Source organism: Nonomuraea mangrovi, assembly GCF_042681425.1.
Lineage (GTDB): Bacteria > Actinomycetota > Actinomycetes > Streptosporangiales > Streptosporangiaceae > Nonomuraea > Nonomuraea mangrovi.
The window spans coordinates 1-55,239 of sequence record NZ_JBHUFV010000056.1; the positions used below are offsets into that span (position 1 = coordinate 1).

Sequence of the window (55,239 nt, forward strand, 5' to 3'; positions counted from 1 at the left end):
AACAGATCGTCGACACCCTTCGCTGTTCCCGCAGCCCAAACGACTTAGGACTTACTCGTCTAGCGCGGACGTGGCCCTAGCGCGGAGTGATCCTGGCGCGGACAGAACGCTGGGGAAGTAGCCCCTGCGGTGGAAGTGGTTGAGGCGGAAGAGGTCCTGGCGCTGACCTGGCGCTTGGGCGGAAGAGGTCCTGGCGCGGACGTGGCCTTGGGACGGCGTGGCCCTGGGACTGCTCGGCCCTGCGACGGCTTGGCCCTGGCGCGGACGTGGCCCTGGGACGGCTCGGCTTTTGCGCTGAAGTGGACCAGGTCAGGACCTGGCACTTGGGCGGAAGTGATGGGACGGCTTGGCCCTGGCGTTGAAGCGGCCCTGGCGTTGAAGTGACCCTGGCGCGGAAGCGCGAGCGTGCGGCCGCGGCGGGGCATGCTGAGACTCAGGTGCTAGCGGTCGCATGGAGTGCCCGCTGGTGGGCGGAGTCCGTCCCCACGGTTGGCCGGATTGTCCCCCTCGGTTGGGTGGAGTGGGTTCCCGCGGGCAAGTGGTTCCTACAGGGCGGAGTGGTTTCGCGGGCCAAGTGGTTCTCGCGGGCCAAGTGGTTCTCGCGTGCGGAGTGGCTCCCCTCGGTTCTCGCGTGCGGAGTGGCTCCCCTCGGTTCTCGCGTGCGGAGTGGCTCCCCTCGGTTCCCGCGTGCGGAGTGGCTCCCCTCGGTTGGGCGGATCGGTCACTGGTGTCGGGCGGGTGCTTGTTTGCGGGGTGGCGGTGGGTTGTGTTGGGGGTCACCTTGAGGTTGTGACGCGGCTCACCAGGCACGTGAATGCGTGAAACTGTATGCTGTAGGCAGTCGACAACAAACCGTAGAGGTGCCGATATGTTGCAGTCTGAAACGGGGGCGGCGGCGAAGATCCCGCGGCCCGTGCCGCTCAGGGAGAGCGTGTTCGAGGCGCTGCTTGAGCTGATCGTCTCAGGGCAGCTGCGTCCTGGGCAGCATCTCGTGGAAAACGAGCTCGCCGAGTTGCTGGGGGTGTCGCGGCAGCCGGTTCGTGAGGCGCTCCAGTTGCTCAGCGGCGAGGGCTGGGTGGACCTTCATCCTGGGCAGGGCGCGTTCGTGCACTCGCCGAGCGTGGAGGAGGCCGACCAGTTGCTCGCCGTACGTGCGCTGCTGGAGACGGAGTCCGCGCGGCTGGCGGCGCGTCATGCGGACGAGGACGGCGTGGCGGCTCTGCGGAGGTTGTGCGCGCGGGGAGCGTCGGCCGCGCATGCGGAGGACACGGATACGGCGGTCGCGGCCAACTCGGAGCTGCACGCGCTGATCACGGCCCTGTCGGGAAACAAGGTCCTGGCGGAGCTGGCGGCGCAGGTGGCTCGCAGGGTGCGGTGGTATCACACGCCGGTGGCCCGGCAGCGGGGGCTCACGTCGTGGCGGGAGCATGAGGACCTGATCGACGCCATCGCCGACGGTAACGAGGAGATGGCCGCGCAGATCATGCGGGAGCACACCGAGCACACCAGGGTGTCGTACCTGGAGCAGCGGAAGAACCAGCCGGAGGAGCCCGCCCCGCAGCCGGTACGGCGCCGCCGCATGAGGACCGCACCTGGGAGCTGACCTTGAGCCTCACACGAGCTTGAGTGGCCGCGGCCCGGACGTCACCTGATGATTCGCGTTCTCCAAGAGCCCGGCTGTTCGGAGAGGCCGGGGCCGACGAATCGGGGGGCCTGGAGGGTCGGCGAGTCAGCGGGCCAGAAGGGTCGCCGAGAGAGCCGGCGAGGCGCACGGCCCGGAGGGTCGGCGAGTCGGGGAGCCGAGAAGGTCGGCGAATCGGCAGGCCAGAAGGGTCGCCGAGAGAGCCGGCGAGGCGCACGGCCCGGAGGGTCGGCGAGTCAGCCGAGAAGGTCGGCGAATCGGCAGGCCAGAAGGGTCGCCGAGAGAGCCGGCGAGGCGCACGGCCTGGAGGGTCGGCGAGTCGGGGAGCCGAGGAAGTCGGCGGGGCGTGAGCATGAGGTGTCGGTGCGGGCTGGTGTCCTGTGCCTTCGCGCGGCGTGCGGCCTCTCCACAGGGCGCGGAACCCTCCCAGCAGTACCGGGGACCGGCGCATAGTGGGGGGCGGCAGGTTCGTGAGGAGACGCCGGTGCGGGTGGGCGACCCACGATCGGCCGTCCGCGCGAACCCACGACCCGCCGCCCCGCGCGAACCCACGACCGACCGCCCCGGGCGAACACGCGACGCGGACGCCGGTCGAAGTGTTGACGCGGAGTTCACCTGCGGCCGTTTCACCGAAACACCTCGGGTAGACGATGGAAGGGAGGTGATGATCAATGAAGGCGATCGCCCGCTTTCTCCTCAGCGAGCCCCTGGGCCACTCGGCCGACGGGCGCATGCTGGGGCTTGCCGTCGGGCTGGCCGTGAAGCGGCACTATTCGGCGGAGGAAGCCGACCGCTACCTGCGCGCATGGGCCGCCGAGGCGGAGAGCGACAGGACGGCGCGCGGCTAGGCACGCACCCCGGGGGCATGCCTGGCCGCGGGCGGGACATCACGCCCCGCCCGCGGGAATCGGTCGACACCCACGAGAACCGAGCCCTCGGGCGCCGTCCGGCCGTAGGGGTCAGGTCCGATCGGAGTCGGCCGAGGAGGCGGCGGTGGACGGCACCGCGGCCGCACCCCTGTCTCGGGCCGACTTGACCAGGCTCGCCACCGTGGTCACCGCCAGGGTCCCGACGATCACTCCGAGCGACACCAGGATCGGGATCTCCGGCGCCCACGACACCCCGTCGTGGTGCAGGGCCTCCAGGACGAGCTTCACCCCGATGAAGGCCAGCACCACCGACAGTCCCTTGCTGAGGTAGACGAGCCGGTCCAGCAGCCCTCCGATGAGGAAGAACAGCTGTCTGAGTCCCATCAGCGCGAAGGCGTTGGCGGTGAAGACCAGGTAGGGCTCCCTCGTCAGCCCGAAGATCGCCGGGATGGAGTCGAGCGCGAACAGCAGGTCCGTGGTGCCGATCGCGGTCATCACGATCAGCATCGGGGTGACCATCCGCCTGCCGTCCTGCCGTACCGTGAGCGAGGCGCCGTGGTAGGCGGACGTCGTCGGCAGGACCCGCCGCACCGCCCTGAGCACCGCGTTCTCGGAGAACTCGGCCGACTCCTCCGAGGAGGAGATCAGCTTCCACGCGGTGTACACGAGGAAGGCCCCGAAGACGTAGAACAGCCAGTCGAAGCGGGTCACGGCCTCCGCGCCCAGCGCGATGAACACGCCGCGCATGATCAGCGCCAGCACGATGCCGACGAGCAGGACCTTCTGCCGGTACCGCATCGGCACCTGGAACCTGCTCATGATCAGCAGGAAGACGAAGAGGTTGTCGACGCTGAGCGAGTACTCCGTGATCCAGCCGGCGAAGAACTCGCCGCCGTGCGCGGGCCCGGACAGCAGGAGCAGCCCCGCGCCGAACACCCCCGCGAGGGCCACGTAGAAGGTCACCCAGCCGACGCACTCCTTGAAGGACGGCTCGCGCGGGTTGCGCGCCACCAGATAGAAGTCGACGGCCAGCACGAGCACGAACCCCGCGATCGTGGCCAGCCAGATCCAGGGAGGCAGGTTCATGCGGGGGCCCTCCTCACGTAGTGGGTGAGCAGCCGCGCGGCGCGCGGGTTGCGGTCGCTCACCCGCAGCAGCCAGTACGGCATGAGCCGCTCGTGCAGCCACAGGAACCCGATGGCGAATCCGAGGCTCACCATCGCCTGGTAGGCCAGGAACGGCCAGACGCCGTCGGCCATGCCGCCCGTGGCCACGATGGACTCCTGGAGCAGCCGCGAGAGCGGGAAGGCCAGGAGCCACAGCAGTCCTGCGGGGGCGAAGGTGCCGGGGCGGAACGGGCCGTGGCCGAGCAGCATGCCGTACAGCCCGCCGAAGAGCGCCAGCGGCAGGGCGAGCACGGCCGCGCCCGCGGGCTGACCCGCGATGAGGGTCAGCCCGCCGGCCATGGTGCCGGCGAGTGCGCCGACGGCCAGCCCTGGAACGGCGAGTTCGAGGGTGTGAAGGAACTCCATCAGCCCACGACCACGCCGAAGGCGAACAGGCTGTAGAACAGCATGCCGAGGTAGAACACGGCGCCGAAGCCGATGATGACGTTCGACCACCATCGCGGCCTGATCGGCTTGGGCAGCATGCGGTTGTTGACCAGCAGCAGCGTCACGCAGTACGCGCCCATCGCGAACGTCGACAGGAACGCCAGCGTGTCCAGGATGCCGCTCGGCCCGTCGGCGGGTCCGAACAGCAGGATCAGGATGCCGAAGATGATCACGCCCCACAGGAAGCCCGCGTACAGGTGGGACATGCGCAGCTTCTTGGCTCCTGGCACGAAGTTGTAGGTCATGTCGGCCTGGCCCCGCGAGAAGGAGTCGAAGAGGCCGAGTGTCGCGTTCAGGCCGATCAGCGCGATGAAGCCGAGGAACACCACGCCGAGCACCGAGCTGCCGGCCGAGGAGACGGCGTCGGCCATGGCGCTGAGCGCGACCTCTCTGTCGTCGCCCTGGATGACCGTGCGCACGCCGGGGTTCTGCCTGACGGCCGCCTGCGCGATCACCGTGAACGAGATCGTCACCAGCATGGTGACGCCCCAGAACAGCAGGAGCGCGTCGAAGGTGACCCAGCGCCGCCAGCCCCGCCACTTCGCCATCTCGGCGGGGTCCTCGGTGTCGAACATGAAGCCACGCGAGGGCATGGCCTCCTCTTCACCCGCGTGCCGCAGGCCGCGGATGCGTGGGATGTGCACGCCCATGCCCGCGCCCGAGTCGCGCAGATGCAGCGTGTACCACATCTGTTGCATGCCGGACGGGCCCGCGAAGGCGCACGCGCCGACGATCACCGGGAACCACGCCGCCGACAGCGCCTCGGACGGCAGGTAGCCGAACGAGAACATGCCGGTGATGGTGTTGACCACGTCGCCCCACGAGCCGACCATCGCCGCGACCACGGCCGTGCCGACGACCAGCGCGCCGATCAGCAGCGACAGCAGGTTCTCCAGGACGTTGTAGATCACCTTGGCCAGGCTGAAGACGACCCCGACCAGGATGAGTCCGGTGATGGCGGTCACCGTCCACGGGATTCCGGTGATCTCCTCGAACGCCGCCGCGCCCGCCGACAGGTGGCCGGGCCAGATGTAGACGAGGATCGCGACGGCGAAGAAGAACCACATGAGCGGTTTGAAGACGCGGGCGGCGCCGGAGAAGATGCTCTCTCCCGTCGCCATCGCGTAGCGCGCCATCTCCAGCATGACCACGGCCTGCAGGGTGACGCCGATCAGGAACAACCAGCGGATCTCCGGCCCGAACAGCAGCACCAGGCGCGGCCACATGTAGGACTCGCCCATGCCCACTCCGAGGGCGACGAGGAACACGGTGGGGCCGAGGATGTGCACCGAGGGTGGGGCGTCGGGCAGCTTGCGGATGGGCATCGGCTCGAGCCGGCCCGCTTTCCATACTCGCTTGTCTTCTACCGGCGGGGTGGTCACCGGCGTCTCGGACGTGTCCAACTGACGGACCTCCTGGGGGGTGGTTGTGCCGTGTCGCGATGGGCCCCCTTCAGCGGCTCGGCTCGTCGCCGCTGCTGACGAGAAACGTGCGTTCGGACCGCTACGGGCCGCTCTGGCCCGCGCGCGTCCCTCATTCGTGGAGCAGTCCCGCGGCCCTCGCCCAGCGGTACTTCGCGCCGAGGACCGCCACCGGCTTCTCCGTCGTGTACGGGTAGGCGATCACGCCGTGGTCGAACAGGTAGTCGCAGGCCTCCTCCACCTCGGTGTCCCCCGCGAGCGAGGCGACGACCGGCTTGACGTTGCCGTTGGCGCGCTCCTCCTCGACCACTCTGGCGATCAGCTCGGCGAAGACCATCGGCGGTGTGACGATCGTGTGCCAGTAGCCGAGGACCAGCGCGTGGATGCGGGGGTCGGTGAGGCCGAGACGAACGGTGTTCTCGTAGGTCGAAGGGGGTTCGCCCCCGGTGATGTCGATCGGGTTGCCGGCGGCGCCGAAGGGCGGGATGTAGGCGCGGAAGGCCTGGTCGAGGTCGTCGGGGATCTCCATGAGCGTGAGCCCGGCGTCGACGCACGCGTCGGACAGGAGGACGCCGGAGCCGCCCGCGCCCGTGATGATCACGACATTCTCGCCCTGGGGTGTGGGCAGGAGCGGTAGCGACCTGGCGTACTCCAGCATGTCGTTCAGGCCTGGCGCCCTGACGACGCCGGCCTGGCGCAGGATGTCGTCATAGACCTTGTCGTCGCCCGCCAGCGCGCCGGTGTGCGAGCCGGCGGCCTTGGCGCCCATGGCGGTACGGCCCGCCTTGAGCACGATGACCGGCTTGTGCTTGACGACCCTGCGGGCCGCCTCGACGAACCCGCGCCCGTCCTTGAGGTCCTCCAGGTGCATCGCCACCGCGCGGGTGTTGTCGTCCTGCTCGAAGAAGGTGAGCAGGTCGTCCTCGTCGACGTCGGCCTTGTTGCCGACGCCGACGATCGCCGACACCCCCATCCTGGTGGTACGGCTGAAGCCCAGGATGGCCATCCCGATGCCGCCGCTCTGGGAGGTCAGCGCCACGCTGCCCTTCACGTCGTACGGCGTGCAGAACGTCGCGCAGAGGTTCTCGGGCGTGTAGTAGTAGCCGTAGATGTTGGGGCCGAGCATGCGCACGCCGTATCGTCTGGCGATGTCGACGATCTCCTGCTGGCCCTCGACGTTGCCGGTCTCGGCGAAGCCGGACGGGATCATGATGGCGCCGGCGACCCCCTTCTCGCCGGCCTGCTCCAGCGCGGCAGGGACGAAGGCGGCGGGGATGGCGAAGACGGCGACGTCCACGTCGAACGGCACGTCGGCCACGCTCTTGTAGGCGGGCAGCCCCATGATGTCGTCGGCCTTGGGGTTGATCGGGAAGATCTGGCCCTGGTAGCCGCCGTTGATGAGGTTGCGCATGACCGAGTTGCCGATCTTGCCCTGTTCGGCGGAGGCGCCGATCACCGCGACGGAGCGCGGCTTGAAGATGCGCGACATCTGCTCAAGGATCAGCTCGCGCGGCAGGCGTTCCCTCTCGGGCTGGGGTTCGCCGATGAGGACGCGCACGTCGGCGGCCACGGCGCCGTCCGGTCCCGCGAAGACCGGGTTGAGGTCCACCTCGACGATCTCGGGGTGGTCGCCGACCAGGGCGCCGACGCGTTCGATCATGTGCGCGAGCGCCTGTCTGTCGGCGGGCTCCGCACCCCGAGCACCTCGCAGCACTTCGGCCGCTCTGATGTCGTCCAGCATCCCGAGTGCATCATCACCCGAAAGTGGGGCAAGTCGGAAGGTCACATCCTTCAGCACCTCGACCAGGACACCGCCGAGGCCGAACGCGACCACCTTCCCGAAGGTGGGGTCGGTGACGGCGCCGATGATGACCTCGTGGCCGCCGCCGACGAGCTGCTGCACCTGGACGCCGTCGATGACCGCGTCGGGGTCGTACGCGCGGGCGTTGGCCAGGATCGTGTCGTAGCCGGCCAGAACCTCCTCACCGGTTCTCAGGCCGACGAGCACACCGCCCGCGTCCGTCTTGTGCAGGATGTCCGGCGAGACGATCTTCAGGACGACGGGCAGGCCGATGCTCTCCGCGATCTCGACGGCCTCCTGGGGTGAGGTGGCCAGCCCCTCGCCGGGGGTCGCTATGCCGTACTCCTGGCAGATCCTCCTCCCCTCGGGGGCGGTCAGCGCTGTGCGGCCCTCGGCCAGCGCCTTCTCCAGAATCTCCCTCGTCGTCACTAGATGACTCCGTTCGTCTTCAGCTCCGCCAGCTCGTCGGCGCCCACGCCGAAGGCCGCGTAGATCTCCTGGTTGTGCTCGCCGAGCAGCGGCGGCGTCCTGACGTCGACGGGCGAGTCCGACAGCTGCAGGGGACTGCCGACGGTCACGAACTCGCCGCGCTCCGGATGGTCGACGGTGACGACGATGCCCTCCTCGCGCAGGCTGCCGTCCTCGACCAGCTCCTTCGTGGACAGGATGGGACCGCAGGGGATGTTCTCCGCGTTCAGCGTGTCCAGGACCGTCCACTTGTCGTGGCGGATGCTCCACTCCTCGATGAGCTGGAACATCTTGTCCAGCTTCGGCAGCCGCGCCTCAGGAGTGGCCCACTCGGGGTCGTCGGCCAGCTCGGGCCTGCCGATGATCGCCGACAGCGGCTTCCACCCGACGGGCTGCACGATCACGTAGATGTAGTCGTTCGGCCCTCCCGGCGCGCAGCGCACCGCCCAGCCCGGCTGGCCGCCGCCGCTGGCGTTGCCGGAGCGCGGCACCTCCTCGCCGAACGTCCTGTTCGGGTACTCCTTCAGCGCACCGTGCGCCAGCCGCTGCTGGTCGCGCAGCTTCACCCTGCACAGGTTCAGTACGGCATGCTGCATCGCCACCTGGACGCGCTGGCCCCTGCCGGTCTGCTCGCGCTGGTAGAGGGCGGCGAGAATGCCCGCGACCGCGTGGATGCCGGTGCCCGAGTCGCCGATCTGCGCGCCCGTCGCCAGCGGCGGACCCTCCTCGAAGCCCGTCGTGGACATCGAGCCGCCCATCGCCTGGGCGATCACCTCGTACGCCTTGAACTTCGCGTAGCGGCCCGCGCCGAACCCCTTGATGGAGGCGTAGATGAGGCGGGGGTTGAGCGACTGGAGGCGGTCCCAGGTGAACCCCATGCGGTCGACCGCGCCGGGGCCGAAGTTCTCCACCAGGATGTCGGAGCTCCTCACCAGCTCGGCGAACAGCTCCTTGCCCCGCTCGCTCTTCATGTTGAGCGTGATGCTGCGCTTGTTGCAGTTGAGCATCGTGAAGTAGAGGCTGTCGACTCCTGGCACGTCGCGCAGCTGCTGGCGGGTGATGTCGCCGGTGGGGGCCTCCAGCTTGACCACGTCCGCGCCGAGCCAGGCGAGGAGCTGGGTGGCCGAGGGGCCCGACTGGACGTGGGTCATGTCGAGGACGCGGACGCCTTCCAGTGCCTTCATCTGTCGGCTCCTACTTGTACATCGTCTGGTTCATGGTTCCTGGGGCGTAGACCTCCGGATCGACCCACACGTTGATGAGCGAGGGCTTGCCGGACTCGCGGGCGCGCTGGAGCGCGGGAGCGATCTGGCCCGGGTCGCGGACCTCCTCGCCGTGACCACCGAGGAGCTTGGCGAACTCGTCGTAGCGCACGTCGCCGAGGGTGTTGCCGATACGGCCGCGGTCCTGGCCGTACTTGGCGGCCTGGCCGTACCTGATCTGGTTCATCGAGGAGTTGTTGCCGATGACGCCGATGAACGGCAGGTCGAAGCGGACCATTGTCTCGAAGTCCCAGCCGGTGAGGCTGAAGGCGCCGTCGCCGAACAGCGCGACGACCTCCTTGTCGGGACGGGCCTGCTTGGCCGCCATCGCGAAGGCGACACCGACGCCGAGGGTGCCGAGCGGGCCAGGGTCCATCCAGTGGCCCGGTGACTTCGGCTGCACGACCTGCCCGGAGAAGGTGACGATGTCGCCGCCGTCGCCGATGTAGATGGAGTCCTCGGTGAGGAACTCGTTGATCTCGTGGACGAGGCGGTAGGGGTCGATCGGCTGGGCGTCGGAGTGCTGTCTCGGCAGGCGCTTGGTGTAGGCCTGCGTCTCCACCGTGCGCAGCTCCTCGATCCACTCCTTCCGCTTGGCGGCGGCGTTCTGTATGCGGCCGCTCGCGGCCTGGGTGGCGGCGGTGAGGATGGCTCCGGCGTCGCCGACGATGCCGAGGTCGACGTCCCTGTTCTTGCCGACGGTGCGGTAGTCGAGGTCGATCTGGACGACGGTGGCGGCGGGCGACAACCGCTTGCCGTACCCCATCCTGAAGTCGAACGGCGTGCCGACGATGATGATCAGGTCGGCCTCGGTGAAGGCGTACCTGCGGCTGAGCTGGAAGTGGTGCGGGTCGCCCGGCGGGAGGGTGCCGCGGCCCGAGCCGTTCATGTAGGCGGGCACGTTGAGCGCGCGGACGAAGTCGATGGCGGCGTCGGTGGCCCGGCAGGTCCACACCTGGCTGCCGAGCAGGATGCACGGCTTCTCGCTGTGGGCCAGCAGGTCGGCCAGCCGCTCGATGGCCTCGGGGTCCCCCGCCTGCTTGGTCGAGGCACGGTAGTTCGCCGGGATGCGCGCCTTGTCGAGCGGCACCTTGGCGTCGAGCACGTCGCGCGGGATCTCCAGGAACGACGGGCCGGGCGCGCCGTGATAGCACTCGCGGAAGGCCATCGACACCAGGTCGGCCACCCTCTCGGTGCTCGGCACGGTGGCGGCGAACTTGGTGATCGGGGTCATCATGTCGACGTGCGGGAGGTCCTGCAGCGAGCCCATCTTGTGCTGGCTCAGGGCTCCCTGGCCGCCGATGAGCAGCATCGGGCTCTCGGCGCGGAAGGCGTTGGCCACCCCTGTCACCGCGTCCGTGGTGCCGGGGCCCGCGGTGACGACCGCGCAACCCGGCTTGCCCGTGATCCGGGAGTAGCCGTCGGCCGCGTGGGCCGCCACCTGTTCGTGGCGTACGTCGATCACCTCGATGCCCTCGTCCACGCAACCGTCGTAGATGTCGATGATGTGGCCACCGCAGAGCGTGTAGATGACGTCCACGCCCTCCGCCTTGAGCGCCTTGGCCACCAGGTGACCACCCGAGATCATTTCGGTCATCGCTCGCCTTTCCAGGATGCTGTCTTCTCCATACTGCATACCGTATGTGCCACATGCTTACCCGGGCACCCGCGGCCTGTCTAGACCTTTCTCAGTCCGGCAGGTCGAGCAACTCCACCGGCTCGCCGTCCCACCCGGGCGGGATCACGGCCAGCGCGTCGGCGAGCGCCGCCCCCCAGAGCGAGCCGGGACGGTCGTGCCCCACGGGCACGGCCCCCTTCCCCGACCTGCGCACGGGCACCAGCCGTGTGTCCCGGGGATGCGCCAGCCCGTGGCCCTTGCGGGCCTCCGGGCCCCGCTGAGGCGCCGTGCCGTGACAGCCCTCGGCGGGCGGTCGTGCCTTCGCCGCGCCGGCCAGCGTGGCGCGCTCGCCCGGCTCGTACCGCTCGCCCCTGAGCAGCGGGACCAGCAACGTCAACGCCGCCGCCAGTGCCGCGAACGGGTTGCCCGGCAGCCCGACGACGAGCCGGCCGTCGGGCAGGCGCGCCAGGAGCTGCGGATGGCCCGGCCGCACGGCGACGCCGTCGACCAGCACGTCGGCGCCCAACTCGTCCAGCACGGCACGCAGGTGGTCGGCAGGCCCCTTGGACGAGGCCCCGCACGCCACGATCAGGTCCGCGCCCTGAAGGCCGCCCAGGTCCGCGCCCTGAAGACCGCCCTCCGACCCCGGGCACGCTCGCCGGCCGGCCTCGGCATGTCTGCGGAGGGCGGTGTGAAGGGGCGCCGCGCCGTCCGGCAGCCTGAGCCGCGCGCCCATCCTGCCTCCCGCCCACTCGACCAGCCCAGGCAGGAACGGCCCGATGGCGTCCCGAACCCGACCTGGCTCGGGCAGCCCCTCGTCGACCACCTCGTCCCCCGTCACCAGCACCGCCACCTCTGGCCGCCGGTGGACGGCGAGCACGTCGTGTCCGAGCGCGGCCGCCAGCCCGAGCACCGCGGGGGTCACCGTGGTGCCCGCGGCGAGGACGACCTCGTCCAGCCCGACGTCCTCCCCGCGCCGGCGGATGTGCCGCCCCTCGTCGACCACCCCGCTGACCGTCACCCCCGCCCAGCGGGAAGCCCCCGGGCCTGCCATCTGTTCACCCACTCCGGCCACCCCGCCGGGCGACTGTTCACCCACCCCGGCCACCCCACCGGGCAGCTGCTCACCCGGCCCAGTCGAGCCGCCGGGCGGCTGTTCGCCCACACCGGTCGAGCCGCCGGGCGGCCCACCCGGCGGCTCGACCGCGGCGGAGCTCCTGCCAGGTGCGGGGGTGACGGTCGCCGCCTCGTACGGCAGGACCGCGGTCGCGCCTTCGGGCACCTGCGCGCCCGTGGCGATCTCCACCGCCTCTCCCGGCTTCAGCACCTCGTCGTGCGCATGTCCTCCCGCCAGCACCCGGCCGACGACCTGCCAGGGGCCCTTCTCCCCCGCGACCGCGTAACCGTCCATGGCCGACACGTCCACACCGGGCACCGCGACGAGCGCCCGCAGCGGCCGGGCCAGGCGGCAGCCGTACGCCATGGGCAAGGACACCTCCGCCACCGGCCACGGGGGCGCGGCGCGCAGCGCGATGGCGCGGGCTTCGGGCCAGGTCACGCTTCCGCTGTGCCCGTGGCGGCCGGTCGTGTGGCCTCCTGCGTTCGTGCTCACGAGACGAACCTTCCCACGGACACCGGCATAAAGGCTCCCTTGACCGTAGTTTTCCCATACTGTATACCGAATGCACTGTCGACGCGAGGACGGAGCTTTGTATGAAGGTCGCTGTTCTCGGCGCCGGCGCCATCGGCGCGTACGTGGGCGCGGCCCTGCACAGGGGCGGCGCGGAGGTGCATCTCATCGCCAGAGGCGAGCACCTGAAAGCGATACGCGAGGCCGGTGTGCGGGTGCTGAGCCCGAGGGGTGACTTCACCGCCCACCCCCACGCCACGGACGACCCTGCCGAGGTCGGCACCGTGGACCACATCTTCCTCGGACTGAAAGCCAACTCCTACGCGGCGGCGGGCCACCTGGTCAGCCCGCTGCTGCACGAGTCCACGACGATCATCGCGGCGCAGAACGGCATCCCGTGGTGGTACTTCCATGGCCTCAAGGGCCCCTACCAGGGGCATCGCATTCAGAGCGTCGATCCTGACGGTACGGTCACCGCCGTCCTCCCACTGGAACGGGCCATCGGCTGCGTCGTCTACGCGGCCACCGAGATCGAACGGCCGGGCGTGATCCGCCACCTCGAAGGCACCCGCTTCTCCATCGGCGAACCGAGCGGAGAGCTGACCGGCCGCTGCGGGGAGTTCAGCGCGGCGATGACCGACGGCGGGCTGAAGTGCCCCGTCGAGCAGGACCTGCGCAAGGACATCTGGATCAAGTTGATGGGCAACATCGCCTTCAACCCGATCAGCGCGCTGGCCAGGGCCACCATGGCGGGGATCTGCCGCCACGACGGGGCCCGCGAGCTGGTGGTCGCGATGATGCGGGAGACGGTCGACGTCGCCAGGAGGGTGGGATGCGATCCGGGCATCTCGATCGAACGGCGATTGAGGGGGGCCGAGAAGGCGGGCGAGCACAAGACGTCCACCCTCCAGGACCTGGAGAAGGGCAAGCCGCTGGAGCTGGACGTGCTCCTGGCGGCGGTGGTGGAACTGGCCGATCTGACGGGGGCGGAGGTGCCGACGCTGCGGGCGATCCACGCGGTGAGCGACCTCCTGAGCGAAAGCCTTGATCCCGTGGGCGCGAGGAGCACACCGGACTGAGCGCGGGGCCCCGGGAAGCCCGACCTCTGACCCTCCGGAACGCCGGGGCCCGGCGCCCCGGGACCCGGGGGCGGGTGCGCGAGTGTGATACATACCGTAGGCTGTATACAGAATGGAGGGATCATGAGCTATGACCGCCTGACCCATCCACTGGTTCGTGAAGACGGCGTGCTGCGCAGAGCGAGCTGGACCGAGGCCCTCGACCTGGCCGCGGACGGTTTCCGCCGCAACATCGCCCGCCACGGCCCCGACAGCTTCGCCATGCTGTCGTGCGCCCGCTCCACCAACGAGATGAACTACGTGGGCCAGAAGTTCACCCGCGTCGTCGTCGGCACGAACAATGTGGACTCCTGTAACCGCACCTGCCACGCCCCCAGCGTCGCGGGACTGTCAGCCGTGTTCGGCAGTGGCGGCGGCACCTCCTCCTACCAGGAGGTCGAGGACACCGATGTGATCGTCATGTGGGGCTCAGCGGCCCGCAACGCCCATCCGATCTTCTTCCAGCACGTGCTGAAGGCGATCAACAAGGGTGCGCGGATGTTCGCGGTGGACCCCAGGCGTACGGGGACGGCCCAGTGGGCCGACAGCTGGCTGGGGCTGAACGTCGGCACCGACATCCCGCTCGCCCACGCGATCGCCCGCGAGATCATCGACGCCGGCCTGCACAACGAGTCGTTCATCCGGAGGGCGACCACCGGGTTCGAGGAGTTCGTCAGGAAGGTCGATCCGTGGACGCTGTCGACGGCCGAGAAGGTGACCGGCGTCCCGAAGGCGGCGATCCGGGAACTGGCCCACGCCTACGCCAGGGCCGACCGCGCGCAACTGTGCTGGACGCTGGGGATCACCGAGCATCACAACGCCACCGACAACGTCCGCGCGCTGATCAACCTGGCGCTGCTGACCGGCCACGTCGGCAGGTACGGCTCCGGCCTGTCGCCGCTGCGCGGGCAGAACAACGTGCAGGGGGGCGGCGACATGGGCGCCATCCCCAACCGCCTGCCGGGCTTCCAGGACATCCTCGACCCCGACATCAGGGAGCGGTTCGAGCGCTCGTGGGGCATCCCGATCCAGCCCCGCTACGGGCTGAACCTCACCCAGATGCTCGAGGCGATGGCCGAGGGCGAGGTGACCACCTGCTACCTGATCGGCGAGAACCCGGTGCAGTCGGAGGCCGACTCGCTGGCCTGCATCAAGCGGTTGAGCATGCTGGACCACCTCGTCGTGCAGGACATCTTCCTCACCAAGACCGCGCAGATGGCCGATGTCGTGCTCCCCGCCGGCGCCGCGTGGTGCGAGAGCGAGGGCACGTTCACCAACAGCGAGCGCAGGGTCCAGCGGGTCCGCAAGGCGCTCGACCCGCCCGGTGAGGCCCGCGACGACATCTGGATCATGTGCGAGATCGCGCGCAGGCTCGGCCACGACTGGCACTACGACGGCGCGGAGGAGGTCTGGGACGAGCTCAGGCGGCTCTCCCCCGTCCACGCGGGCATGACCTACCGGCGGCTGGAGGAGCACCAGGGCATCCAGTGGCCGTGCCCGTCCGAGGACTCCATCGAGCCGCCCTACCTGCACGCCCGTCTCTGGGAGACCGACCCGGTCAAACGCGGCACGCCCGCGCCGTTCGCGCTGCTGGAGCACTCGCCGCCGGTCGACCTGCTCGACGACGAGTACCCGTTCAGGCTCACCACGGGCCGCCGCCTCGACTCCTACAACACCGGCGTCCAGTCGTCGGGGTTCGCCTCGCCGCTCAGGCGGGGCGAGACGATCGAACTGTGTCCCGAGGACGCCTCGCGGCTCGGCCTGGTGCGGGGCGAGGAGGTCAGGATCAGCTCCAGGCGCGGCACGGTGGTCGCGCCGGTCTACATCGATCCGGCTCTCAGACCTGGCCTGGTGTTCATGACCATGCACTTCCCCGACGAGGTCGACACCAACGCCCTGACGATCGAGGCCACCTGCCCGATCGCGGGCACGGCGGAGTTCAAGGCGGCCGCCGTACGGATCGAAAAGGTGGCCTGATGGACCTGCACTTCGGCGACGCCGAGCTGACGGCGGAGGAGCGGGCCGCGGTGGACGGGCTGCTCGGCCCGCCCGCGACGGCGTGGGAGGGCGGCGACCGCACCGAGGCCGACCTGCGCTTCGCCGCGCGCGCGGAGCAGGCGCGCGACCGGCTGCTGCCCGCGCTGCACGCGGTCAACGACAGGGTGGGCTGGATCAGCGAGGGCGCGCTGGCCTACATCTGCCGGCGCCTGACGATCCCGCCCGCGGAGGCGTACGGGGTGGCGAGCTTCTACTCCCTCTTCTCCCTCGAGCCTCGGCCGCCGAGGGTGCTGCACGTGTGCACCGACCTGGCGTGCCTGGCGAAGGGCGTGCGGGAGGCGCGGGAGGGCGTGCCCAGCCCGTGCCTCGGCCTGTGCGAGCGCGCCCCTGCCGCGTTGGCGCTGGAGGCGGGCGAGGTCCCCAGCGCCACGGTGTACGGCGGAGGCATGGAGGAGCGCCCCGAGCCGCCGGTCGCCGACGCGGTTCCGCAGGCGGGCGAGCCTGGCCTCGTCCTGCTGAGAAGGGTCGGCGTGGTGGACCCTTCGAGCCTGGACGACTACCGGGCCAACGGCGGCTACCAGGCTCTGCGCCGGGCGTTCGAGCTGGGTCCCGCGGGTGTGATCCGCGAGGTGAGCGACGCGGGCCTGGTCGGCAGGGGCGGCGCGGCCTTCCCGACGGGCCGCAAGTGGGACGCGACGGCCCGCCAGCCCGACCAGCCGCACTACCTGGTCTGCAACGCCGACGAGAGCGAGCCTGGCACGTTCAAGGACCGCGTGATCATGGAGGGCGACCCGTACGCGCTGCTCGAGGCCATGACGATCGCGGCGTACGCCACGGGCTGCCGCAAGGGCTACCTCTACATCAGGGGCGAGTACCCGAGGGCGACCGCGGCACTGGAGACCGCGATCAGGACCGCCAGGGCGAGGGGCCTGCTCGGCGGCGACATCCTCGGCCATGGCTTCGAGTTCGACATCGAGCTGAGGAAGGGCGCGGGCGCCTACATCTGCGGCGAGGAGACCGCGATCTTCAACTCGATCGAGGGCTACAGGGGCGAGCCGCGCACCAAGCCGCCGTTCCCCGTGGAGAAGGGGCTGTTCGGCAAGCCGACCGTCGTCAACAACGTCGAGACCTTGGTCAACGTCCTGCCGATCCTGCTGACCGGCGGCTCGGACACCAAGCTGTTCTGCGTCTCGGGCAGTGTCGGCAGGCCCGGCGTCTACGAGCTGCCGCTCGGCACGTCGCTGCGCGAGCTGCTCGACCTCGCGCTGCCGACGGGCAGGCTGAAGGCGGTACTGCTGGGCGGAGCGGCCGGTTCCTTCGTCACCGACCTGGACGTCCCGCTCAGCTTCGAGGGCACCAGGGCCGCGGGTGCGACGCTCGGCTCCGGCGTGGTCATGGTGCTGGACGAGGAGGTGGACCTGCCGGCGTTCCTGGTCAGGATCGCGGAGTTCTTCCGTGACGAGTCCTGCGGCCAGTGCGTGCCGTGCAGGGTGGGCACCGTCCGTCAGGAGGAGGCGCTGCACCGGCTGAGTTCGCGGCGCAGCGAGTCCGACCTGGTGTTGCTGCGCGAGGTCGGCCAGGCCATGCGCGACGCCTCGATCTGCGGTCTTGGGCAGACCGCGTGGAACGCCGTCGAATCGGCCATCGACCGCCTGGGAGCGTTCAAGTGATCCCTCTTCAGCCGCCGCGCCGCCTGATCGACGTGGAGATCGACGGCGAGGCCGTCCGGGTGCCCGAGGGCTCGACCGTCCTCGACGCCTGCCGTACCGCGGGCAAGGACATCCCGACTCTCTGTCACGGCGACACGCTCACCCCGAAGAACGCCTGCAGGGTCTGCGTCGTCGAGGTGGAGGGGTCGAGGACGCTCGCGCCCGCCTGCTCGAGGAAGGCCGAGCCCGGCATGGTCGTCGGTACCGGCACCGAGCGGGCCAGGCACAGCCGCAAGGTGGTGCTGGAGCTGCTGGCCTCCTCGGCCGACCTGTCGACGACGCCGCGCGCCAAGGAGTGGATGGCGGAGTGCGGCGCCGACCCCGCCCGCTTCGGCGAGGAGGCGGCGACGGTCGAGCAGCCCGCCAAGGTGGACAACGATCTGTACGTCCGCGACTACGCCAAGTGCATCCTCTGCTACAAGTGCGTGGACGCCTGCGGCGAGCAGTGGCAGAACTCGTTCGCGATCAGCGTCGCGGGCAGGGGCTTCGACGCGACGATCTCGACGGAGTTCGACGTGGCGCTCACCGACTCGGCGTGCGTCTACTGCGGCAACTGCGTCGAGGTCTGCCCGACGGGGGCGTTGTCGTTCAAGACGGAGTTCGACATGCGCGCCGAGGGCACGTGGGACGAGTCGGCCCAGACGCAGACCACCACGATCTGCAGTTACTGCGGCGTCGGCTGCAATCTGACCTTGCACGTGCAGGACAACAAGATCGTCAAGGTCACGTCCCCTCACGACAACCCGGTCACCCACGGAAACCTCTGCATCAAGGGACGCTTCGGGTACGGCTATGTATAGGACGAAGAAACGGCAGATCACACAGATCAGGGCGCACGTCCCGAGCAGGAGGCGGGACTCCCTGGCCGCCGAGGAGCCGTTGGAGATCAGGGTCGAGGGGCGGCCGCTGACGATCACCATGCGCACGCCCGGCGACGACTTCGACCTGGCCGCCGGGTTCCTGGTCGGCGAGGGCACGATCGCCTCGCCCGACGACGTCACGACCATGCGCCACTGCGCCGACCTCGACACCTACAACGTCCTCGACGTACGGCTGGCGGCCGGTGTGCGACCTCCCGAGGCCCGCAACTTCTACACCACCTCCTCCTGCGGCGTCTGCGGCAAGGCCTCGCTGGAGGCCGTCCGCACGGTGGCCAGGTGGAGCGCCCGCGAGGATCCCGTTCAGCTCGACAGTTCCGTGCTCGAAGTTCTTCCCGACCGGCTGCGCGCCGCCCAGCGCGTGTTCGACAGGACCGGCGGGCTGCACGCCGCGGGGCTGTTCACCGCCGAGGGCGAGGCGCTGTGCGTCCGCGAGGACGTCGGCAGGCACAACGCCGTCGACAAGCTGGTCGGCTGGGCACTGCGCGAAGGACGCCTCCCTCTCGCGGGGACGGTGCTGATGGTCTCCGGGAGGGCCTCCTTCGAGCTGGTGCAGAAGGCCGTCATGGCGGGCATCCCCGCTCTCGCCGCCGTCTCCGCCCCCTCCTCTCTCGCGGTGGAGCTGGCGGCGGAAGAAGGACTGACGCTCGTGGGTTTCCTCAGAGGCGACTCGATGAACGTCTACACCGGCGAGCACCGGCTCACCCTGATGGGCTCGGGCCACGGCTCGGCCCGGGCGGCAGGCCCAGGGTGACAGGGGATGCCGGTCGGCGCGCCGGGCCCCCTGCCGTCGCCGGCATCCCCAGGAGACTTTGACAACCATTTTCATTCTGGGCCATACTGACGGATGTGATGCCCCTTAAGACCCGTTTTCTCACTCTGTTGACCGGTGGAACGCTCCTGGTCACCGCCGCCGCCTGCGGGTCAGGCGCCGCCGAGACCTCGCCCGCCGCCGTGAAGCCCGGCGAAAAGGCTAAAGTCATGGCCGCCTTCTATCCGCTGCAGTGGCTGACCGAGCAGATCGCAGGCTCCGACGTCACCGTCGAGACGCTGACCGCGCCGGGGGTCGAGCCGCACGACCTGGAGCTGACGCCCCAGCAGGTCGCCGACGTCGGTGGGGCCACGCTGACCGCCTACATCAAGGGCCTGCAGCCCGCGGTGGACGAGGCGGTCGAGCAGAACGCGGGCGACAAGGGGTTCGACGCGGCCGGCGCCGTACCGACGCTGCCCGCGGTGGAGGCGGCGGCCGAAGAGGCGGAGGGGCACGAGCACGAGGTCGCCTACGACCCGCACCTGTGGCTCGACCCGAGCAGGTTCGCGGGGGTGGCCACCAAGCTGGGTGAGCGGCTCGCCGCGATCGACCCCGCGCACGCGCAGGCCTTCAAGGACCGCGCCGCCAAGACCGCCGCCGCGCTCACCGCGCTCGACCAGGAGTTCGCCAAGGGGCTGGGCACCTGCTCCACCAGGTCGATCGTGACCGCGCACGAGGCGTTCGGCTACCTGGCGGACCGCTACAAGCTCAAGCAGGTCGGCATCACGATGGACCCCGAGGCCGAGCCGTCGCCCGCCCGCATCGCGGAGGTCTCCAAGGTCGCCAAGGCCGAGAACGTCACTACCATCTTCACTGAGGCCCTCGTCAGCCCCAAGGTCGCCGAGGTCCTCGCCAATGAGGTGGGGGCGAAGACCGCGGTGCTCGACCCCATGGAGAGCCGCCCGTCCGGCGGCGACTACCTGTCGGCCATGCGCCAGAACCTCTCCACCCTGCGAACCGCACTGGGATGCACAGCGTGACAGCAGTATTCGACATGACCGGCGGCCAGGTGACCCTGGACCGCCGGTCCGTGCTTCGCGGCGTGGATCTGACCGTCTGCTCCGGCGAGGTCGTCGCCATCATGGGAGCCAACGGATCGGGCAAGTCCACCCTGGTCAGGGCCATGCTCGGCCTCACCCCCCTGTCGGGGGGCCAGACCCTCCTGTACGGCAGGCCGCCCGCGAGGTTCCGCGAGTGGTGGCGCGTCGGCTACGTGCCCCAGCGGCTCCAGGTCGGCGGCGGCGTGCCCGCCACCGTCCGTGAGGTCGTCGCGTCGGGCAGGATCGCGCGCCAGCGTCGCCTGCGCCCGACCACGGCCGCCGACCGCAGGGCCGTCGAGACCGCGTTGGAGTACGTCGCCCTCGCCGACAGGGCGGGCGACTCGGTCCAGAACCTGTCCGGCGGCCAGCAGCAGCGCGTGCTCATCGCCCGCGCCCTCGCCGGCGAGCCCGACGTGTACGTCATGGACGAGCCCAACGCGGGTGTCGACGCCGGCAGCCAGCGCCTGCTCGCCGACACCCTCACCACGCTGGTGGCAGGAGGAAAGACGATCGTGCTCGTCATGCACGAGCTGGGCCCGCTCGAGCCGCTCATCACCAGGGGCGTCGTCGTCCGCGACGGCGTGATCGCCCACGACGGGGTGCCGCCGCGGCCCGAGGGCGACTGCGCCAAGCCGGGGCACGAGCACGTCCACCCCCACGCCGAGGAGCCCGTCGGGGGACCGCTGGCCGGTTGGAGGGCGGAGGCGTGATCGAGCTGCTCCAGCTTCCCTTCATGCAGCGGGCGGTGATCGCCGCGCTGCTGGTGGGGCTCTGCGCGCCGCTCGTCGGCACCTTCATCGTGCAGCGCCGCCTCGCCCTGCTCGGCGACGGCATCGGCCACGTGGCGCTGACCGGCGTGGCGCTCGGCTTCCTCACGGGGACCGCGCCCGTGCTGACCGCCGTGCTGGTGTCGGTCGTCGGGGCCGTGGCCATCGAACTGGTACGGGCTCGCGGCCGTACCAGCGGCGACGTCGCGCTGGCGCTGCTGTTCTACGGCGGCATCGCGGGCGGCGTGATGCTGATCTCGATCGCGCCCGGCGGCAGCAACTCCAAGCTGACCTCGTACCTGTTCGGCGCGATCGCCAGCGTGACCCGCGAGGACCTGTGGGTCATCGGAGCGCTGGCCGTCGCCGTGATCGCGGTCGTGGCGGTCTTCGGCAGGGAGCTGTTCGTGCTCTGCCAGGACGAGGAGGTGGCCAAGGCCAGCGGGCTGCCGGTGCGGTTCCTGAGCCTGCTCATCGCCGTCACCGCCGCGCTCACCGTCGTGATCGCCATGCGCGTGGTGGGGCTGCTGCTGGTCAGCGCGCTCATGGTGATCCCTGTGGCCACCAGCCAGCAGTTCACCAGAGGCTTCAGGGCCACCATGCTGCTGTCGATGGTCTTCGGCGTCGTCGCGGCCGTGGGAGGGCTGCTGAGCTCCACCTTCTCCGCCAAGGTGCCGCCGGGCGCCGCCATCGTGCTTCTCGCTCTCGCCGGCTTCGTGCTGGCCCTCGGGGTCGGTAGATTCGTACGGCGAGGCCGAACCCAGGAGAGCAACCCATGACCACACGTCGCGATGCCGTGCACGACACCCTTCGCAGGAGCGACGGTTTCCGCAGCGCGCAGGACGTCTACGCCGAGATGCGCTCCGACGGCGCCAAGATCGGCCTGACCACGGTCTACCGGGCACTTCAGGCGCTGGCCGACGGCGGCAAGGTCGACGTGCTGCGCACCGACGACGGGGAGTCGGTCTACCGGGCCTGCGCCAGCGGCGACCACCACCATCACCTGGTGTGCCGCCACTGCGGCCGTACGGTCGAGGTGGCCGGGCCCGACGTCGAGCGCTGGGCCGAGGCGGTCGGCGCCGATCACGGGTTCACCGAGGTCACTCACACCGTCGAGGTCTTCGGCACCTGCGCCTCCTGCTCGGCCGCCGTACGCGCTTCCTGAATCCCGCGCGGTCGGAGCGGGCGCGAACGGGTATGTGAACCTGTGGAAGGCCCCTTGCACGCCGTGCGGGAGATACGCTGTGCCCCCACGCTGGAGTAGGCCACGACAGGAGCTGACATGCCGTTCGGCCATGACATGGTGTATTCGCTCGCCACCGTCGTCGAGCTGGTGAACACCTCACCGGCGACCGGAGGCGACGAAGGCCTCAGCGACCTCGACGACCTCGCCGAGTTCGTCAGGGCGCGCCAGGTCAGTGGCATCCAGACCCTCACCCAACGCGACCTGGGGCAGGTCAGGATGCTGCGCGAGGACCTTCACCGGGTCTTCACCGCGCCCGACCAGGCCGGCGCGCTTCGGCTGGTCAACGCGCTGCTCGCCGACACCCGCATCACGCCGCGCCTGACCGAGCACGACGGTCACCCGATCCACATGCACTACTTCGCGCCCGACGCCTCGCTGGCCGAGCACCTGGCCGCCGACTGCGGGATCGCGCTCGCCCACCTGCTGGTCGAGGACGAGTGGGAGCGGCTGCGGACCTGCTCGGCGCCCGACTGCGACCACGTCTTCGTCGACGAGTCGCGCAACAGATCGCGGGTCTACTGCGACAGCCGTACGTGCGGCAACCGCATGCATGTCGCCGCATACCGGGCGCGGCGCCGGGCATGATGGTCCGGTGACAACCGACGAGGTCCGGGACGAGGTCTCGCTGACCAATCTCGACCAGCCGCTGTTCGACGACGCGGGCGTGACGAAGCGGGACCTGGTCGACTATCTCGACGCCATGCACGACCGCATGCTGCCCGTGCTGCGGGAGAGACCCCTGTCGGTGGTCAGGGTCCGTGCGGGTCAGGCGCCGTTCATGCAGAAGAACGTGCCCTCCTACGCGCCGCCGTGGATCCGTACGGTCACGCTGTGGGCGGAGACGTCGCGGCGGGAGGTCTCCTACGCGCTGTGCGACGACCGCAGGACCCTGCTGTGGTTCGCCAACCAGCGCGCGGTGGAGTACCACCCGACGCTGGTGCGGGCGGCCGACTGGGAGCACCCCACCCACCTCGTGCTCGACCTCGACCCACCGGCCGGCGACGACTTCCCCATCGTGGTGCGCGCCGCCGGGCTGATCCGCCGGGCGCTGGACGACGCCGGCCTGGCCGGGGCGGTCAAGACCAGCGGCGCGAAGGGGCTGCACGTCTTCGTCCCGCTCGAGAAGGGCGTGGCGATGGCGGACGCCGCCGCCGCCACCCGGGCCCTCGCCGCGCGGGCCGAGCGTCTCGACCCCGCCATCGCCACCACGGCCTTCATCAGGGAGGACCGCGAGGGCAAGGTGTTCCTCGACTCGACCAGGGCGGGCGGGGCGACGGTCGTGGCCGCCTACAGCCCCCGCGTCCGGCCCGGCGCGACCGTGTCATTCCCCGTGGCGTGGGAGGACCTCGATCGGGTCACGCCCGCCGACTTCACCATCCGCACCGCCGCCGAGCTGGCAGGCGACGGCGACCCGTGGGCCGAGCTCATGCCCGAGCCTCAGCGGCTGCCCGCCGACCTCGTCGAGGAAGGGCACACCATCCCCGTCGCCAGGGTGCAGGCCATGCACGAGGGCAAGCGCAGGGCCCGAGCCCGCCGGGGCTGAGCCTTCGCCTCAGCCTGCCGGCGGCGCGGCCACCTGGTTGGGGACCGCTCCGCCGTACCGCCTGTCGCGCTTGGCGAAGATCTCGCACGCCTCCCACAGGTCCCTGCGGTCGAAGTCGGGCCAGAGCCTGTTGAGGAAGACCATCTCGGCGTAGGCCGACTGCCACAGCAGGAAGTTGGAGAAGCGCTGCTCACCGGACGAGCGGACGAACAGGTCGACCTCGGGGATGTCGGGCTCGTCGAGGTAGCGGGCGAACACCTTCTCGTTCACCTTGCCAGGCTTGACCCGGCCCGCGGCGATGTCGTGCGCGAGCTTGACCGCGGCGTCGACGATCTCGGCCTGCCCGCCGTAGTTGACGCAGAACTGCAGGGTGAGCGTGCGGTTGTTCCTGGTCATCTCCTCGGCGTCCTGCAGCTCGGAGATGACGCTCTTCCACAGCCGGCCCGGCCGGCCCGCCCAGCGCACCCGCACGCCCATCGCGTTCAGCTCGTCACGGCGGCGGCGGATCACGTCACGGTTGAAGCCCATGAGGAAGCGGACCTCGTCGGGCGACCGCTTCCAGTTCTCCGTGGAGAAGGCGTAGGCGCTCAGGTACGGGATGCCCAGCTCCAGCGCGCCCTCGATGACGTCGAACAGCGACGCCTCGCCCGCCTTGTGCCCCTCCGTCCTCGGCAGGCCGCGCTGCTTGGCCCACCGGCCGTTGCCGTCCATGACGATCGCGACGTGCTTCGGCACCAGGTCCCTGGGGATGGGCGGCGGCACCGCGCCCGAAGGGTGCGGGGCGGGAGGACGGACGTTCACCGTGCTGGTTCCCTTTCTACGTGGCGGAGAGAGCGGATGCCGTGTTCGAGGTGCCACTGCAGGTAGGCGGCGACCAGCCCGCTGCACTCCGCGCGGTGGCGCGTCTCGGAGACGTCCGCCGCGGCCCAGTCGCCGCGCAGCAGCGCCGTCATCAGGGCGAGGGTTTCTCCGGCCGGTACGGCGGCGCCCGCGGGACGACACGCCCCGCACACCGCGCCGCCCGCCACAATGGCGAACGCCCGCACCGTCTCGGCCCTGCACCTGGCGCACTCCTGCAGCGCGGGCGCGTAACCGGCGACCGCGAGCGAGCGCAGGAAGTAGGCGTCGAGCACCAGCCTGGGCTCGTGGCTGCCGTCGGCCAGCGTGCGCAGCCCGCCCACCAGCAGCAGGAACTGCCTGAGCGCTGGCTCCTTCTCGCCCTGGGTGAGGCGGTCGGCGGTCTCCAGCATCGCGCTGCCCGCCGTGTAGCGGGGGTAGTCGTGGGCCAGCGCCTCGCCGTACGGGTGAATGGTCTCCGCCTGCGTGATCACGTCCAGTGTGCGACCCACGTGCAGTTGAAGATCGACATGTGTGAAAGGCTCCAGGCGCGCGCCGAACCTGGAGGTGGTGCGGCGCACGCCCTTGGCGACGCCGCGCACCTTGCCCGTGCGCTTGGTGAGGAGAGTCACGATCCTGTCCGCCTCACCCAGCTTCTGGGTTCGCAGGACGACGCCCTCGTCACGGTAGAGACTCACCGCTCCAGTCTAGGGTGACCTTCGGGTGGACCGGCTTTGCCCAAGTCTCACTAGACTTTGACGCCTGCCCCTGGTTTACCTGTTGTTCGACCCCCCGCAACTGCCTCGAAAGGGTGACATGACCCGCGTGGTCCTGCTGGGCTCTTCGCCCGGCCCTGACACCGCTCCGACCGGCCTCAGGCTGGCCGCTCTACCCGGCCCCCCCTCCGTCGGCGAGCGACTGCGCGACCAGGCGCTCTCGCTCGACCCGCAGCCGGCTCTGATCGAGCGCACCGATCTCGCCACCGCCCTGCGCGCCCTCGCCGAGGTCGCCGAGTCGGCGCAGGAGAACATCCTCTTCCTGCCGACCAACTCGGTCATCCACGACGAGTTGATCTACCAGATCACCAAGGCCAAGCGCGGCGCCATCGCTCTCGTGGCCAAGGAGCCGCGCGAGGAGGACGAGAACGGCGAGCGGATCGCCTACGACGTCCCCATCGAGGAGGCCCAGCCCGAGATCGGCGGCAACAGTCTCGAAGGGCTGATGGTCCGCACCCGCGTCGGCAAGTCGCGCGTCATCTCGGTCGGCACCGCCCACCACGCCGTCACCAGGCCCAACGCCGTCCTGCTCGGCCCGCTGCACCTCAACGCGCGCCACGCGCCCGTGCTGGCCGAGACCTGCCGCGAGCTCGCCGACCTGGCCCACCTGTTCAGCCCCGAGGACGACCTGGTCCAGCTGATCGTCTTCGGCCTGGTCCGCAAGGGCGTCTCCGTCGGCATCCGCGGCCGCCGCGACCTGTTCTTCCGCCGCATCACCACCCAGGCGGAGGCCAACGAGGCCGCCACCGAGATGCACGGCATGGACGAGGACCGCGCCAGGCTCAACAACGCGGTCAAGGGCGCCGACGGCTTCTTCACCACCTATTTCGTCAGCACCTACTCCCGTTTCATCGCCCGCTGGGCGGCGCGACGCGGGTTGACGCCCAACCAGGTCACCCTGATCTCCATCTTCCTCGGCGTGGCCGCGGCGGCCTGTTTCGCCACCGGCCAGCGGCTCGGCATGGTGGCCGGCGGCGTGCTGATCTACTTCGCGTTCGTCTTCGACTGCGTCGACGGGCAGGTCGCCCGCTACGCCCGCAAGTTCGGCGTGCTCGGCGCGTGGCTCGACGCGACGTTCGACCGGTTCAAGGAGTACGTCGTCTTCGCCGGACTGGCCGTCGGCTACGTGGTCGCCGGCCACAGCGAGGACATCTGGATCCTTGCGCTGGCCGCGCTCTCCCTGCAGTCGGTCAAGCACCTGCTCGACTTCTCCTTCGGCGCGGCCAACCGGCGCAAGCCGCCGTCCCCGCTGCCCACCACGCCGCTGACCGCTCCCGACGACAGCGGCCTGCGCAAGGCGCTGGAGCGGCGCAAGGTCGAGCGCAGCACCGGCATCCGCGGCGTGCTCAAGATGTGGACCAAGGCGGGCAGGTTCCGCTTCGTCTACTGGGCGCGCAAGATGGTCGTGTTCCCCATCGGCGAGCGGTTCGCGGCCATCGCGATCACCGCCGCCCTCTTCGACGCCCGGGTCACCTTCATCACCCTGCTGATCTGGGGAAGCGTCGCCGCCGCCTACACCGTCACAGGACGCGTCATGAGGTCACTCGCATGATCACTCAGCCGCAGGCCAGCACCACCGCCGCTCCCGACCCCGACGAGGAACGGCGGCGCATCCAGACCGCCAGGCTGCTCGCCTACCGCGACGACGGCCCGCTGGTCCACACCCTCGCCCCGCGCCTCGGCAAGGGCTTCCCCCCGGTCCCGACGCTGCTGATCGCGCTCCTCGCGACCATCGCCGTGGCCGTCACCGGCTTGTCGCCGCTGATCGCCGTCGGCGTCATGATCGTGCTCGTGCTCCCCACCGGAGCCCGCGACCACCTCGGCCGCCTCGACTGGCTGGTGCCGCCGCTGCTGCGCGGCACCGAGTTCATCGCGATCATCCTGATCGGCCTGACCTTCGACGCGCCCAAGTGGCTGCTGTTCGTGCTGCTGTACGTCGTCGGCTACCACACCTACGACACCGTCTACCGCACCAGGCAGAGCATCTGGCCGCCCACCTGGGTGTTCATGGCCGGCCTCGGCTGGGAGGTCCGCCTGCTGATCATCGCGGCGGGCGCGGCGCTGGGCGTCCTCACCCCCGTCCTGTACGTGCTGACCGCGTACCTGCTCGTGCTGTTCGCGGTGGAGAGCGTGACCAGCTGGGTCCGGCTCGACAAGGCCTCGGCGCAGGCGAGCGCGGACGCCGAGCAGGACTTGGAGGCTTCGCCCGAGGAGGCGCTGGAGCAGGCGACCGGCGAGGCGGAGAAGGCCTGACCGCCGCCTACGCGACAAGCTGACGGGGGAGCTCCGGCTCCCCCGTCAGCTTTTTGTGCGATGACCTTCGGTTGCGGGGTGAGGCCCGCGGGCTTCGGGGTGAGGCCCTCCGGTCTCCGGTCTCCGGTCGAAGCTTTCAGGGTGAGGCCCGTCGGCCGGGACCCGGCTCCGGAGGAAGCCCTCGGGACGGGGAGCCGGGTGTCACGGACGGGTGGTGTCGGCCGCTTTGCGGGCCAGCAGGTGGGCCTGGGGGAAGCCCCGCCGTTCGTCCTGCTCCGCGGCGATGACCAGCCGGGCCACCTCCACGATCCCGCTCTCGCGCAGCAGGTCGGTGACGCGGTCGGGTGACCACCGGTAGGCGAGTGACACGGTGTGGTCGAACGCCTCGGCCAGTTCCGAGGGCACGTCGTGGGCCTGGAAGCTGAGCAGCAGATGTCCGCCGGGGGTGAGCACCCGGTGGAACTCGGCGAACACCTCCGGCAGCCGCTCCGGCGGGGTGTGGATGATCGAGTACCGGGCGAGGATGCCGCCCAGGGTGCCGTCGGGCAGGTCGAGAGCGGACATCGAACCCTCCGCGAACCGCAGGTCCGGATACGCCTGGCGGGCCAGCCCGATCATCTCCGGCGACACGTCGACGCCGAAGGCGGTCAGCCCGAGAGCGTGCAGGTGGGCCGTCACGTGCCCGGGGCCGCAGCCGAGATCGGCGACCGGTCCCGCGCCGGAGTCCTGGACGAGTTCGGCGAACACGCCGAGCATCGAACGGTCCAGCGGGTCGCGCTCGAGCTGGCCGCTGACGAACTCGGCGTACTGGACGGCCATCGAGTCGTAGGCCGAGCGGGTGGTGTGCAGGAAGTCCGGTCCGATCATGGCTGGGGATCGTAGTCCACCCGTCCAGGCGGCGCGCCCCAGGGCCTGCGGGGCGACGACGCCGCCGGCCACGGCACGCCGTGCCTGTCGCACCCAGGGCTCGGCGTTCGACATGGCTCCTCCTGCGGAGGTGGTGGGTGGGCGGAGAAGATGATCAGTCGTCGAGCGTCTGGTAGGCGGTGGTCCAGAAGTCACGGTGCAGGCGCGGGGTGTCGAGGGAGTCCATCGCCGCCTGGGTGAGCAGGATGCCGACGAGCCCCTCGGCCGGGTCGGCGTACGCGGTGGTGCCCAGCCCGCCGTCCCAGCCGAACTGGCCCACGGATGCCAGGTCGCGGCGATGGGTGCGGACGGCCATGCCGAAGCCGTAACCGCCGTGCCTGCCGAAGTGGTCGCCGAACGCGTCCTTCTCCACCTTCTGCTCCGGAGTGAGGTGGTCCATGGTCATCAGCTCGACCGAGGCCCTGGACAGCACGCGCCCCCCTCTGTGGGCCCCCTTGTTGAGCAGCATCCGGTAGAAGGCGTGGTAGTCGTCGACCGTGGAGACCAGCCCGTCGCCGCCGGCTTCGAAGGCCGGGGGCCTGCTGTACTTGCCGCCTTCGGCTTCGTCCCACACCGTCAGCTCGCCGGTCTCGGGGTTGTGCGCGTAGCTGGTGGGCAGGCGGTGGATCTTGTCGGCGGGGACGTGGAAGCCGGTGTCGGTCATGCCGAGCGGGTCGAGCAGCCGCTCGCGCAGGAACGTCTCGAACGACTGGCCCGCGACCCTGGGGATCAGGACGCTGAGGACGTCGGAGCCGGTGTGGTACTGCCACAGCGAGCCCGGCTGGTGCATGAGCGGCAGGCTGCCGAGCCGGGCGATCCATTCGTCGGGCCCGGCGGCGGGGGTGCTGCCGTCCAGGCCGAGTTCGCGCATGGCGACCTGGATGGGGTGGGTGTCCGGCGGGGCCAGGACCGCGCCGAAGCCGAAGGTGAAGGTGAGCAGGTCGCGCACGGTGATCGGCCGGTGGGCGGGGACCGTGTCGTCGAGGGGGGCGTCGATCCGGGTCAGCACCCGCCGGTCGGCCAGCTCGGGCAGCCAGGTGTCGACCGGGTCGTCCAGGCGGAGCCGGCACTCCTCAACGAGGATCATGACCGCGGCGGCGGTGAGGGGCTTGCTGAGCGAGGCCATCCGGAAGATGGTGTCGCGCCGCATCGGGGCGTCGTGGCCGGTGTGCATGGCGCCGATGGCCTCGACGTGCGTCTCGTCGCCGCGGCCGACCAGCGCGACCAGTCCCGGGATCGCGCCGGAGTCCACGTGGCCGGCGAGGACGTCGCGCATCCGGCGCAGCCCCGCCTGTGACAGACCCGCGGCACGCCTCTCCTCCCAGCGGCCCTGAGTCTCCCAGGCACCCTTCGTGTCCCAGGTGCCCTGCATGCTCCAGTTCGCGGACTTCGTCATGATTCTTCCTTTTCCAATTTGTTGCACACGTCGTTCTCGTATGCGAACACTGTACGCACGGAGATGGTCGTGCGCAACCATGCACGATGTACGCGGATGGACACCGGCGGCACGAGCGCCCGGGATTCTCGACGCGACCGGACACCGGTGAAGCCGCACGAGTCTCGATGTCGCCAGACAAGCCAGAAGATTTCCCGCTATGGACGCTGGATGACCGATTAGTGTGGGGATCTAGGGACACTCGGGCCGGAGACCGTTCCGGCAGAGCCGGGAGACGCGGATGGCGTTCTTGTCACGCCTGTTCAAGCGGGGGTCGGGCGATCCGCTCTCCGAACGTGATCACGAGCGGGAAGAGGCTCACCAGCAGGGCGTGAAAGACGCCCGCGAGCAGCCGTTACGCCACTTCACCGACGCTGAGTGCCAGCCCGCCTTCCTCTTCGAGATCAGGTCGCGGGCGCGGGAGCGGATCGCGCGGGTCGACCAAGGGGTGGCGGCTCGCCGTACGGACCTCTTACGGGAGGTCGGCCTGGCGCGGGAGACGGTGTTCAGGGAGACGGGGCGGGCGGATCTCCATCCCGGGGTGACACCGAACGGCGGGGCCGCGGAATCGGGGCGGGCGGCCGGTCGAGGTTCCGAGGGCGGCCGACACGACCCTCATGGCGACCATCCGGGGACCGGCCGCGCCCGGCCCGGCGAGGAGGATCCGTTCATCTCCATCGCCGAGGCCAGGCGGCGGCGGGCCGAGCGGGCGCGGCGCGAGGCGCTGCGGGAGGCGTCCGATCGGATCCACGGGGCGAGGTCGCGGATCGAGCAGCTGGCGCGGGAGTGGGACGGCATGCTCGTGGAACGCAACCACGAGGTGGAGGCGATCCACGCGTGGGCGCAGCAGGTGATCGCGGCCTACCGGCGTGGGGTGATGGGGGCGCATCCGCGGCGGGAGGAGATTCCGTCGCTGTGGAAGGGCGAGGTCGTGGCGATGGACTCCGTGGGGGACGGGGTCACCGCGATCTCCTCCAGGGAGGAGATCGGGGGGCTCCTGGAGGAGGTCGAGCACCGGATCGAGATCTGGCACAGCGAGGTCAGGGGGGTGGGCGAGCTTCCTCGCGGCCGGAGGTGGCGGGAGCTTCCAGCGGGAACTTCGGCCGACCTCCCGCGAGAGGAGCGACGGCGGGCGGACGGGAGCCCGCATGAGGACGACGTCCCGCGGGACGAGGGATCGCGGGAGGACGGCGGCTCGCAAGACGAGCGACCGCAGGAGGGCGGGAGCGTGCACGAGGGCGGGAGCCCGGACGAGGACAGGAGCCCGGACGAGGACGGGCGGGCACACGAGGAAGGGCGGGGCTCCCGCGACGGTTCGACGGGTCGGACTGGGGATGCGAACAGCGTGGGCGAGGCGCGGGGAGAACGATGAGGCGGGGGCGGTGGGTGGCGGGGCTGGTGACCGTCGGGCTGGTCGGTGCCGGAGTGGCGGGGTGCGGGACGGAGGCGAGGGCGGTCTGCGGGGTCATCGTGGACTCCACCAGCTACGCCGACCCGGCGGCCAGCCGTACCGATGTGACCTCCAAGTTGCCGGCCTTCGTGGACGGGTGTGACTGGGTCGGGTTCGCCGCGGTCACGGGCTCGTCGGAGAGCAGCACGTGCCGCGAGGACCCGGTCGCGGTGGCGGCGTCGGCGAGGGAGAACCCGAACGACAACCCGGTCGTGGAGGAGCGGATCCGCAAGCACAGGCTGACGCAGGTGCTGCCTCGCGCGGCCGAGCTGTTCGACTGCCCGGCCGAGGGTGAGGGGTCGGATGTGCTCGGGTCCTTCCGTTACGTCGTGAAGCAGATGGGCGCCCGGCGGCAGCCTGACGTGACGCACCGGATCATCGTGTTCAGCGACCTGATCAACAACAGGGGCGATCTGAACGTCAACAAGCTGGATCTGGGCGATGCGGCGAGGAAGCAGAAGATCAAGGAGCTCAGGGACGCGCGGCTGCTGCCGGATCTGACCGGGTACGAGGTGGCCGTCCATGGGTTCCTGCGCAAGAAGGGCTCGGATCCGGACCGCTTCCCGCTGCTGGAGAGCTTCTGGAGGGAGGCGCTAGAGTCGGCGGGAGCCGTCTCGGTGGATCTGCTCTAGCTCCCCGGTACGGCGGTGGCAGGCCGCCGTACCGGGGAGGTCGGGTTCACCAGCCGATGCCGATGGTCAGGCGGGTCGGCGGGTTGGCGTTGGGGAGGATCTTGACGCTGCTCTGGTCGTTGATGTCGTCGTAGGCGAAGCCGTAGGCGCGTCCCTGGAGCCCCACGGTGTGGAAGAAGCCGGCGTAGTCGTTCCTGGCGACACCCGCAGGGTAATAGCCCGAGGCGGTGCCCCACCAGGCCGCGGGGTTCATCGCGACGCCCCTGTTGAACGCGGCGCAGAACTCCGCGCCCAGCTCGAGTTCGACCGTGCTCATCCCGGCGGAGGCCAGCGCCCCCGAGCACTCCACCACGTCCTTGGTGGTGGGCTTGTTCAGGAAGTACGGCCCCGCCCCGTTCCTGGTGAATTGCAGGCGCCCGCCGGAGACCCGGCCGGTGAAGGTGACGCCGAGGCGGTTGAGCGTGAACTGGTTGGCGGTGTAGTGGTTCCACACCTGGTCGATGACGGGCTTGAGGTACTCGGACTGGCGGAACAGCGGTGAGGAGCGCGGTGCGACGATCCGGTGGTCGTTGACGAGGGGGCGGAACGGCGAGCCGACCGCGGCGGTGTAGCGGGAGCGGACCTGGTCGCGGGTGAGGGTGATGCCGACGGTCTCGTCGTATCCGATGGCGCTCTGCTGGAGCCTGGCGGTCATGGGGAAGCCGAACATGTCGACCTGCGTGGTGTTGCCGCCGAACGGGATGGCGTCGTGCGCGTAGGTGAACTCGTACCAGTCGAAGTGGACGTCCTGGTTGGGGTCGGAGGGGTTGGCCAGGTCGGGGCCGCCCCAGCCGCGGTTGTCGGGCGAGATGGGGATGTACATCGGCGAGCCGAGCGAGACGTACATCCTGGCGCCCTCGATGCGGCTGGGGATGGTGACGGTCGGCGCCTGGGCCAGAGTGAAGGACATGTCGGCGTAGTTGCGGCCGTTCTTGGTCAGGTGCCCTGGCGCGTTCTCCTCGGACTGATCGATGTGGGCGAGAGTGCCGTCGGACCTCAGGTAGTGCCACTCCCCCGGGGTCGGCATGCCGAGGATCATGATGTGGATCTGGCTGTCGGACCATCTGCCGGCGGTGTTGTTGGTGAAGGTGACGGGGAACGTGCCGGGGCCTGTGCCGCCGGAGCCGTTGTGCGTGTAGGTGAAGCGCGGCGTTTCGTAGAGGGGGCCGCCCTTCTCGTAGGTGAACCAGTACTCGACGCGGGTTCCCGACGACAGGTCGCCGACGGTCTTCTCCCAGGTGCCGCCCCGGTCGGTCATGCGGACGTTCTGCTGGGGAACCCCGCTGACCAGATAGTGGACGTCGACGAGCGAGGCGGGCGTGGTCGGCTTGAACCAGATCACGGCCGAGGCGGCCTCCGAGGGGGTGACTCCCTGGGTGTGGTCGGCGGCCGACGGGGCCGAAAGCGCGCCCACGAACGCGATGATCGATACGAGCAGGCGTAACGGCATGGCTCTCCTCTCAGGACCGTCCCGAGAGCGCTCTCTCACAGCATTCACACCCGTGTGCGCGGCTGTCAATATGGCATTGACATGACGGAAAAGCCATGTTCACATCAACCACAGAGAGCGCTCTCCCACATCCGCCCCCGCCCCGCTCGGAGAACCGCCATGCCATCGACATACCTCAGACGCCTGGTCGCGACCGTGGTCGCGCTCTTAGGCGCGGGAGCCCTCGTCGCCGCCGTGCCGCCGACCCCCACCGGCTGGAGCCTGGTGTGGGCCGACGACTTCAACGGCACTTCGGGATCTCTGCCGTCGTCGAGCAACTGGATCGTCGACACCGGTCACGCCTACCCGGGAGGACCGGGCAACTGGGGCACCGGCGAGATCCAGAACTACACCGCCGACCCCGCGAACGTCAGCCTCGACGGCTCGGGCAACCTGCGGATCACTCCGATCGGCAGCGGGCAGAACTGGACCTCGGCGCGCATCGAGACCCGCCGCGCCGACTTCAAGCCCGCCGACGGGCGCATCCTGCGCATCGAGGGCAGGATCCAGATGCCCAACGTGACGGGCGACGCGGCGCTCGGCTACTGGCCCGCCTTCTGGGCGCTGGGCTCGCCGTACAGGGGGAACTACTGGAACTGGCCGGGCATCGGCGAGTTCGACATCATGGAGAACGTCAACGGGATCAACGCGGTCTGGGCCGTACTGCACTGCGGCGTCAACCCCGGCGGCCCGTGCAACGAGACCACAGGGCTCGGCGCCAACAGGGCGTGTCCCGGCTCGACCTGCCAGTCGGCCTTCCACACCTACCGCTTCGAGTGGGATCGCAGCGTCTCGCCCAACCAGCTGCGCTGGTACGTCGACGGGCAGCAGTTCCACAGCATCAGCCAGGCCCAGTTCGACGCGGGCACGTGGAACAACATGACCGGCCACGCCGGCTACTTCCTGCTGCTCAACGTGGCCATGGGCGGAGCCTTCCCCAACGCGCTCGCCGGGCCGACGCCGACCGCGGCGACCGTGTCGGGCAGGCCGATGGTCGTCGACTACGTGGCCGTCTGGCAGAGCGGCGGCGGCACCCAGCCCACCGACCCGCCGACCGACCCGCCGGGCGGCGTCGACGCCCGCTCGACCATCCAGGCCGAGCGCTACCAGGCCCAGTCGGGCACCATGGTCGAGACGACGACCGACACCGGCGGCGGCCAGAACGTCGGCGCCATCGCCAACGGCGACTGGCTGCGCTTCGACGGCGTGAACTTCGGCGGCACGCCCGCGCGGCAGTTCGTCGCCAGAGTCGCCTCGGGCGCGGCGGGCGGGGTGAGCGGCCTGGTCCAGGTACGGCTGGACAGCCCGACGGCGGCGCCGATCGGCGACTTCGCGATCGCCGGCACCGGCGGCTGGCAGAGCTGGCGGACCGTCCCCGCCAACATCGCGCCGACGACCGGCACGCACACGGTCTATCTGACCTTCAGCAGCGGCCAGCCCGCGGACTACGTCAACCTCAACTGGTTCACGTTCGCGACCTAGCCGCGCGGCGCCGGGCCAGGATGCGCTCGGCCCAGCTGGCCGCCTCCGGGTCGCGCAGACCCTCGACCACCCCGCCGAGGTAGGCGGTGGCCAGGCTCTCGAAGCCGTTGTCCACCTGACGTACCCTGCCGGCGCGGCGGCGGTCGGCGGCCTGGAGGTGCTGGCCGATGCTCTCGGCGTAGCCGGCGTCGCGCTGATAGTCGGACTGGGCCTGCGCGCACGCGCGCTGCTCGTGGTCGCGCTTGGCACGCAGCTCGCGCAGCCTCCTGTCGTTGGGGTTGTGCATGCGCCTGCCGAGGTCGGCGGCGATCAGTGCGGTGGCCACGAGCAGGGCGAGCAGCAGGATCATCGTGGGCACCTGGCTCACGCCCTCGGAGGTGGGGCCGATGTCCTGGCCGTCCACGACGAGCGGCCTGACGAGGGCGTCCCTGCGCAGCACGGCCACGGCGACGATCAGCCCCGCCCAGACCAGGGCGACCGCGACCAGCAGCCACCTGCCGCGGGCGGGGCTGCCGTTCTCCTGCCAGGTGCGTAACGCCCTGCCGTACATGTGGGGCGCCACCAGCATGATCAGGGCGGCGCCGGTGGCGATCAACGCGGTCATCTCCACGCTGTCGCCCCACGCCAGGATGACCTGGTACAGGATGGGCACCTCGACGATCACCAGCAGCAGGAGCAGCACGGCGGCGGGCAGCCAGCGGCGGATCGCGGGCCAGCGGCTGCCCGACAGGGCGATCGAGCTCGGCCTGCCGTCGCCCGGCCGCCTGCTCGGCTGCTCCAGCTCGGTGACGCGCTGCTGGGTGTCGTCGAGGGTACGGCGGGTCTCGGCGAAGCGGCGCTGCGACTCGGCTAACTTGATCTTCTGCGACTCGAACGCGGCCCTGTCGTGCTGGACCTCGCGCTCGGTGGCGTCCTCGATCCTGCTCAGCTCGGCCAGCCGCTCGTCCTCGAGCTCGTGGAAGCGGGGGACGCTGCCGGTCTCCAGCGTGAGGGTGTCGAGGTGGCCCCCTTCGGCATGGGCCCTGCCGAGCTCGCGTTCCTGCCCCCGGCGGGCGGCCCAGTCGGGCAGGTGGTAGAGATCGCCGTCGTAGGCCACGGCGGGCGCGATGCGCGTGACCTCTCCTTGCTCGGCAGGCTGGTCCTTGAAGCGCATCAGGCCTCCTACGCGGTCCGCGTCCTTCGATGCTAAACGCTGATGTCGCGCCCATGGCGGACGTGTTCGCTGGTGTCACGGCGCGGCCTCGCCTCGCGCGGTGCCGAACCGCTCGCCGTACAGGACAGGCTGTATACAGGGGTCGTGGAACTGGATCGGTTGGATCGGGACATCATCGGGGCGCTGGTCGACGATGCCCGAGCGACATATGCACAAATCGGACAGCGCATCGGTCTGTCGGCGTCGGCGGTGAAGCGCCGCGTCGACCGGCTGCGGGACGCCGGAGCGATCACCGGCTTCAGCGCCCGCATCGCCCCTCAGGCGCTCGGCTGGACCACCGAGGCCTACGTCGAGCTGTTCTGCCAGGGCAAGACCTCGCCCGCCGCGATCGGCCTGGCCATCGCCCGGCATCCCGAGGTGGTCTCCGCCTGCACGATCACCGGCGAGGCGGACGCGCTGCTGCACATCAGGGCCACCGACGTGCGCCACGTGGAGCGGGTGATCGAGCGGATCGCGGCCGAACCGTTCGTCGTCCGTACCAAGAGCTCGATCGTGCTGTCCCGGCTGGTGGACGAGGCGCAACGAATCGGTGCCGCAGCGCCCCAAGACGCAACAGACCCACCCCAACACGCAATATCGGGCGCTTGGCCTGCGTAAACACTGTTCCTAGGCTGCTGACGTCCCCCTCTGACGAGTTGGAGCCGCAGCATGCCCAAGCACTACCTGATGTGCCGTCCTGACTTCTTCGCGGTGGAGTACGCGATCAATCCGTGGATGGATCCCGATGCGGGCGCCGACCGCGAGGTGGCCGTCAGGCAATGGGAGGGGTTGAAGGCCGCCTACGAGGAGCTGGGCCACCAGGTCAGCCTGATCGACCCGATCGAGGGGCTGCCCGACATGGTCTTCGCCGCCAACGGCGCCCTCGTGGCGGGCGGCAGGGTCTACGGCGCGCGTTTCGCCTTCCCCGAGCGGGCCGCGGAGGGCCCCGCCTACCTGCGGTGGTTCTCCGAGCGCGGCTACCCGACCCACGAGCCCGTCCACGTCAACGAGGGCGAGGGCGACTTCCTCGCGATGGACGAGGTGATCCTGGCCGGCACCGGCTTTCGCACCTCGCGGGAGGCGCACAACGAGGCGCAGGAGTTCCTCGGCCGCCCCGTCGTCTCGCTCCAGCTGGTCGACCCGCGCTTCTACCACCTCGACACGGCGCTGTTCCCGCTGCACGGGCGGAATATCGCCTACTACCCCGGAGCGTTCTCCGAGGGGAGCCGGAGCGTCCTGCGCAGGATGTTCCCCGACGCCGTGATCGCGGGCGCCGACGACGCCGAGGTGCTCGGCCTGAACGCCGTCAGCGACGGCAGGAACATCGTGATCAATTCGGAGGCGCACGACCTCCAGCTCGATCTCAAGCGGCGCGGATACGAGGTCATCCCCGTCGAGCTCGGCGAGCTCCGCAAGGCAGGCGGGGGTCCCAAGTGCTGCACACTGGAAATCAGGGGGGAGAACTGACTATGACCACCAGCGCAGAAATCATCGAGGTCAGCGAGCACCGCAGCGCGCACAACTACCATCCGCTGCCCGTCGTGATCCACGAGGCGCACGGAGCCTGGGTGACCGACGTCGAGGGCAGGCGTTACCTGGACTTCCTGTCCGGATACTCGAGCCTCAACTTCGGCCACGGCAACCCGAAGATCATCGAGGCGGCCCAGGAGCAGCTCAAGAACCTCACGCTGACCAGCAGGGCGTTCTACCACGACCAGTTCGCCACGTTCTGCGCTGGACTCGGCGACCTGACGGGCAAGGACATGATCCTGCCGATGAACACCGGCGCGGAGGCGGTCGAGACCGCCATCAAGGTCGCCCGCAAGTGGGGCTACCAGGTCAAGGGCGTGGCGCGGGAGCAGGCCAACATCATCGTGATGGAGGACAACTTCCACGGCCGCACCACCACGATCGTCAGCTTCTCCACCGACCCCGACGCGCACGCGGACTTCGGGCCGTACACGCCCGGATTCAAGATCGTCAAGTACGGCTCGGTCGAGGCGATCCGCGAGGCGATCGACGCCCACACGGTGGCCGTGCTGGTCGAGCCGATCCAGGGCGAGGCGGGCGTGCTGGTGCCGCCGGACGGGTACCTGACCCAGGTGCGCGAGCTGTGCACGGAGCACAACGTCCTGATGATCGCGGACGAGATCCAGTCGGGGCTCGGCCGTACGGGCAAGACCTTCGCCTGCGATCACGAGGGCGTCGTGCCGGACATCTACGTGCTGGGCAAGGCCCTGGGCGGCGGCGTGGTCCCCGTCTCGGCCATCGCGGCGAACCGGAACGTGCTCGGCGTGATCCAGCCGGGCCAGCACGGCTCGACGTTCGGCGGCAACCCGCTGGCCTGTGCGGTGGCCAACGCGGTGATCGAGATCCTCAACACGGGCGAGTTCCAGGCCAGGGCGGCCAGGCTCGGCGAGGTGCTGCACGCCCGCCTGGGCGAGATGGTCGGCAACGGGGTGGTGACCGTGCGCGGGCGCGGGCTGTGGGCCGGCGTCGACATCGACCCGTCCCTCGCCACGGGTCGCGCGGTGTCCAAGGCGCTGATGGAGCGCGGCGTGCTGGCCAAGGACACCCACGGCTCCACGATCAGGCTCGCCCCGCCGATCGTGATCTCCGAGGAGGACCTGCACCACGCGGTCGACCAGCTGGCCGACGCGATCGCCTCCTTCAAGTAGTCCCCCGGGTACGGCTCGCGCCCCGCGCGGCGCGAGCCGTACCGCCGGATCAGCGGGTGGGCGTCACTGTCACGGTCACCGCGACCGTGGGCTCTTCGCTGGGCTCCTCCGTGGGTTCGCTCTCAACGGCCGGCCGCTCGGGGATCGACGTCGGGCTCGCCGAGCGGATGGGAGTGTCCGTGGGCGGTTCGGCGCCCGGCTCGCCGGGTGTGGGCGTCACGGTCACCGTCGTCTCTTCGGTCGGAATCGGCGACGGCGACACGCTGGGCTTCATCGTCGCCTCGGCGGTGTCGTCGCAGCTGCTGTCATGCCCCGCGGTCGCCGCTTCCGCCGGGAGCGCGTCCACGACCGAGACGGCGGTCTCCGTGGTCAGTGCGAGCAGCGAGCCGGCGGGAGCGCCGACGGTCTTCTCGTCCACGACGGTCCCGCGCTCGCCCATGAACATGAACGTCGCGGGGTCGAAGATGAGCTGGTCCAGCATGCCGTCCTTCCCCTTGTGGCCGAGCGCGGTCCCCTTGCGGCCCGCGCCGTCCTCGACGCCCTCGGCGACCTCCACACCGGGCAGCGACCTGGCGGCCGTGAACAGCGCCTCGCGCTGCGCCCGCGGCAGGTACGTCTCCCTGATCAGGTCGCCCACCGCCACGAAGGGCTCGGAGTTGGTGCCCTTGGCCCGCTTGTCGAGGAAGGCGCGCATGCCGTCCGCGTCCGTCGGCAGCGTGGCCAGGAAGGCGTAGTCGTTGCGGAACGCGCCCAGCCGGTCGGGGCAGGAGGCCAGCTGCATCCAGTCCTTGCCCTGCCAGTCCTTGGCCTCCTCCGGCAGCGGCCAGCCGGGGAACTGCCTGGGCTCCAGCCCCTCGATCGACAGCAGGCCGTTGGCGCCGCCGTCCGCCGACCGCCACAGTTGCCGCTTGGTCCGGTACAGGTAGCGGCTCTCCTTCGTGCCCATGGAGTAGGCGCTGTACATCGTCTCCGACTCCACCAGCACGAACTGCCCAGGCTTCGGCACGAGCTCCTCGCCCATGCCCACCGTGACCGGCGACGCGGGGCGGGCCACCGTGCCGTCCCGCGAGCCTGAGGAAAGGGCGAACGCCACCCCGCCGACCAGCGCCACGGTCAGCCCGAAGGCTCCCGCCGCCTGCCAGCCGAGACGGGGAAACCGGAAGCCGCGCCTGGCCGTCGTCTCCTGCACCAGGCGGCGGCGGGCGGCCTCCCGCGCCTCCTGCGGGTACGAGGGGACGGCCGGCCGCCCCTCGGCGAAGATCCTGATCTCGTCATCCATGCTCGGGCTCCTCCTGGAAGGGATCGGTGCCGCCGAGGGCCCTGCGCACCTTCGTCCTGAGCCGGTGCAGGCGCGAGCGAACGGTGCCTACGGGGATGTCGAGTGCGAGCGCCACATCCTCGTAGGTCAGATCCGCCCACGCCACCAGCAGCAACAGGTCCCGCTCGGCCGCCGACAGGCGGGTGAGCGCCTTGGCGAGCCTGGGCTGAAGTTGCTCCGCGGTGACCCTGTCGGCGCTGCGCTCGTCGAAGGACCCAGGACGGTCGGGCGCGAGGCGCGCCATGGCCTGGGTACGGCGGCGCTCGGCCCGGCGGTGCTGCGCCACGACGTTGGTCGCGATGCCGTACAGCCATGGCCTGGCGTCGGAACGCGAGCGGTCGTAGCGCGCCCTGCCGCGGAAGGCGGCCAGAAACACCTCGCCCACCGCGTCCTCGGCCAGTTCGGGGCCGAGGCGCCGTGCGGCGTACCTGAAGATCTCGTCGGCGTGCCGGTCGAACAGGGTGGCGAACAGCTCAGGTTCACTCACTGACTGCCCGACCAGCGTCGCGTCGTCCAACGCCTGCGCCATCACCACGGGAGGGATTCCTTTCTGCGGTCAACCAGTACTTGGCCGCAGCCCGCAGTCCGGTTCCACCTACTTTGCCAGCCTCCATGCCTGGAGTCCCTCGGGCGCCTCGTCGGGCGCGAACCCGGCCGCGGTCAGCTCGGCCCGCAGCGTCGCCGCCGAGGGGCGGTAGGTGACGCTCTCGACGACGTCCTCGCTGATGACGGCGTCCCCGTGCCTGATCCGGTACGTGAAGCTCGCGGAGACCCGCTCGCCCTCGACGGCGTGCGTCCTGCCCCAGATCTCGTAGGTGTGCCTGCCGACCTGGTAGGCGGCCATCCGGGCGGGCTCGCTGGGCGTCGGCATGGGCCGCTCGGTGTAGTTGAACACCAGGCGCCCGCCGGGCACGAGCTGGCGGGCGAGGGTCTCCCACAGCTTCGCCCTGTCCTCGATCGCGTAGAGGACGGCGATCATCACCACCATGTCGACCGGCTCGTCGAGGTCGACGTCGAGCGCGCCGTACGGCAGGACGGTCACCCTGCCGAGGAGATCGGGGCGCCCCGCGAGCCTGGACAGCAGCACCGAGCGCATGCCGAGCGAAGGCTCCAGCGCGAAGATCTCGCCCTCGGTCGCTGCGGCGATGAGCTCGGTGATGAGGCCGGTGCCCGCACCGATCTCCAGCACGTCTCCCCTCACGAGCGGGGGGAGCTTCTCCCGCACCTCGGGCACATGCCCATCCTCATGCCAAAGGTCATAGAAGGGGACGGCCGCGGCGTACTGGTCAAAGGTCATGCACCGTTTCTAGCGGCTCCAGCGACTCGCCGTGCCACACCACGGTCACCCGGTCGCCGAACTCCAGCGACGCCAGCGCGTTCTGGAACAGCGGACCCTTGGTCACCCGCCAGTGGAACGGCGGGCGGGGGATGCGCGCGAGCGAGGCGAGCGCGCCGCCGATCAGCGTCGCGATGCCGAACTGGGTGAAGACGTTGGCCAGCCGCAGCACCTTGCTCAGCGGGTTGCGGATGGGCGAGCAGACGATCTGGTAGATCGGCCCGGGCGCCTGCGCCAGGTAGGAGTAGTGCACGTCGCCCGAGAGGATCAGCACCGGCTTGCCCAGCCGGACCAGCAGCCGCGCCAGGTCCTCGAACGAGCGGCGGAAGGCGCCCCAGTGCTCCAGGTCGAAGGCCTGCCTGAACCGCTCCGACAGCCAGGCGACGATCTTGCCCCACTTGCCGTCGCACAGGGCCTCGTTCCAGTTCTGCACGTAGTGGACGCCCTCGGGCAACAGGAAGGGGATCGACGAGCCGATGATCAGCCGGCCGTTCGCCTGCTCGATCTGGCCCTCCAGCCACTCCCACTCGCCCGGGTCGAGCATCCTGCGGTCGCCGGGGGTCAGCTGGCGGGCGCACCTGGTGTCGACGATGATCAGCCGGGAGTGTCCGAGGTCGCGGGCGTAGCTCCACCTGTTGCTGCTGGGGTCGGCGTCGGCCTCGGCGGCGAAGCTGTCGAGCGCCCCGGCGCCCTCGCCGCGCTTGAGCGCGGCCAGCAGCGGGTCGTCGGCGCGCTCGTCCGGCGACAGGTTGCCCAGGTGCTGATAGATCCAGTAGGCGCCGAGTCCCGACACCACCCTCCGCTGCCACCAAGGGGTGCGCGCCATCTTGGCCCGCCAGTCCTTGGAGGTGTTCCAGTCGTCGCGCAGGTCGTGGTCATCGAAGATCATGGCGGTGGGCACGGTCGACAGCAGCCACCGGATGTCGGGGTCGGTCCAGGCCTGGCGGTAGAGCTCGGCGTACTCCTCGAAGTCGGCGATCTCCTTGGCGGGCTCCTCGCCCGGCTTCCTGCGCGAGGCGATGAACTCCAGCATCGGCGCCGAGGGCTTGTCGGCGTAGACCTGGTCGCCGATCATCAGCAGCAGGTCGGGCAGTTCCCGGTCACTGCCCGCGAAGGCGTGCAGCACGTCCACGCCGTGCGTCGCGGTGTGCGCGGGGTCGTGGGGCACGCTGGTACGGCACGACCCGAACATCAACCGCGAAGGCCCCTGGGGCGGCATCAGCCTGATACGGCTGGGCCGGTCGACAGGCCACACCGGCTCACCGTCCACCTCGACGGTGTACTCCCCCTCGAAACCCTCCAGGTCGACGATCGCGTAATGGTGGCCGTGGACGCTGAAGGTAGGGGTGTCCCATCTCCCGCACACCGTGACGACACCGGGCTGGTCGGTCTCCATCCAGATGGAGGCCCTTGTTGAGTCGACGTAGCGAAGCATCGGACCGACGACCAGTTCAGGCATTCGTCCCCTTGGTGTGACGTTTCGGCGTGGTACTCGTGTCAAGACTGCCAGAGTGTCACGTTCCCCTCACGTCGATCTCCGGCTTGGATTCTTGAGCATGAGGATCAGCTCCGGGTTACGCTGATCACTACAGAACCGCCCATGGGACAAGCAATGGCGCTTTCCCGCTTCTGGGCGTACATAACAGGAGGAAGTTCTTCCATGACCGTCATGGTGCCGTCAAGGACGCCGGCCCTGATCACTCCCGGGCGACAAGCTCTCGACTCCGCTCTCCACCAACTCGGCCAAGCGGCCGAACAGCTCGGCCTCGACGACGGCCTGCACACGATGCTCGCCACGCCGCGCCGCTCGCTGACCGTCTCGGTCCCCGTCCGCCGCGAGGACGGCACGATGGACGTCGTGCAGGGCTTCCGAGTCCAGCACAACGTCTCGCGCGGCCCCGCCAAGGGCGGTATCCGTTTCCATCCGGCCACCGACATCCACGAGGTCACCGCGCTGGCCATGTGGATGACGTGGAAGTGCGCGCTGGTCGGCATCCCGTACGGCGGCGCCAAGGGCGGCGTCTCCGTCGACCCGACCGTGCTCACCACCAGGGAACTGGAGCGGCTGACCCGCCGCTACGTCAACGAGATCCTCCCGCTCATCGGGCCCGAGAAGGACATCCCCGCGCCCGACGTCGGCACCGACGAGCAGACCATGGCCTGGATCATGGACACCTACAGCGTCAACGCCGGCTACTCCGTGCCGGGTGTCGTCACGGGCAAGCCGATGACGCTGGGCGGGTCGCTCGGCCGTACGGGAGCGACCTCCAGGGGCGTGCAGATCGCCACCCTGTCCGCGCTCGGCCGCTCGCCCGAGGGCGTGACCGTGGCCGTGCAGGGCTTCGGCAAGGTGGGCGCACTGGCCGCGCAGTACCTGTCCGACGCGGGCGCGAAGATCGTCGCGATCTCCGACGTCACCGGCGCGGTCCACAACTCCTCCGGCTTCGACGTGGCCGACCTGCGCGCCTGGGTGGCGGAGAGCGGCGGCGTCGCCGGCTACCGCCACGGCGACGCGATGGACCACGCCGCGCTGCTGGAGCTGGACGTGGACGTCCTGGTCCCCGCCGCGCTGGAAGGCGCGATCACGGCGGAGAACGCGCCGAGGGTGAAGGCGCGGCTCATCGTCGAGGGCGCCAACGGGCCGACCACGCCCGAGGCGGACGAGATCCTCGCCGCGCACGGGACCACGATCGTTCCCGACATCCTGGCCAACGCCGGTGGGGTGATCGTGTCGTACCTGGAGTGGGTGCAGAACATGCAGGCCTACTCGTGGAGCGCCAACGAGGTCGAGGTCAGGCTGCGCGACCTCATGGAAGGCGCCTTCGCCGAGGTCAAGTCGGTGGCGGCGGCGCGCGGGATCACCCTGCGCCAGGCGGCCCACGTGATCGGCGTGGGCAGGGTCGCCGAGGCCCACCAGATGCGGGGTCTCTACCCCTGACGTGTGACGGGGTGGCGCGGGTGAAGGTCCGCGCCGCCCCGGTTCGTAGGATCCCCCTATGACATATCCCGATCCGATCTATTTCGACGACAAGGGCGAGAACAGCGCCGTCCACCGCCCTGCGGGCTCCGAGCCCGACCTGGTCTACCCGACCGGCAACACCGTCGACTACCTGGCCACCGGCGCCTCCACCGGTGGCCTGTTCGGTCTGTATCGCTGGAACATGGGCCCGACGCCTTCGGGGCCCGGACCGCACTTCCACAAGACGATCACCGAGTCCTTCTTCGTGCTCGAAGGCTCGATCAAGATCTACAACGGTGACCGCTGGCTCGACACCAAGCCCGGGGACTGGGTCCATGTCCCCGCGGGCGGTGTGCACGGCTTCCGCAACGAGTCCGGGGAACCCGCCTCCATGCTGCTGCACTTCTCGCCCGGCGCGCCGCGCGAGGGCTACTTCGAGGGCCTGCTCGACATGGCGAACATGAGCGACGAGGAGAAGGCCGAGTTCTACCTGCGCCACGACAACTACTGGCTCTGAGCACCCTGCCGTCCGTTCGTCTTCGTCAGACCCCGGCGGGTCACGCATAGGGGGCGGTGATGACCTCCATGTTGTGGCCGTCGGGGTCGTCGAAGTAGACGCCGCGGCCGCCGTACAGGTGGTTGATCTCCCCCGCCTTCCTGTGCGCGGGGTCGGCCCAGTAGTCCAGGCCGCGTTCCCTGATCCGCGCGAAGATCTCGTCGAACTCGGGCTCGCTGACGATGAAGCAGTAGTGGATCGTCCGGAAGTCGGCGGAGTCGAGGTAGTCGAGCGTGACGCCGTTGGCGGTCTCGACGGGGACGAACGGACCCCACTGCGGGCCCACCTTCAGGCCCAGGATGCCCGCGATGAACTCGGCCGAGGCGTGCTTGTCGCTGCTCGGCACGATCGTGTGGTTCAGGTCGACAGCCATGCTTCCACCGCACCACCGATCACCGCTCGTGGCAATGCCTCAGGGGTGCGGGCCCGCGCCGTCGAGCGCCCGCACCAGGCCCTCCAGGTGCGACATCAGCTGCTCGGTGCTGTCGTCGCCGTAGGCCGTGGTGATGAGCCGCTGGTGCTCGGCCACGCTGCCCTCCACCCTGGCCAGCAGGTCCCGTCCGCGCTCGGACAGGAACACCGCCACCCTGCGCCGGTCGCCCGCCGAGGGCCCCCGGTAGACGAGCGAGCGGTCGATGAGCCTGTCGACCGCCTTGGTGAGCGTCGGATGCGGCATCAGCACGGCCGCCGCGAGGTCGCCCATCGAGTGGCCGAGACCGTCGGCGAGCGCGCGCAGGATGCGCCACTGCTCCACCGTGACGTCCTCGGAGGCGAGCGAGGCCGCGAGCCCCCTGTTGACCAGGCGTTCGGCTCGGCTGAGGAGGTAGGCCAGGGACGAACCCAACCCGGTCGTCAGCATCCGACTGCCCCTTTCGCCCGCCACCTACCAGGGAGGATACTCGTCGGCGTGGCAGGGACCATCGCTCCCTTCGAAGCTCGGCTCTTCGAGACCGGCGCCCTCAGGGTCGGGCTCGTGGTCCCCGTGTCGGGGGTGCTCGGCCTGGTCGGCCCCTGCGCGATCAACTGCGCGGTGCTGGCCGCCGAGGAGGTCAACAGGTCGGGGGTGAACGGCAGGCCGATCGAGCTCGTGCTGATCGACGGCGGCAGGCCGCCGCGGGAGGTCGCGCGCGAGGTGGGCGAACTGGTCGCCACGGGGACGATCGAGGCCGTCGTCGGCACCCACGCCTCCGATGTCCGCATGAGCGTCGCCAAGGCCGTCGCCTCCCGGGTGCCGTTCGTGTACGCCCCGCCGTACGAGGGGATCGGGGCCGCGCCTGGAATCTACTTCCTCGGCGAGACGCCCGCGCAGCAGCTCGGTCCCGGGCTGTCTTACCTGCGCGGCAGGCGCAGGTGGTTCCTGCTGGGCAACGACTACGTGTGGCCCCGCCTGGTGCACGCCGCCGCCCGCCTCAGGCTCGGTCCCGCCGTCGCGGGCGAGCGCCTGGTCCCGTACGGCAGCGCGACCGCGGCCCTCGACGAGATCGCCAGACTCAGGCCCGACGCCATCCTGCTCAGCCTCATCGGCAGCGACCTGGTGCGGTTCAACCGCGCCTACGCCGAGAGCGGCCTGACCGCGGCCAGGCTCTGCGGCGCGCTGGAGGAGCACGGCCTGCTCGGCGTCGGCGGCGACGCCACCGGCGAGCTGTACGCCTCGATGGGCTACTTCCACGGGCTGACCACCGACGCGGGCCTGGCCTTCGCCGAGCGCTACGCCGGCCGGTTCGGCCCCGACGCGCCGATGCTCAACGGCCACGGCCACGGCTGCTACGAGGCCGTCGCCATGCTCGCCGCGCTGGCCGTCAGGGCCGGCACGCTCGCCGTGCCCGACGTGGACGCGGTCGCCGACGGCACCACGATCACCAGTGGACGCGGCCCGATCACCCTGTACGGCAGGCAGGTGCGCCAGCCGGTGCACCTGGCCAGGGCCGAGGGGCTGGACTTCCAGATTGTCTCTTCACGATGAAACCTTTTCTGTGGAAAGCTTTTGGGTATGACCTCACCCCCTGAGCCCGAATCCATCGAGAAGTTCGGCTACCGCCAGGAGCTGCAACGCTCGCTCAGCTTCGCCGACCTGATGATCTACGGCCTGATCTTCATGGTGCCGATCGCGCCCTTCGGCATCTTCGGGACCGTCTATCAGGCCTCCGGCGGCATGGTGGCGCTCGCCTACGTCATCGGCCTGGTCGCCATGGCCTTCACGGCCCTGTCCTACGCGCAGATGGCCCAGGCCTTCCCCATGGCCGGATCCGTCTACACGTACGCGGGCCGCGGCATCGCCGCGCCCGTTGGATTCATGGCGGGATGGGCGATCCTGCTCGACTACGTGCTCGTGCCCGCGCTGCTCTACCTGGTGGCGAGCGCGGCCATGAACTCGTTCGTGCCCGCCGTGCCGGTGTGGGCGTGGCTGATCGGGTTCGTACTGCTCAACACCATCGTCAACTACCTCGGCATCCAGATGACCGCGCGGATCACCCGCATCATGCTGGTGGCCGAGCTCATCGTGCTGGCCGTCTTCCTGGTGTGCGGCGCGATCGCGCTGGCCATGGGCAGGGGCACGGCCGGGTTCCTGACACCGCTCTTCAACCCCGACACCTTCTCGCTGACCGTGGTCTTCGGGGCGGCCTCCGTCGCGGTGCTGTCGTTCCTCGGCTTCGACGGCATCTCCACGCTCGCCGAGGAGAGCAAGGAGGACGCCCGCAGGCTCGGCCGCTCGATGGTGGCCGCCCTGGCGCTGGCCGCGGTCCTGTTCGTGGTGCAGACGTGGGTGGCGGCGCTGCTCGTCGTCGACGGGCAGAAGCTGATCACGGAGGGCGACCCGACCGGCAGCGCGTTCTACGACGCCGCGCGTTACGCGGCCGGCCCGTGGCTGAGCGTCCTGACCGCCGTCGCCACCGCCGTCGCCTGGGGCTTCGCCAACTCCCTCGTCGCGCAGGCGGCCACGTCCCGCCTGCTGTTCGCGATGGCCCGTGACCGGCAGCTGCCGTCCTTCCTGGCCCGTGTCGACCCCCGGCACAAGGTGCCGGTGAACGCCACGCTGGCCGTCGCCGCGGTCTCCCTGATCCTCGGCGTCTACCTCAGCACCCGCGACGACGGCATTCCACTGCTCAGCTCGCTGGTCAACTTCGGCGCGATGACCGCGTTCCTCGTCCTGCACGTGTCGGTGGTCGTCCACTACGTCGTGCGCAGGCACAGCAGGAACCTGCTCGCCCACCTCGTCGTGCCCGTCCTCGGCTTCGTCGTCCTGGTCTTCGTGGTGATCAACGCCAGCGTGGCCGCGCAGACGCTGGGCTTCGCCTGGCTCGCCGTCGGCCTGGTGGTCCTGATCGTCACCTATGCCATCGGCCGCAAGCCCACCCTTCCATCGGAGGTGTCGTGAACATCGAGCGAACCCGGCGCAGCGAGCGAAGCGAACGAGGAGTGTGAGCGAGTGGTGAACATCGTCTCCTACCAGCCCACCGCCGACGAGCTGAGCTACACCTTCGGCGGCCGGGCCGCGGTCGGCAAGGTACGGCCCGGCACGATCCTGGAACTGTCGACCGAGGACTGCTTCGGCGGCAGGGTCCGGTCGGTGGGCGACCTGCCGTCGCGGGTGTGCGAGTTCCCCTACCTCAACCCCGTGACAGGGCCGTTCCACGTGGAGGGAGCCGAGCCGGGCGACACTCTCGCCCTGCACTTCGTCTCCATCACACCCGCCCGCGACTGGGCGGTCTCCACGACCTTCCCGCACTTCGGCGCGCTGACGGCCACGCACACCACCGCCATGCTCCATCCGCCGCTGGAGGAGCGCGTCTGGCGCTACGACCTCGACCTGGCCAGGGGGGTGGCGGTCTACCAGGCGCGCAACAGCGACTTCAGCGTCGAACTGCCGCTCGACCCGATGCACGGCACGGTGGGCGTCGCGCCCGCCGCGAACGAGGTCAGGATGAGCATCACGCCGGACGCCCACGGCGGCAACATGGACACTCCCGAGCTGCGCGCCGGCGTCACGCTCTACCTTGGCGTCAACGTCGAGGGCGGCCTGTTCTCCATCGGCGACGGCCACGCCCGGCAGGGACACGGCGAGGTCTGCGGGACGGCGATCGAGGCCGCGATGAAGACCGTGGTCGCGGTCGAGCTGATCAAGGGCGTCGCCACTCCGTGGCCACGCCTCGAGGACGATCACCACCTGATGTCCACGGGTTCGGCCAGGCCGCTCGAGGACGCCTACCGCATCAGCCAGCACGACCTGGTCACCTGGTCCGCCTCGCTGACGGGACTGGACGAGCTCGACGCCTACCAGCTCATCAGCCAGGCGGGCGAAGCGCCCGTCGGCAACGTCTGCGACACCAACTACACAATGGTCGCCAAGGTCCCCAAGGTGGTACTCAAGGACCCCGAGGTGTACGGCGCGGCCCACGCCACGCTGTGTGACCTGGCAAAACGCTACAGCGCCCGATAGAGTTCGCAAGATCAATTCTTGGGGGAACGGGTGCTCAGGCTCGTGGTGGCGGCAGGGCTGCTCCTGCCGGCGGGAGAAGCCGCCGTCATGGACGTGAAGGACACGGCAGACCGGAGCACCGGCGTCTCCGGCTCGAGCGTCTCCGGCCTCGACGTGGCACCGTCGGACGCCGCGCCTCCGGCATCCGGTCTTCCGGCGTCCGGTGTGGCCGTACCCGGTGTTGCGGCATCCGGTCTTCCGGCGTCTGGTGTTGCGGCATCCGGTGTTGCGGCACCAGATCTTCCGGTTCTCCGCCTTTCGGCGCCCGGATTCTCGGTGGCGCCTCCCTTGGCGCCGGAGTCGTCGGTGGCGTCCTCGGCGGCGGGCCGTTCGGTGCCGAATCGCCGGATCCTCACCACGGGCGGCGACCGGCTCGGCTACGCCGGGGTCGCCCGGCCGTACGGGGGGTTGCGCCAGCTCGTGGGGATCCTGGTCAGCCACGACCCCGTCGCCCGCACGGACCTCGTCTGCGGGGCCGTCGTGCTCAGGTCACGCAGCCGCAGCCTGGTCCTGACCGCCGCCCACTGCCTGTACGGCAACGGCCACCGCTACAGCCGTGTCGCCTTCATGCCCGCCTACAACAGCGACGGCACGGGCCAGGCGACGTTCGGCGTCTGGCCCGCCGTGCGCGTCTGGGTGCCCAAGCGGTGGCGTGCCAGGCCGTACTCCGCCGCCCAGCTGCCCTACGACGTCGGCCTGGTCGGCGTGGCCGGCGGTGCACGCCAGCTGGAGGAGGTCACGGGCCCTGGGCTCAGGCCGTACCTCACCCGCAAGGGCGGCTCGCTGTCGCGCCTCGAGATGCTCGGCTACCCGATCAGCGGTGTCTACCCCGGCACCGACATGTACCGCTGCGTCGGCGACGCCACCGAGGGCGGTGCCCGCGGGCCCGGCGTGCTCGTCACCCGCAACTGCCACGCCGCCCCCGGCGCCAGCGGCGGTCCCGCCCTGTACGGCGGGGCGGTGGCGGGCGTGGTCTCGTCGTCCAGCCCGATGCGGGACGCGGCGGGGTTCACGGTGATGACGCGGCTGACCCCCAAGCCGTTCGGCAAGCTGTTCGCGGCCGCCGACCGCGCCATGCGCCCACGGACCTTCGCTCCCTGACCCTGCCTCCACTACCCCACAGGCCTCGGGAAGATAACGGGCGCAGGAGACGACGGGCACGCGGCAGACGAAAGGCGCGCGGGAAGGAAAGGCCCTGCGGATGAGGGCGGGCACGCGGCAGACGATGGGCCGGCGCGTCAGGAGACGAGCGCCGCCTGGCGCTCGCAAGCGGCGACGATCTCCTCGCACACCTCGTGCGTGGCCAGCGCGTCCTGCGCGCCCAGCACCTCGCCCGCCCGCACCGCGTCGATGAACGCCATGGTCACCTGCTCGATCCCCCGCTGCCGCGACACCGGCACCCAGTCGGGCCGCCGCGTCAGTGTCTCCCCCGCGGGGCCGTAGTCGACGACGTCGCCCAGGTTGACCACCCGCCGCTTCACGCCCTCGCCCAGCACCTCCAGACTCTCCTCGGAGGCCGCGCCGACCCTGTTCATGACGCCGTGGGCCATGAAGCCCTCTCCCGCCAGCTCCAGCACCAGGTGCTCGACCAGGCCGTCGCGCATCCTGGTGCGGATCCGCGTCTCCGTCACGGGGCCGGGAGCCAGGAACCGCAACGTGTCGACCACATGGATGAAGTCGTCGAACACCGCCCTCCTCGGCGTGTCCGGCATGACGGGGCGGTTCTTCTGCATGAGCACCAGGTGTCGCGACAGGTCGAGCATCCCCGCGTAGCCGGGGGCGTGACGCCTGTTGAAGCCGACCATGAGGGAGACGCGCTCGGCGGCGGCCAGCCGTACCAGCCGGCTGGTCTCCTCGAGGGTGTAGGCGACGGGCTTGTCGACGTAGACGTGCACCCCCGCCCTGAGCAGCGGCTCCACGATCTCCGGGTGCGCCTCGGTGGCCGCGTGCACGAACGCCGCGTCGACGCCGGCCTTGATCACCTCCTCGACCGACGTGTACCCGCCGGCCACGCGGTGCGCCTCTTCGAGCCGCCGCAACGTCTGCTCGTTGCGGGTGCACAGGTGCAGGTCGAGGCCGGGCTGGGCGGACAGCACGGGCAGGTAGGCCTTCTCCGCGATGTCACCGAGGCCGATCATGGCAATCTTCATGCACCGAGCGTAGTGCGCCCGCCGCCGCGTGCCCGCCGCCCCGTGCGCGCCTGGAAGAAGGGGCCCCGCGCCGCGGGGCCCCTTCTTCCAGGCGGTGCTTACTCGCCGAGTGACGCGCGCAGGGCGTCGTCGATCGGGGTGGGCTTCACCCCGAAGGTGTCGGTGAAGGCCGACGAGTCGAGCACGTACGGCTCGACGAACTGGTAGCGAGTGTGCCGCAGCTCACCGATCAGCGGGTTGACCAGCCCGATCGCCCGCACCAGAGGCCACGGCAGCCGGCTCATCCTGGGCGCGGGCCGTCCGAGGATGCCCGCCATCAGGGAGCCGATCTCGCGGAAGGTGCGCGGCTCGCTCGTCGGCACGTGCCAGGCACCGCCCCACGCCCGCTCGTCGCTCGCCGCGACGATGAGGGCCTCGGCCACGTCCGGCAGGTACGTCCAGCTGTGCGGCACGTCGGCGGGCCACACGAGCGGGATCGTCTTTCCCGCCCTGAGCGGCTTGATGAACCTGTCCCCCAGGAAGGACTGGTCCGTGGCGCCCGGGCCGAAGTAGTCGGAGCCGCGCACCTCGGTCGCCCTGATCCTGCCCGCCCGGTGCGCGACCTGCATGTCGGTCCACATCTTGGCCCTGACCTGCGCCTTAGGGTTGGTGGACGCCAGCGGCAGATCCTCGGTCATCGGCCCGCTGACGGGGCCGTAGGGGTAGAGGTTGCCCACCGCCGCCAGCACCGCCCCGCTCGACTCCGCGGCCGCCATGAACGAGGCCGCCATCGGCGGCCAGTCGGTGAGCCAGCGGTGGTACTTCGGGTTGACGCAGTTGTAGATGGCGTCGGCTCCCTTGGCGATCTCGGACAGCCTGGCGGCGTCCGCCACGTCGGCGGCGATCTTCGTGGCACCCTCGGGACCGCTGCCCGAACGGGTGACGACCACGACCTCGTGACCCTGCGCGATCAGCTTGCGGGCGACGTGCGGACCGACCTGACCGGCGCCTACGACGACGTGCTTACCCATGATCAACCTGCTTCCTGAGGAACGACGGACAACTTTAGACGCGACTCCCGGGCGGCGGCGCGCCCGGTCCAGGAGGCCCTCACCGTCAGCGCGGGCGGGCCGTGACGGTCAGGCCTGGTGCCAGACGAGGCGGAGGACCGCGTTGACGGCGAAGGCGGCAGCCAGGATCACGGCGGGGGTGAGCGCACCGGCGGCGTAGAGCGCGAGGGCCCCACCGCCGAACCAGGCGATCTCGAACAGGCCCCTTGCGATCCCCGTCAGCGGGTAGGTGGCGTTGGCGCCGCCGCCCGCCGCGAACAGCCCCCACAGCACTCCGAACAGGACAGGCGCGCCCAGACCCGCCACCAGCTTCAGGCCCCAGTTCGAGCCGGTGGTGAAGCCCCAGTAGCCGACCGCGACAAGGACGCTGAGCTCGAGGATGAACATCAGGGCCATGTTGGCGCCCTTGGCGATGGCGAGCATGTGAACCTCTTCGTGAGTGCCGTTCGCTTACGAGAGCAATGCTCTCTCAAGAGAGCGCTATTCGTCAAGAGCAGTGCTCTCGTATTTTGGCGGCGCTCTGGTAACGTGCTTCGCATGACGAGCGCTAGCCGTACCGCCAGAGAACGTGTCCGCGCGGAGCTGATCAGGGAGATCACCGACATCGCCCGGCGTCATCTGTCCACGGACGGCGCGGCGGGGCTGTCGTTGAGGGCCGTCGCGAGGGAGATGGGGATGGTCTCCTCGGCCATCTACCGCTATTTCCCGACGAAGGACGACCTGTTGACGGCGCTCATCATCGACGCCTACAACGCCGTCGGCGAGGTGGTCGAGCAGGCCGACGCGAGCCGCGCCCGGCAGGACTTCATGGGGCGCTGGCTGGCGATGTGCCGGGCGATCAGGGAGTGGGCGCTCGCGCATCCGCACGAGTACGCCTTGATCCACGGCACGCCCGTCCCCGGCTACCAGGCGCCGCAGGACACGATCGACCCCGCGGCCCGCGACGGGATCATGCTCGGCAGGCTGTTCGCGGAGGCCCAGGCCGCGGGCGCGATCCGGATACCCGACGGCACGACCGCGCCCGAGGAGTTCGCGGGCGACGCGGCCGCCCTCAGGGAAGCGGTCTTCCCCGGCCTGCCCGACGAGGGCATCCTGCGCGGGCTGCACGCGTGGACGTGGATCTACGGTGCGGTCAGCTTCGAGCTGTTCGGCATGTACAACAACGTGATCACCGACAAGGCGGCCACCTTCGAGCACGGCGCCATCTCGATCGCGCACTACGCGGGCCTTCGCTGACGGGGACGGTCTCCGGCCGGCGGGCGAACCGGAGGAGGCCGGAGCGCCCGGCACGCAGGAGGACGCCGAAGGGGCACGGCTCGGCGAGCCGTGCCCCTTCGGTGGGAGATCAGGTCAGCGCGAGGCGCGGTTCACCGCCGAGATGATCGCCTTGAGCGAGGCGGTGGTGGTGTTGCCGTCGACGCCCACCCCCCACAGCACCTCGCCGTTGACGTCGCACTCCAGGTAGGACGCCGCCTTGGCGTCGCTGCCCGCGCTCATCGCGTGCTCCACGTAGTCCAGCACCCGCACCTCGACCCCTAGCGCCGAGATCGCGTCGATGAAGGCCGAGATCGGGCCGTTGCCGGTGCCCGCGACCTCGCGGATCTCCCCGTCGACCCGCACGTCGGCGCTGATCCGGTCCTTCTCGTCGACGGTGGACTCGTGCCGGTGCGCCATCAGGCCGAGACGGCCCCAGCGGTTGGCGGGGTTCGGCAGGTACTCGTCCGTGAAGATCTCGAACATCGCGGCGGGCGAGATCTCGCCGCCCTCGGCGTCGGTGCGGGCCTGCACGACCTTGGAGAACTCGATCTGCAGCCTGCGCGGCAGGTCGAGCTGGTGGTCGGCCTTCATGATGTAGGCGACACCGCCCTTGCCCGACTGGCTGTTGACCCTGATGACCGCCTCGTAGGTGCGGCCGATGTCCTTCGGGTCGATCGGCAGGTACGGCACCGCCCACGTGAACGAGTCGACCGGCACCCCCGCGACGGCAGCGTCGGCCTCCAGGTGCTCGAAGCCCTTCTTGATGGCGTCCTGGTGGGAGCCGGAGAAGGCGGTGTAGACCAGCTCGCCGCCCCACGGGTGACGCGGGTGCACGGGCAGCTGGTTGCAGTACTCGGTGACACGACGGATCTCGTCGATGTCACTGAAGTCGATCTCGGGGTCGACGCCCTGCGAGAACAGGTTCATGCCCAGGGTCACCAGGCAGACGTTGCCCGTGCGCTCGCCGTTGCCGAACAGGCAGCCCTCGATGCGGTCGGCGCCTGCCATGTAACCCAGCTCGGCGGCGGCCACGGCGCTGCCGCGGTCGTTGTGGGGGTGCAGCGACACGATGATGGAGTCGCGGTTGGCCAGGTTGCGGTGCATCCACTCGATCTGGTCGGCGTAGACGTTGGGGGTGGCCATCTCGACCGTCGCGGGCAGATTGATGATCACCTTGCGGTCGGGGGTGGGCTGCCACACCTCGTTGACCGCGTCGCAGACCTCCACGGCGTACTCCAGCTCGGTGCCGGTGAACGACTCGGGCGAGTACTGGTAGCGGACGTCCACGTCGGAGGCCTCGGCCAGCTTGCGCACCAGCTTCGCACCCTCGACGGCGATCGCGGTGATGCCCTCCCTGTCCATCCCGAACACGACCCGCCGCTGCAGTGTGGAGGTGGAGTTGTACAGATGGACGATGGCCTGCTTGGCGCCCCGGATGGCCTCGAAGGTCCGCTCGATCAGCTCGGGCCTGGCCTGGGTCAGCACCTGGATGACCACGTCGTCGGGGATCCGGCCCTCGTCGATGATCTGTCTGACG

General features: G+C 70.2%; 51 protein-coding genes (1 of these 51 only partly in view). 28 read left to right on the top strand and 23 right to left on the bottom strand.

Annotation, left to right across the window (positions count from 1 at the left end; all coding sequences use genetic code 11):
- The first annotated feature begins 868 nt into the window (after positions 1-868).
- Positions 869-1,603, top strand: coding sequence for a GntR family transcriptional regulator (locus ACFSKW_RS37675; RefSeq protein ID WP_379578185.1), 735 nt, complete (start codon positions 869-871; stop codon positions 1,601-1,603).
- A gap of 710 nt (positions 1,604-2,313) precedes the next feature.
- Entirely contained in the window at positions 2,314-2,490 is a 177-nt protein-coding gene (locus ACFSKW_RS37680; RefSeq protein WP_379578187.1) for a hypothetical protein, read from the top strand.
- A 111-nt stretch (positions 2,491-2,601) separates the two neighbouring features.
- On the opposite strand, the gene ACFSKW_RS37685 is transcribed toward ACFSKW_RS37680, so the two are convergent.
- The 7 genes from ACFSKW_RS37685 to ACFSKW_RS37715 all read right to left on the bottom strand — a co-directional run bounded on the left by ACFSKW_RS37685 (position 2,602) and on the right by ACFSKW_RS37715 (position 12,306).
- Positions 2,602-3,597, bottom strand: a complete 996-nt coding sequence (locus ACFSKW_RS37685; RefSeq protein WP_379578189.1) for a TerC family protein — start codon at positions 3,595-3,597, stop codon at positions 2,602-2,604.
- On the bottom strand, positions 3,594-4,043 hold the full coding sequence (locus ACFSKW_RS37690; protein ID WP_379578191.1) for a hypothetical protein: 450 nt from the start codon (positions 4,041-4,043) through the stop codon (positions 3,594-3,596). Before ACFSKW_RS37690 ends, ACFSKW_RS37685 begins: the two co-directional genes overlap by 4 nt.
- Positions 4,043-5,449 (bottom strand): Nramp family divalent metal transporter, encoded by a 1,407-nt coding sequence (locus tag ACFSKW_RS37695; RefSeq protein WP_379578193.1) that lies wholly within the window; start codon positions 5,447-5,449, stop codon positions 4,043-4,045. Before ACFSKW_RS37695 ends, ACFSKW_RS37690 begins: the two co-directional genes overlap by 1 nt.
- Before the next feature lie 208 nt (positions 5,450-5,657).
- A complete protein-coding gene (locus ACFSKW_RS37700; RefSeq protein WP_379578195.1) occupies positions 5,658-7,775 on the bottom strand; it encodes an acetate--CoA ligase family protein in 2,118 nt (705 codons plus the stop codon).
- The gene (frc, locus tag ACFSKW_RS37705) at positions 7,775-8,998 is read right to left on the bottom strand and encodes a formyl-CoA transferase (protein ID WP_379578197.1); all 1,224 of its coding nucleotides are present in this window, start codon (positions 8,996-8,998) and stop codon (positions 7,775-7,777) included. Before frc ends, ACFSKW_RS37700 begins: the two co-directional genes overlap by 1 nt.
- Before the next feature lie 10 nt (positions 8,999-9,008).
- Positions 9,009-10,673 (bottom strand): thiamine pyrophosphate-binding protein, encoded by a 1,665-nt coding sequence (locus tag ACFSKW_RS37710; RefSeq protein ID WP_379578199.1) that lies wholly within the window; start codon positions 10,671-10,673, stop codon positions 9,009-9,011.
- Between the two features lie 91 nt (positions 10,674-10,764).
- Positions 10,765-12,306, bottom strand: coding sequence for a molybdopterin molybdotransferase MoeA (locus ACFSKW_RS37715; RefSeq protein WP_379578201.1), 1,542 nt, complete (start codon positions 12,304-12,306; stop codon positions 10,765-10,767).
- Between the two features lie 101 nt (positions 12,307-12,407).
- Here ACFSKW_RS37715 and ACFSKW_RS37720 point away from each other — a divergent pair, with 101 nt between their 5' ends.
- The 11 genes from ACFSKW_RS37720 to ligD all read left to right on the top strand — a co-directional run bounded on the left by ACFSKW_RS37720 (position 12,408) and on the right by ligD (position 23,431).
- A complete protein-coding gene (locus ACFSKW_RS37720) occupies positions 12,408-13,403 on the top strand; it encodes a 2-dehydropantoate 2-reductase (RefSeq protein WP_379578203.1) in 996 nt (331 codons plus the stop codon).
- A gap of 123 nt (positions 13,404-13,526) precedes the next feature.
- Complete coding sequence (locus ACFSKW_RS37725) at positions 13,527-15,419, top strand: molybdopterin oxidoreductase family protein (RefSeq protein WP_379578205.1); 1,893 nt, start codon at positions 13,527-13,529, stop codon at positions 15,417-15,419.
- Positions 15,419-17,110: an NADH-ubiquinone oxidoreductase-F iron-sulfur binding region domain-containing protein gene (locus tag ACFSKW_RS37730; protein WP_379578206.1), complete on the top strand. Its 1,692-nt coding sequence runs from the start codon at positions 15,419-15,421 to the stop codon at positions 17,108-17,110. Before ACFSKW_RS37725 ends, ACFSKW_RS37730 begins: the two co-directional genes overlap by 1 nt.
- Positions 17,107-17,949, top strand: coding sequence for a 2Fe-2S iron-sulfur cluster-binding protein (locus ACFSKW_RS37735; RefSeq protein WP_379578209.1), 843 nt, complete (start codon positions 17,107-17,109; stop codon positions 17,947-17,949). The genes ACFSKW_RS37730 and ACFSKW_RS37735 overlap by 4 nt, the downstream gene beginning before the upstream one ends.
- Positions 17,942-18,781, top strand: a complete 840-nt coding sequence (gene fdhD / locus ACFSKW_RS37740; protein ID WP_379578211.1) for a formate dehydrogenase accessory sulfurtransferase FdhD — start codon at positions 17,942-17,944, stop codon at positions 18,779-18,781. The genes ACFSKW_RS37735 and fdhD overlap by 8 nt, the downstream gene beginning before the upstream one ends.
- A gap of 128 nt (positions 18,782-18,909) precedes the next feature.
- Positions 18,910-19,818 (top strand): metal ABC transporter substrate-binding protein, encoded by a 909-nt coding sequence (locus tag ACFSKW_RS37745; protein ID WP_379578213.1) that lies wholly within the window; start codon positions 18,910-18,912, stop codon positions 19,816-19,818.
- Positions 19,806-20,588 carry a metal ABC transporter ATP-binding protein gene (locus ACFSKW_RS37750; RefSeq protein ID WP_379578215.1) on the top strand — a complete coding sequence of 261 codons (783 nt, stop codon included), beginning with the start codon at positions 19,806-19,808 and terminating at the stop codon, positions 20,586-20,588. Before ACFSKW_RS37745 ends, ACFSKW_RS37750 begins: the two co-directional genes overlap by 13 nt.
- Positions 20,585-21,421: a metal ABC transporter permease gene (locus ACFSKW_RS37755; protein WP_379578217.1), complete on the top strand. Its 837-nt coding sequence runs from the start codon at positions 20,585-20,587 to the stop codon at positions 21,419-21,421. The genes ACFSKW_RS37750 and ACFSKW_RS37755 overlap by 4 nt, the downstream gene beginning before the upstream one ends.
- Positions 21,418-21,807, top strand: a complete 390-nt coding sequence (locus tag ACFSKW_RS37760) for a Fur family transcriptional regulator (RefSeq protein WP_379578219.1) — start codon at positions 21,418-21,420, stop codon at positions 21,805-21,807. Before ACFSKW_RS37755 ends, ACFSKW_RS37760 begins: the two co-directional genes overlap by 4 nt.
- A gap of 117 nt (positions 21,808-21,924) precedes the next feature.
- Complete coding sequence (locus tag ACFSKW_RS37765; protein WP_379578221.1) at positions 21,925-22,473, top strand: CGNR zinc finger domain-containing protein; 549 nt, start codon at positions 21,925-21,927, stop codon at positions 22,471-22,473.
- A 7-nt stretch (positions 22,474-22,480) separates the two neighbouring features.
- Positions 22,481-23,431, top strand: coding sequence for a non-homologous end-joining DNA ligase (gene ligD, locus ACFSKW_RS37770; RefSeq protein ID WP_379578223.1), 951 nt, complete (start codon positions 22,481-22,483; stop codon positions 23,429-23,431).
- Positions 23,432-23,440: 9 nt separating this feature from the next.
- Here ligD and ACFSKW_RS37775 read toward each other — a convergent pair whose 3' ends face one another.
- On the bottom strand, positions 23,441-24,232 hold the full coding sequence (locus tag ACFSKW_RS37775; protein WP_379578225.1) for an isoprenyl transferase: 792 nt from the start codon (positions 24,230-24,232) through the stop codon (positions 23,441-23,443).
- Positions 24,229-24,966 carry a DNA repair protein RecO gene (gene recO, locus ACFSKW_RS37780; protein ID WP_379578227.1) on the bottom strand — a complete coding sequence of 246 codons (738 nt, stop codon included), beginning with the start codon at positions 24,964-24,966 and terminating at the stop codon, positions 24,229-24,231. Before recO ends, ACFSKW_RS37775 begins: the two co-directional genes overlap by 4 nt.
- Positions 24,967-25,084: 118 nt before the next feature.
- Between recO and ACFSKW_RS37785 the strand changes: the two genes are divergently transcribed.
- Both ACFSKW_RS37785 and ACFSKW_RS37790 read left to right on the top strand, forming a co-directional pair.
- The gene (locus ACFSKW_RS37785) at positions 25,085-26,596 is read left to right on the top strand and encodes a CDP-alcohol phosphatidyltransferase family protein (protein WP_379578229.1); all 1,512 of its coding nucleotides are present in this window, start codon (positions 25,085-25,087) and stop codon (positions 26,594-26,596) included.
- A complete protein-coding gene (locus tag ACFSKW_RS37790) occupies positions 26,593-27,297 on the top strand; it encodes a DUF5941 domain-containing protein (RefSeq protein ID WP_379578231.1) in 705 nt (234 codons plus the stop codon). Before ACFSKW_RS37785 ends, ACFSKW_RS37790 begins: the two co-directional genes overlap by 4 nt.
- A gap of 201 nt (positions 27,298-27,498) precedes the next feature.
- On the opposite strand, the gene ACFSKW_RS37795 is transcribed toward ACFSKW_RS37790, so the two are convergent.
- Both ACFSKW_RS37795 and ACFSKW_RS37800 read right to left on the bottom strand, forming a co-directional pair.
- On the bottom strand, positions 27,499-28,164 hold the full coding sequence (locus ACFSKW_RS37795) for a class I SAM-dependent methyltransferase (RefSeq protein WP_379578233.1): 666 nt from the start codon (positions 28,162-28,164) through the stop codon (positions 27,499-27,501).
- Between the two features lie 154 nt (positions 28,165-28,318).
- On the bottom strand, positions 28,319-29,599 hold the full coding sequence (locus tag ACFSKW_RS37800; protein WP_379578235.1) for a serine hydrolase domain-containing protein: 1,281 nt from the start codon (positions 29,597-29,599) through the stop codon (positions 28,319-28,321).
- A 280-nt stretch (positions 29,600-29,879) separates the two neighbouring features.
- On the opposite strand from ACFSKW_RS37800, the gene ACFSKW_RS37805 reads away from it, so the two are divergent.
- Both ACFSKW_RS37805 and ACFSKW_RS37810 read left to right on the top strand, forming a co-directional pair.
- Positions 29,880-31,010 (top strand): hypothetical protein, encoded by a 1,131-nt coding sequence (locus ACFSKW_RS37805; protein ID WP_379578237.1) that lies wholly within the window; start codon positions 29,880-29,882, stop codon positions 31,008-31,010.
- Positions 31,007-31,720 carry a hypothetical protein gene (locus ACFSKW_RS37810; protein ID WP_379578239.1) on the top strand — a complete coding sequence of 238 codons (714 nt, stop codon included), beginning with the start codon at positions 31,007-31,009 and terminating at the stop codon, positions 31,718-31,720. Before ACFSKW_RS37805 ends, ACFSKW_RS37810 begins: the two co-directional genes overlap by 4 nt.
- A gap of 46 nt (positions 31,721-31,766) precedes the next feature.
- Here ACFSKW_RS37810 and ACFSKW_RS37815 read toward each other — a convergent pair whose 3' ends face one another.
- On the bottom strand, positions 31,767-33,209 hold the full coding sequence (locus tag ACFSKW_RS37815) for a glycoside hydrolase family 64 protein (protein WP_379578241.1): 1,443 nt from the start codon (positions 33,207-33,209) through the stop codon (positions 31,767-31,769).
- Between the two features lie 159 nt (positions 33,210-33,368).
- Here ACFSKW_RS37815 and ACFSKW_RS37820 point away from each other — a divergent pair, with 159 nt between their 5' ends.
- Complete coding sequence (locus ACFSKW_RS37820) at positions 33,369-34,730, top strand: glycoside hydrolase family 16 protein (RefSeq protein WP_379578243.1); 1,362 nt, start codon at positions 33,369-33,371, stop codon at positions 34,728-34,730.
- Here ACFSKW_RS37820 and ACFSKW_RS37825 read toward each other — a convergent pair.
- Positions 34,714-35,883: a hypothetical protein gene (locus tag ACFSKW_RS37825; RefSeq protein ID WP_379578245.1), complete on the bottom strand. Its 1,170-nt coding sequence runs from the start codon at positions 35,881-35,883 to the stop codon at positions 34,714-34,716. The two genes, ACFSKW_RS37820 and ACFSKW_RS37825, sit on opposite strands and share 17 nt — an antisense overlap.
- A 144-nt stretch (positions 35,884-36,027) precedes the next feature.
- On the opposite strand from ACFSKW_RS37825, the gene ACFSKW_RS37830 reads away from it, so the two are divergent.
- The 3 genes from ACFSKW_RS37830 to rocD are packed head-to-tail and all read left to right on the top strand — an operon-like array spanning position 36,028 to position 38,600.
- The gene (locus ACFSKW_RS37830; protein ID WP_358138444.1) at positions 36,028-36,540 is read left to right on the top strand and encodes an Lrp/AsnC family transcriptional regulator; all 513 of its coding nucleotides are present in this window, start codon (positions 36,028-36,030) and stop codon (positions 36,538-36,540) included.
- Positions 36,541-36,591: 51 nt separating this feature from the next.
- Positions 36,592-37,389: a dimethylargininase gene (ddaH, locus tag ACFSKW_RS37835; RefSeq protein WP_379578248.1), complete on the top strand. Its 798-nt coding sequence runs from the start codon at positions 36,592-36,594 to the stop codon at positions 37,387-37,389.
- A gap of 2 nt (positions 37,390-37,391) precedes the next feature.
- Entirely contained in the window at positions 37,392-38,600 is a 1,209-nt protein-coding gene (rocD, locus tag ACFSKW_RS37840; RefSeq protein WP_379578250.1) for an ornithine--oxo-acid transaminase, read from the top strand.
- A gap of 49 nt (positions 38,601-38,649) precedes the next feature.
- Here rocD and ACFSKW_RS37845 read toward each other — a convergent pair whose 3' ends face one another.
- From ACFSKW_RS37845 to ACFSKW_RS37860, 4 genes are all read right to left on the bottom strand, one after another.
- A complete protein-coding gene (locus ACFSKW_RS37845) occupies positions 38,650-39,879 on the bottom strand; it encodes a CU044_5270 family protein (RefSeq protein ID WP_379578252.1) in 1,230 nt (409 codons plus the stop codon).
- A complete protein-coding gene (locus ACFSKW_RS37850) occupies positions 39,872-40,447 on the bottom strand; it encodes an RNA polymerase sigma factor (protein WP_379578352.1) in 576 nt (191 codons plus the stop codon). Before ACFSKW_RS37850 ends, ACFSKW_RS37845 begins: the two co-directional genes overlap by 8 nt.
- A 66-nt stretch (positions 40,448-40,513) precedes the next feature.
- Positions 40,514-41,215 carry a class I SAM-dependent methyltransferase gene (locus tag ACFSKW_RS37855; RefSeq protein ID WP_379578254.1) on the bottom strand — a complete coding sequence of 234 codons (702 nt, stop codon included), beginning with the start codon at positions 41,213-41,215 and terminating at the stop codon, positions 40,514-40,516.
- Positions 41,205-42,713: an alkaline phosphatase D family protein gene (locus ACFSKW_RS37860; protein ID WP_379578256.1), complete on the bottom strand. Its 1,509-nt coding sequence runs from the start codon at positions 42,711-42,713 to the stop codon at positions 41,205-41,207. Before ACFSKW_RS37860 ends, ACFSKW_RS37855 begins: the two co-directional genes overlap by 11 nt.
- A 201-nt stretch (positions 42,714-42,914) precedes the next feature.
- Between ACFSKW_RS37860 and ACFSKW_RS37865 the strand changes: the two genes are divergently transcribed.
- Both ACFSKW_RS37865 and ACFSKW_RS37870 read left to right on the top strand, forming a co-directional pair.
- Positions 42,915-44,192 (top strand): Glu/Leu/Phe/Val family dehydrogenase, encoded by a 1,278-nt coding sequence (locus ACFSKW_RS37865; RefSeq protein ID WP_379578258.1) that lies wholly within the window; start codon positions 42,915-42,917, stop codon positions 44,190-44,192.
- A gap of 58 nt (positions 44,193-44,250) precedes the next feature.
- Entirely contained in the window at positions 44,251-44,730 is a 480-nt protein-coding gene (locus ACFSKW_RS37870) for a cupin domain-containing protein (RefSeq protein ID WP_379578260.1), read from the top strand.
- A gap of 40 nt (positions 44,731-44,770) precedes the next feature.
- Here the strand turns inward: ACFSKW_RS37870 and ACFSKW_RS37875 are convergent, their stop codons facing one another.
- Positions 44,771-45,142 (bottom strand): VOC family protein, encoded by a 372-nt coding sequence (locus tag ACFSKW_RS37875; protein WP_379578262.1) that lies wholly within the window; start codon positions 45,140-45,142, stop codon positions 44,771-44,773.
- A gap of 39 nt (positions 45,143-45,181) precedes the next feature.
- Positions 45,182-45,628, bottom strand: coding sequence for a MarR family winged helix-turn-helix transcriptional regulator (locus ACFSKW_RS37880; protein WP_379578264.1), 447 nt, complete (start codon positions 45,626-45,628; stop codon positions 45,182-45,184).
- Positions 45,629-45,676: 48 nt separating this feature from the next.
- On the opposite strand from ACFSKW_RS37880, the gene ACFSKW_RS37885 reads away from it, so the two are divergent.
- The 4 genes from ACFSKW_RS37885 (at position 45,677) to ACFSKW_RS37900 (ending at position 50,347) form a co-directional block, all read left to right on the top strand.
- Positions 45,677-46,732, top strand: a complete 1,056-nt coding sequence (locus ACFSKW_RS37885; RefSeq protein WP_379578266.1) for a substrate-binding domain-containing protein — start codon at positions 45,677-45,679, stop codon at positions 46,730-46,732.
- A gap of 27 nt (positions 46,733-46,759) precedes the next feature.
- On the top strand, positions 46,760-48,145 hold the full coding sequence (locus tag ACFSKW_RS37890; protein WP_379578268.1) for an APC family permease: 1,386 nt from the start codon (positions 46,760-46,762) through the stop codon (positions 48,143-48,145).
- Between the two features lie 51 nt (positions 48,146-48,196).
- Entirely contained in the window at positions 48,197-49,207 is a 1,011-nt protein-coding gene (locus ACFSKW_RS37895) for an acetamidase/formamidase family protein (RefSeq protein WP_379578269.1), read from the top strand.
- Positions 49,208-49,522: 315 nt separating this feature from the next.
- The gene (locus ACFSKW_RS37900; RefSeq protein ID WP_379578271.1) at positions 49,523-50,347 is read left to right on the top strand and encodes a trypsin-like serine peptidase; all 825 of its coding nucleotides are present in this window, start codon (positions 49,523-49,525) and stop codon (positions 50,345-50,347) included.
- A gap of 137 nt (positions 50,348-50,484) precedes the next feature.
- On the opposite strand, the gene ACFSKW_RS37905 is transcribed toward ACFSKW_RS37900, so the two are convergent.
- The 3 genes from ACFSKW_RS37905 to ACFSKW_RS37915 all read right to left on the bottom strand — a co-directional run bounded on the left by ACFSKW_RS37905 (position 50,485) and on the right by ACFSKW_RS37915 (position 52,868).
- A complete protein-coding gene (locus ACFSKW_RS37905) occupies positions 50,485-51,396 on the bottom strand; it encodes a Gfo/Idh/MocA family protein (protein ID WP_379578273.1) in 912 nt (303 codons plus the stop codon).
- A 98-nt stretch (positions 51,397-51,494) separates the two neighbouring features.
- The gene (locus tag ACFSKW_RS37910) at positions 51,495-52,406 is read right to left on the bottom strand and encodes an NAD-dependent epimerase/dehydratase family protein (protein WP_379578275.1); all 912 of its coding nucleotides are present in this window, start codon (positions 52,404-52,406) and stop codon (positions 51,495-51,497) included.
- Positions 52,407-52,514: 108 nt separating this feature from the next.
- On the bottom strand, positions 52,515-52,868 hold the full coding sequence (locus ACFSKW_RS37915) for a YrdB family protein (protein ID WP_379578277.1): 354 nt from the start codon (positions 52,866-52,868) through the stop codon (positions 52,515-52,517).
- A 114-nt stretch (positions 52,869-52,982) separates the two neighbouring features.
- Here ACFSKW_RS37915 and ACFSKW_RS37920 point away from each other — a divergent pair, with 114 nt between their 5' ends.
- Positions 52,983-53,681: a TetR/AcrR family transcriptional regulator gene (locus ACFSKW_RS37920; RefSeq protein WP_379578278.1), complete on the top strand. Its 699-nt coding sequence runs from the start codon at positions 52,983-52,985 to the stop codon at positions 53,679-53,681.
- A gap of 114 nt (positions 53,682-53,795) precedes the next feature.
- Here the strand turns inward: ACFSKW_RS37920 and leuA are convergent, their stop codons facing one another.
- On the bottom strand, positions 53,796-55,239 hold the 3' portion of the coding sequence (gene leuA, locus ACFSKW_RS37925; RefSeq protein WP_379578280.1) for a 2-isopropylmalate synthase. The gene runs 263 nt beyond the window's last position; 1,444 of the gene's 1,707 nt are visible here — the last part of the coding sequence; its start codon lies off the right edge, out of view; the stop codon is at positions 53,796-53,798.

Bases quoted from the DNA above. Each gene is read 5' to 3' on its own strand.
- ACFSKW_RS37675 (WP_379578185.1), top strand. From the start codon at position 869: ATGTTGCAGTCTGAAACGGGGGCGGCGGCGAAGATCCCGCGGCCCGTG.
- ACFSKW_RS37680 (WP_379578187.1), top strand. From the start codon at position 2,314: ATGAAGGCGATCGCCCGCTTTCTCCTCAGCGAGCCCCTGGGCCACTCG.
- ACFSKW_RS37685 (WP_379578189.1), bottom strand. From the start codon at position 3,597: ATGAACCTGCCTCCCTGGATCTGGCTGGCCACGATCGCGGGGTTCGTG.
- ACFSKW_RS37690 (WP_379578191.1), bottom strand. From the start codon at position 4,043: ATGGAGTTCCTTCACACCCTCGAACTCGCCGTTCCAGGGCTGGCCGTC.
- ACFSKW_RS37695 (WP_379578193.1), bottom strand. From the start codon at position 5,449: ATGCCCATCCGCAAGCTGCCCGACGCCCCACCCTCGGTGCACATCCTC.
- frc (WP_379578197.1), bottom strand. From the start codon at position 8,998: ATGAAGGCACTGGAAGGCGTCCGCGTCCTCGACATGACCCACGTCCAG.
- ACFSKW_RS37710 (WP_379578199.1), bottom strand. From the start codon at position 10,673: ATGACCGAAATGATCTCGGGTGGTCACCTGGTGGCCAAGGCGCTCAAG.
- ACFSKW_RS37720 (WP_379578203.1), top strand. From the start codon at position 12,408: ATGAAGGTCGCTGTTCTCGGCGCCGGCGCCATCGGCGCGTACGTGGGC.
- ACFSKW_RS37725 (WP_379578205.1), top strand. From the start codon at position 13,527: ATGAGCTATGACCGCCTGACCCATCCACTGGTTCGTGAAGACGGCGTG.
- ACFSKW_RS37730 (WP_379578206.1), top strand. From the start codon at position 15,419: ATGGACCTGCACTTCGGCGACGCCGAGCTGACGGCGGAGGAGCGGGCC.
- fdhD (WP_379578211.1), top strand. From the start codon at position 17,942: ATGTATAGGACGAAGAAACGGCAGATCACACAGATCAGGGCGCACGTC.
- ACFSKW_RS37750 (WP_379578215.1), top strand. From the start codon at position 19,806: ATGCACAGCGTGACAGCAGTATTCGACATGACCGGCGGCCAGGTGACC.
- ACFSKW_RS37760 (WP_379578219.1), top strand. From the start codon at position 21,418: ATGACCACACGTCGCGATGCCGTGCACGACACCCTTCGCAGGAGCGAC.
- ACFSKW_RS37765 (WP_379578221.1), top strand. From the start codon at position 21,925: ATGCCGTTCGGCCATGACATGGTGTATTCGCTCGCCACCGTCGTCGAG.
- ACFSKW_RS37785 (WP_379578229.1), top strand. From the start codon at position 25,085: ATGACCCGCGTGGTCCTGCTGGGCTCTTCGCCCGGCCCTGACACCGCT.
- ACFSKW_RS37790 (WP_379578231.1), top strand. From the start codon at position 26,593: ATGATCACTCAGCCGCAGGCCAGCACCACCGCCGCTCCCGACCCCGAC.
- ACFSKW_RS37795 (WP_379578233.1), bottom strand. From the start codon at position 28,164: ATGATCGGACCGGACTTCCTGCACACCACCCGCTCGGCCTACGACTCG.
- ACFSKW_RS37800 (WP_379578235.1), bottom strand. From the start codon at position 29,599: ATGACGAAGTCCGCGAACTGGAGCATGCAGGGCACCTGGGACACGAAG.
- ACFSKW_RS37805 (WP_379578237.1), top strand. From the start codon at position 29,880: ATGGCGTTCTTGTCACGCCTGTTCAAGCGGGGGTCGGGCGATCCGCTC.
- ACFSKW_RS37810 (WP_379578239.1), top strand. From the start codon at position 31,007: ATGAGGCGGGGGCGGTGGGTGGCGGGGCTGGTGACCGTCGGGCTGGTC.
- ACFSKW_RS37815 (WP_379578241.1), bottom strand. From the start codon at position 33,209: ATGCCGTTACGCCTGCTCGTATCGATCATCGCGTTCGTGGGCGCGCTT.
- ACFSKW_RS37820 (WP_379578243.1), top strand. From the start codon at position 33,369: ATGCCATCGACATACCTCAGACGCCTGGTCGCGACCGTGGTCGCGCTC.
- ACFSKW_RS37825 (WP_379578245.1), bottom strand. From the start codon at position 35,883: ATGCGCTTCAAGGACCAGCCTGCCGAGCAAGGAGAGGTCACGCGCATC.
- ddaH (WP_379578248.1), top strand. From the start codon at position 36,592: ATGCCCAAGCACTACCTGATGTGCCGTCCTGACTTCTTCGCGGTGGAG.
- rocD (WP_379578250.1), top strand. From the start codon at position 37,392: ATGACCACCAGCGCAGAAATCATCGAGGTCAGCGAGCACCGCAGCGCG.
- ACFSKW_RS37845 (WP_379578252.1), bottom strand. From the start codon at position 39,879: ATGGATGACGAGATCAGGATCTTCGCCGAGGGGCGGCCGGCCGTCCCC.
- ACFSKW_RS37850 (WP_379578352.1), bottom strand. From the start codon at position 40,447: ATGGCGCAGGCGTTGGACGACGCGACGCTGGTCGGGCAGTCAGTGAGT.
- ACFSKW_RS37855 (WP_379578254.1), bottom strand. From the start codon at position 41,215: ATGACCTTTGACCAGTACGCCGCGGCCGTCCCCTTCTATGACCTTTGG.
- ACFSKW_RS37860 (WP_379578256.1), bottom strand. From the start codon at position 42,713: ATGCCTGAACTGGTCGTCGGTCCGATGCTTCGCTACGTCGACTCAACA.
- ACFSKW_RS37865 (WP_379578258.1), top strand. From the start codon at position 42,915: ATGACCGTCATGGTGCCGTCAAGGACGCCGGCCCTGATCACTCCCGGG.
- ACFSKW_RS37870 (WP_379578260.1), top strand. From the start codon at position 44,251: ATGACATATCCCGATCCGATCTATTTCGACGACAAGGGCGAGAACAGC.
- ACFSKW_RS37875 (WP_379578262.1), bottom strand. From the start codon at position 45,142: ATGGCTGTCGACCTGAACCACACGATCGTGCCGAGCAGCGACAAGCAC.
- ACFSKW_RS37880 (WP_379578264.1), bottom strand. From the start codon at position 45,628: ATGCTGACGACCGGGTTGGGTTCGTCCCTGGCCTACCTCCTCAGCCGA.
- ACFSKW_RS37890 (WP_379578268.1), top strand. From the start codon at position 46,760: ATGACCTCACCCCCTGAGCCCGAATCCATCGAGAAGTTCGGCTACCGC.
- ACFSKW_RS37905 (WP_379578273.1), bottom strand. From the start codon at position 51,396: ATGAAGATTGCCATGATCGGCCTCGGTGACATCGCGGAGAAGGCCTAC.
- ACFSKW_RS37910 (WP_379578275.1), bottom strand. From the start codon at position 52,406: ATGGGTAAGCACGTCGTCGTAGGCGCCGGTCAGGTCGGTCCGCACGTC.
- ACFSKW_RS37915 (WP_379578277.1), bottom strand. From the start codon at position 52,868: ATGCTCGCCATCGCCAAGGGCGCCAACATGGCCCTGATGTTCATCCTC.
- ACFSKW_RS37920 (WP_379578278.1), top strand. From the start codon at position 52,983: ATGACGAGCGCTAGCCGTACCGCCAGAGAACGTGTCCGCGCGGAGCTG.